The following is a 47,425-nucleotide window of genomic DNA, read 5'->3' on the forward strand; positions in this document are numbered from 1 at the left end:
CCCCCTGCCCCCTCCCCGCAAGGGGGAGGGGAGTTCCATCCCAGCCACTTCCGCACCAGGTCCGGATCATCGACCGTCGCCGACAGCCCCACCCGCCGCATCCGTGGCGCGAATTGTTGCAACCGAGCCAGGCCCAGCGCCAAGAGGTCGCCGCGCTTGGAGGGCCAGATGGCGTGGGCCTCGTCGATGATCACGCAGGAGAGGTCGCTGAAATACTCGCGCGCGCCCTCCCAGGCGCAGAACAGGGCCAGCTGTTCGGGCGTGGTCAGCAGGATGTCCGGCGGCCGGACGCGCTGGCGGGCCTTGCGGGCCTCGCCGGTGTCGCCGGTCCGGCTCTCGGCGACGATCGGCAGCCCCATCTCGCGGATGGGGGTGAGCAGGTTGCGCTCGACGTCGACCGCCAGCGCTTTCAGCGGCGAGATGTAGAGCGTGTGCACGCCGGCCGGCGCGTTGCGCGGCGGGCGCTCGGCCAGCTCGATCAGGCTGGGCAGGAAGCCCGCCAAGGTCTTGCCGCCGCCGGTGGGGGCGATCAGCAGGGCGCCGCGGCCTTCGCGGGCCTTCTCCAGCATGGCCAGCTGGTGCGCGCGCGGGCTCCAGCCGCGGTCGGCGAACCATTGCTGGAAGCGGGGAGGAAGGGCGTCAGCCGCGAGCATTCATCGCCATATAGCATGTTCCCTTTCTGTTTCACCCGGCTTTTGCTAACAGACTCGCGTGACCGCTTCCCCGCCGACTCTGGACTTGGCTCCAGCCCTGGTCGTCCTGCCCGGCCCGCGCGCCGGCATGGCCGACGGCGGGGGCGAGGGGCGGATGCTGCGCGCGCCCGACGCTCGCGACCTGTTCGAGCATGGCCCGGTCTTGGTCGCGCACGGCGCGATGACCGCGCGGCGGCTGAACCTGTCGCCGCCGCCGCGCTCGCCCCGGCTGTTCGATGTGCTGGAACTGCACGCCTTCGTCCGGCCCGGCGCCTTCTGCGCGCCGTCAGCGGTGGGCCTTGCCATGGCGCTGGGTCTCGCCGAACCGCACGGCGCCGCCCAGCAGGCCCAGAGCCTGCGCGAAAGCGCCGACGCCCTGCTGCGCGAGCTGGCCCTGACGCCTGTCCCCTCGCGCGAGGAAGCGCTGGCGGTCGCCGAAACCCTGGCCAAGGCCGGCTGGTCCTGGGGACCCGCCGTGATCGGGGCGCTGCGGTCCGTCCCGGTCGGCAACCAGTTCCGCGGCTCGGGCCTCGACGTCTGGGCGCGGCTGCCCGAGTGGGAGGATCAGGCGCCGCCCGGCGAGGCCGGGTCGCGACCCATCGACCCCGAGCGCGCGGGCCAGCGCCTGACCGAACTGCTGCAACGCTCGGGCCTGGAGGAAATCCGCGAAGCCCAGGCGACTTTCGCCAAGGAGGCGGCCTACGCCTTCCAGCCGCGCGAGCGCGAGGGCGAGCCGCGCATGATGCTGGCCGAGGCCGGCACGGGCGTCGGCAAGACGCTCGGTTACCTGGCGCCGGCCTCGCTGTGGGCCGAGGCCAATGGGCCGTCGGTCTGGGTCAGCACCTACACCCGCGCCCTGCAGCGCCAGATCGAGCGCGAGAGCCGCTCGATCTATCCCGACCCCAAGGAGCGCGCCAAGAAGGCGGTGGTCCGCAAGGGGCGCGAGAACTACCTGTGCCTGCTGAACTTCCAGGAGCAGATCAACGGCGCGCAGCTCGGCAATGGCGACCTGATCGGCCTGGCCCTGACCGCGCGCTGGGCGCGGGCGACGCGCGACGGCGACATGACCGGCGGCGACTTCCCCGCCTGGCTTCCGACACTGTCCGCCGTGCCGCCGTCGGCCCAGGCCAGTCCGGCCAACCTGGTCGACCGGCGCGGCGAGTGCATCCACGCCGGCTGCCAGCACTATCGCATCTGCTTCATCGAGAAGGCGGTGCGCGCCTCCAAGCGCGCCGACCTCGTCATCGCCAACCACGCCCTGGTCCTGACCCAGGCCGCCTTCGACGGCGCCCGGACGGCGCGCGGGCTGAAGGGCGACAATGAGACCACCAGCCTCAAGCGCATCGTCTTCGACGAGGGGCACCACCTGTTCGAGGCCGCCGACAGCGCCTTCTCCGCCGCCCTGTCCGGCGCCGAAGCGGCCGAGCTGCGCCGCTGGATCCGGGGCCCCGAAGGTCGGGGGCGGCGGGGCCGGGGGCTTGAAGCCCGTCTGCTCGACATCCTGGGCGACCGCGAGGGGGCTCGGCAGGCGATGGGCCAAGCCATCCACGCCGCCGCCGCCTTGCCGGGGGAGGGGTGGTCCGGCCGCGTCGCGCCGCCGGACGGCCAGATCAATCCGATCGGGCCGATCGAGAACTTCCTGGTCGCCGTCATCGAGCAACTGCGCGCCCGCACCAGCGAGCGGGGCGGCGCCGATCTGGGCCTGCAGTGCGACGCTCGCCCGCCGATCGATCTCGTCCGCGAGCGGGCGCCCGAGGCCGCCAAGGCGCTAGCCTCGATCGAGGCGCCGCTGCTGGCCCTGGCCCGCGCGCTGGAAGACGTTCTGGACGAGGAGGCCGAGCACCTGGCCCCCTCTGAACGCGCGCGCATCGAAGGCGCGCTGCGAGGTCTTGATCGCCGCGCCCGCATGACCTTGCCCGCCTGGCGCTCGATCCTGAAGGCGCTGGAGGAGGACGACGTCGATCCCAGCGAGACCGACCCCGACTTCGTCGACTGGTTCGAGGCCACCTTCCTGTACGGCCGCGTCGTCGACGCCGCCTGCCGCCGCCACTGGGTGGACCCGACCGAGCCGCTGCGGGCGGCCGTGCTGTCGCCGGCCCACGGGGTGCTGGTGACCAGCGCGACCCTGGTCGATCCGGCGCTGGAGGACCCCTTCGCCCTGGCCGAGATGCGCACCGGCGCCGCCCGGCTGCCGTCCGCGCCCAAGGTGCTGCGGCTGGTCTCGCCGTTCGACTACGCCAACAACGCCAAGGCCTTCGTGGTCACGGACGTCAACAAGGAAGACCCGCGCCAGGTCTCGGCCGCGATGCGCGAGCTCTTTCTGGCGGCCGGCGGCGGGGGGCTTGGCCTGTTCACCGCCATCCGCCGCCTGAAGGCCGTGCACGAGCGCATCGCCGCGCCGCTGGCAGACAACGGCCTGGCGCTCTACGCCCAGCACGTCGATCCGCTGGAGGTCGGGGCGCTGGTCGACATCTTCCGCGCGGAGGAGGACGCCTGCCTGCTGGGCACCGACGCCATCCGCGACGGGGTGGACGTGCCGGGACGGTCGTTGCGCCTGCTGGTCTTCGATCGCGTGCCCTGGCCTCGTCCCGACGTGCTGCACAAGGCCCGGCGCCTGCGGTTCGGCGGCAAGGGCTATGACGACGCCGTGGCGCGGGCTCGCATCAGCCAGGCGTTTGGCCGGCTGATCCGGCGGGCCGACGATCGCGGCGTCTTCGTGATGCTGGACGCCGCCGCGCCGACGCGGCTGTTCTCAAGCTTGCCGGAGGGCGTCCAGATCGAGCGGGTCGGGCTCGTCGAGGCGATCGAGGCGACCACCGCCTTCCTGGCCAAGAAGACCGAGGACCGTCCCGGCGGCGATCTGGCGGCTTCCTGACTTAAAGTCGTCGAATTTTCGCAATGAGGACGTCCTAAAAGTCCGCCATGGGAAGGGCCAGTTCAGGAGCGTACCCGATGACCCGACACGCCGACCCCGCGATCGACGAAGCCGCGACTCCCGCGCGCGCCCGCTCTGCCCGCGCCCTGGTCCAGGCGGTCCGCTGGCGCACCGGGCTCTCGCAGGCCGATTTCGCCTCGGTCTTCCACATCGATCTGACCCTGCTGCAGGACCTGGAGCACGGCGAGGCTCGCCTGGATCCGGCGCTGGCGGCCTATCTTCGGGTCATCGACCACGCGCCAGAGGTGGTCCGCGTCGCCTTGGGGCGCGCCTCCTAGACTGCGCCCGGCATCCATCCGCTCGCCCCGCGCCGACGTATCACGGCGGAATTGGAGCGCGTCATGCGGTTTGGGATTTCGGTAGTCCTGGCGATCTGGGCGGCTTGCGCCGCCAGCGCGCACGCGTTCGACCTCACGCCAAAGGCCCAGTCGGCGCTCAAACGCGGCGAGGCCTATGCCGAGGTCACGCCTGATCCCGATGGCGTCGCCGGCCACGTGCGAGCGGTGATCGACATCGATGCGCCGATCCAGAAGGTGTGGCGCACCATGACCGATTGCGCGGCGGCCAAGGTCATGATCAGCACCTTGACCGGCTGCCGGGTGGTCGAGGGCGATCAGGCGCGCGGCTGGGACATCCGCGAACACATCACGCGCCGGAACCTGATTTTTCCGGGCATGCGGATCGTGTTCCGCTCGGACTACGAGCCCTACAGCCTGATCCGGTTCCGGCTGGTGGAGGGCGACCTCCAGATCCAGCAGGGCGAATGGCGGCTCCAGGGTCTGGATGGCGGTCGTCGGACCCGCGTGTTCTACGAGAATCGGCTGGCGGTGGATTGGCCCGTCCCCAAGGCGCTCATGCGCGAAGCGCTGCGGCGCGATACGCCCAAGGTGCTGATGAACCTGCGGCGCGTCTGCGAATAGCCGCCGATCCCAAGCCGCGCGGCAGCCATCGGCTTTGACTGCGACAGCCGGACGCGTTGTCCGCCGACTGATCTTCGGCGAATAGCTGGAGATCAGGTTTGAGGCGAGACCGCGCCCGGAGCGGCGGCGTTCGACGCTGTCCTGTTGGGGAACAGGACGACGCCCCCGGGTTCGTTCGAATCCGGGGGCGTTTTCATGTCTGGCTTAGCTGCAGCAGACCGCCACGCAGCGCCGGGCGAGGGTCTCGGTGGCGTCGAGGAACGGGACCGAGAGGTCGTCGGCGCTCAGCACCAGCGGCACTTCGGTGCAGCCGGCGACCACGCTTTGAGCCCCCTTGCCGACCAGGCGATGGGCGAGGGCGGCCATGGTTTCGCGTGAAGCCGGTCCGACGTCGCCATGCTTGATGCGATAGAGCAGGGCCATGAACTCGACCTGTTCGTGGTCGTCGAGCGTCACGACCTCCAGGCCCATATGGAAGAAGCGGTCGCGGTAGAGGCCCAGCGCCAGGCCGGTGCCAAGCACGCCGACCGTGCTCGCGCCCTGCGCCCTGGCCGCGAGGCCCGCCGTTTCCAGCATGTCGACCAGAGGCAGGCCGCTGGCGCGCACGGCGTCGGCATAGGCGTGGGCGGTGTTGCAGGCGATCGCCAGCACCTGCGCGCCGGCGTCCCTCAGGCCCGCGGCCATGCCGGCCAGGACCGGGCCGGGATCGGAGTCGCTGTGGTTCCGGTCGGGGACCTTGGGATTGATGTCGACCAGGACGCGCAGGTGATCCTGCTCGCGCTGGACCGGCGTGGCCGCCTGCAGCTTGGCGAGGAAGTCGAGGGTGGCGGCAGGCCCCATGCCGCCCAGGACGCCGAGGACCTTGCTCATCGGTTCGCTCCCTAAAGCGCCGGCTCCAGCACGCTCTGATAGCCGAACAGTCCCTGAGCGCCGCCCGTATGCAGGAAGACGACGCGTTCGTTCTTGAAGACGCCTTTGCGCGCCTGGTCGATCAGGCCCTTCATCGCCTTGCCCGAATAGACCGGGTCCAGCAGCAGGCCTTCGGTGCGGGCGGCCAGGGTCAAGGCGTCGATCACGCCCTGGTCGACCAGGCCATAGCCTTCGCCGACATAGTCGCAGTCGGCCACGACCGCCTCGCGCCTGACCCGCCCGGCCGCGCCGATGGTCTCGGCGGTGGCGACGGCCAGGTTGAAGACGTTCTCCTCCTGCTTGGGCTTGGGGGCGCGGACGCCGAAGCCCAGGATCGGAACATCGACCGACAGCGCGGCGAAGCCGGCGACCAGGCCGGCGTGGGTGCCGGCGCTGCCGGTGGCGGTGACCAACCGGTCGATCTTCAGGTCCATCTGGTCGGCCTGGACGATCAGCTCGCGGGCGCAGTCGACATAGCCCAGCGCGCCGACCGTATTCGAGCCGCCGCCCGGAATGACATAGGGCTTGCCGCCGCGCTGGCGGACGCTGTCGGCGGTGGCCTCCACCTCGGCGACCATGTCGGTTCCGGCCGGCGCGTAGCGGATCGCCGCGCCCATCAGCTTGTCGAGCAACACGTTGCCGTTGCCCATGTAATCGCCGGCCTTCGAGCCCGTGCGCTCCTCCAGGATGACCTCGGTCTTCAGGCCGAAGCGCGCGCCGGCGGCGATCGTCTGGCGCACGTGGTTGGACTGCACCGCGCCCTGGGTGACCAGGGTGTCGGCGCCCCGCGCCAGGGCCTCGCCGAGCAGGAACTCCAGCTTGCGGGTCTTGTTGCCGCCGCCGGCCAGGCCGGTGCAGTCGTCCCGCTTGACCCAGAGATCGATCCCCAGCGCCGCGCCCAGGCGGGGCAGGGGCTCCAGCGGCGTCGGCAGGTGGGCGAAGCGGGCGCGGGGGAAGCGGGCGAGATGCATGAACTGTAGTCCCTCGGAATGTCGCTGCTCTGTTAGCACGACTGGCGCGCGCCGCGATGATTAGGTGGCGCCCCCGCGGGCCCCTTGGTGATATGATCAATCCTTGAGAACCGGCGCTCAAACGACCGGCTCCACGGAGGAAGACATGACCCGGATGATTCCGTACGTCGCGCTGGGCGCGGCGGCTTTCCTGTTCGCCGGCGCGGCCGGCGCTTCGACCCTCATCATCGGCGGCGGCTCGGCCAACGAATGCTCCGACGCCGCGCTCAAGGGGCGGTCCGACGACCGCGCCGTGCTCGCCTGCACCACCGCGCTGGAACTGGAGAACCTGAACTTCCGCGACCGCGCCCGCACCTATGTGAACCGCGGCGTGCTGCAGATGCGCCAGCATCAGTTCGCGGCGGCGCGTGCGGACTTCGACCAGGCGTCGAGCATCGATCCCAGCCTCGGCGAAGCCTATGTGAACCGCGGCGCCACCCTGGTCGGCGAAGCGCGCTATCAGGAGGGCGTGGCCCAGATCGACAAGGGTCTGTCGCTAGGCGTCAAGGACCCCGAGCGCGCCCTCTACAATCGCGCCCTGGCCAATGAAGGTCTCGGCAATCTCCGCGCGGCCTATCTCGACTACGCCAAGGCGGCGGAGCTTAATCCCGATTGGGCGGCGCCGAAGACCGAGCTGGCGCGTTTCACCGTCAAACGGCCCTGATCCGCGCCTGAGCGGCGCGGCGGGCCGTTCCAACTGAAGGAGCGACGCGTCGCGTGCGAAAGGTCCTTTGCCTATCGGTTTGCCTCGCGGCTCTGGGCGGGAGCGTCCAGGCCCAGAGCCTGCGCGAGATCGAGGCGCGCAACGCCGCCGCCCACGCGCTGGAAGACGTCCGGCGAGACCTGCTGGCCAGCCAGATCGAGGCCTCAAATGCTCAGGAGCGCGCCCGGACCGACAGCTTGCTGCGCGGTCTGGAGCAGCAGCGCGCCAGCTCGATCCTCACCGCGCCGTCGATGACCGTCCCGCCCGCGCGCGCCGTGGACGATCCTGCGCGCCGCGAGGCCGATCGCGCCAACGCCATGAGCCGTCTCGATCAACTGACCCAGGAAGCGCTGGCGCAGAGCAACGCCCGCATGCGCGCCATACGGCCCGCGAGCGAACCAAAACGCTGAAGACGAAGAGGTTTTGATGGAGTGGGAAGGCGGCCGTCGGTCCGGCAACATCGAGGATCGGCGCGGTCTGGGGCCGGTGGGCATCGCTGGCGGCGGCATCGGCGCGGTGGTGCTGGCCGCGATCGGCTATTTCGTGTTCGGCATCGATCCGCGCACGACGATGGATGTCGCCCAGGGGCTGCAGCAACCCGTGCAGCAAGAGGGCGTCCGAGGCGAGGTCTCTGATCGCGACGGCCAGTTCATCGACGTGATCGAGACCTCCAACCGCGAGGTCTGGTCGCCGATCTTCCAGCGTGAAGGCGTGGACTACAGGCCGCCCGAGGCGATCGTGCTCTACAAGGAGGCTACTGGAACCGGCTGCGGGACCGGGCAGTCCGCCATGGGACCTTTCTACTGTCCGGCCGACCAGAAGGTCTATCTGGACCTGTCGTTCTGGCGGGAGCTGGAGGGCCGCTTCGGCGCCAAGGGCGAGTTCGCCCGCGCCTATGTCGTCAGCCACGAGATCGGCCACCACGTCCAGCATCTGCTGGGGGCCGATCAACAGGCCCGCCGCCTGGGCGCGCGGGGCGAGGAGAGCGGCTCGGTGCGCCTGGAGCTGCAGGCCGACTGCTATGCTGGCGTCTGGGCGGCGCACGCCGGAGAAGCCTCGGGCGGGCGGATCGTGATCAACCGGTCCGACATCCAGGACGGCCTCGGCGCGGCCGCCGCCGTCGGCGACGACACCCTGCAAAAGCAGACGCAGGGCCAGGTCGTGCCCGACAGCTTCACCCACGGCACAAGCGCCCAGCGCATGCGGTGGTTCAGCCGCGGTTACGAGCAGGGTGATCCGTCGGCGTGCGACACCTTCTCGGCCGCGAGCCTTTGATCTCTGTCAACGCGCGGTCGTTCAGCAAGCGGGAGAGTTCGACCATGTCCATGACCTTCACGAGCGAAGACCGGGTTCTGCTGGACCGCTACATCGAGAGCGTCCTGCTGCGGTTCAACGACGGTCGATATGATCTCCAGGAGGCGACCCGCGCCCTGGCGGAGAGCTTCATCCAGGTCGGGCGCGGCCAGCCCGACGTGCTGATGCACATGCGCGGCGTGGTCGAGGCCGGCGACGACGCCTGACGAGCTTGACCGGTATCAACGCTTGACCTCCACGTCAGCGCGCCTAGTGTCCGTCCCTTGTTCACCGGGGGGCCGCGCGCGCGGCTGAGATTGGGCTTCCGCCCTGACCCGTAGAACCTGATCCGGGTCATGCCGGCGAAGGGAGGGAACGCGGGCGCGGTCTTGATAGGCGTCCGTCAGACCGACTCAAGCACGCACGTCCGGGTCTCCTTGGAAGCTTGAGGAGCGCCCGAAATGAACATCCAGACGACCATCAAGGCCGTGGCCGAGACGATCTCGACCGGTCCGATCCCCGGCTCGCGCAAGGTCTACCAGGCCGGCGAGCTGTTCCCCGACCTGCGCGTCCCGTTCCGCGAGGTGGCGGTCCACCCGTCGGCCAACGAGCCGCCGGTGACGGTCTATGATCCGTCTGGCCCCTACACCGATCCGACCATCGCCATCGACATCGAGAAAGGCCTGCCGCGCTCGCGCGAGGCCTTCGTCGTGGCGCGTGGCGACGTCGAGATCGTCACCGATCCTCGCCAGGTGAAGCCCGAGGACAACGGCTTCGCCCAGGGCAAGCACCTGGCCCCGGAATTTCCCGACCAAGGCCGCAAGATCTACCGCGCCAAGCCGGGCAAGCTGGTCACCCAGCTGGAATACGCCCGCGCCGGGATCATCACGGCCGAGATGGAATATGTCGCCATCCGCGAGAACCTGCGCCGCGAGCAGAACGCTCCGTGCGTGCGTGACGGCGACGATTTCGGCGCGTCGATCCCGGACTTCGTGACGCCTGAGTTCGTGCGCCAGGAAGTGGCTCGCGGCCGCGCCATCATCCCGGCCAACATCAACCACGGCGAGCTTGAGCCGATGGCGATCGGCCGCAACTTCCTGGTCAAGATCAACGCCAACATCGGCAACTCGGCGGTGCTCTCGACCGTCGCCGACGAGGTCGACAAGCTGGTGTGGGCCACGCGCTGGGGCGCCGACACGGTCATGGACCTGTCGACCGGCCGCAACATCCATAACATCCGCGACTGGATCATCCGCAATTCGAGCGTGCCGATCGGCACCGTGCCGATCTACCAGGCGCTGGAGAAGGTCAACGGCGTGGCCGAGGACCTGAACTGGGAGGTCTTCCGCGACACCCTGATCGAGCAGTGCGAGCAGGGCGTCGACTACTTCACGATCCACGCCGGCGTGCGCCTGCCATTCGTGCCGCTGACCGCCAAGCGCGTCACCGGCATCGTCAGCCGCGGCGGCTCGATCATGGCCAAGTGGTGCCTGGCGCACCACAAGGAGAACTTCCTCTACGAGCGCTTCGAGGACATCTGCGAGATCATGCGCGCGTATGACGTGTCGTTCTCGTTGGGCGACGGCCTGCGTCCGGGCTCGACCGCCGACGCCAACGACGAGGCCCAGTTCGCCGAGCTGCGCACCCTTGGCGAGCTGACCAAGGTCGCCTGGAACCACGGCGTCCAGGTGATGATCGAAGGGCCGGGCCACGTGGCCATGCACAAGATCAAGGCCAACATGGACGAGCAGCTGAAGCACTGCCACGAGGCCCCGTTCTACACCCTCGGCCCGTTGACCACGGACATCGCGCCTGGCTACGACCACATCACCTCGGCCATTGGCGCGGCGATGATCGGCTGGTTCGGCACGGCGATGCTCTGCTACGTCACGCCCAAGGAGCACCTGGGCCTGCCCGACCGCGACGACGTCAAGACCGGCGTCATCACCTACAAGCTGGCCGCCCACGCCGCCGACCTCGCGAAGGGGCATCCTGGCGCGGCGATGTGGGACGACGCCATCAGCCGCGCGCGGTTCGAGTTCCGCTGGGAAGACCAGTTCAACCTGGCGCTCGACCCCGAGACCGCGCGGAAGTTCCACGACGAGACCCTGCCCAAGGAAGCGCACAAGACGGCGCACTTCTGCTCGATGTGCGGTCCCAAGTTCTGCTCGATGAAGATCAGCCAGGAGGTTCGCGACTTCGCGGCCGCCAAGGCTCCGAACGAAGTGGAACTCGGCATGGCCGTCATGAGCGAGAAGTTCAAGGAGCAGGGCTCGGAAATCTATCTGAAATCCGAATAGGGCGTTTGACGCGCCGCAAGGCGCCGCGGCGGGCGGCGGCTAGGCTTGAGCTTTCGGAGCCGCCGCCATGCCGACCCGCCGCGCCCTGATCGCCGCCACGCCCCTGCTGGTCGCGGGATGCTCTGGCGGCGACAACCCCTACGATCGCGCCGTCCACGACCTCTGGCGACTGCCGGACCTGGGCGGCGGCGGCGTCCCGATGATGGCGCTGATCCACGCCGCGACCCTGGCGGCGAACGGGCATAACACCCAACCCTGGCGCTTTCGCGTCGAGCCGCGCGCGATCGAGATCCTGCCGGACTTTTCGCGCCGCACGCCGGTCGTCGATCCGGACGACCACCACCTGTTCGTCAGCCTGGGCTGCGCCACCGAGACCCTGCTTCAGGCGGGGCTCGGCTACGGCTGGGCGGGCGAGCCGGAGATGCTGCCGGGCGGCGGCGTCCGCATCGCCCTGTCCAGCGCGCCGGCCCGTCCAGACGCCCTGTTCCAGGCGATCCCGCGCCGCGCCTCCACCCGGACCGCCTATGACAACCGATCGGCGGACGCGGCCACGCTGCGGCGGCTGGAGGCGGCCGTCGGAAAAGATGTCGGACTGCGTCTGGTTCTGGATCCCGACCAGCGAAACCACCTGACCGACATGATCGTCGCCGGAAACAGCGCCCAGCTCGCCGACCCGGCCTTCATGCGCGAGCTCGTCGACTGGATCCGCTTCGACGCCGCCGAGGCCTTGGCGCGGCGCGATGGCCTGTTCGCGGCCGCCTCCGGCAATCTGACGACTCCGCGCTGGTTGGGCGAGCGGCTCCTGCCGCTGGTCATGACGAAAAAGGGCGAAGCCGAGCGTATCACCCGCTGGATGCGCGGCTCGGCGGGCGCGGCGATCTTCACCGGCCCAAGCGAGACGCCCGAGGGCTGGATCGCCGTCGGCCGCGCCTTCACCCGCTTCGCGCTGACGGCGACGGCGGCGGGCTTGAAGCTGGCTTTCCTCAATCAGCCGGTCGAGGATCCGTCGACGCGCCGCCGGATGGCCGCCTGGATGGGCGAGCCGGGCAAGCGACCCGACCTCGTCGTCCGCTTCGGCTATGGACCGGACTTGCCGCGCGCCTTGCGCCGGACCGCCCAGGCTGTCGTGCTGGCTTAGAACCCGCGCGTCGTCCGCGTTGATTTCACTGGCCTTGGCAGGTGGGCGGGCGCGCCAAGCCTATCGAGGAACTGATGGCTGAGCTTCGACGAAGCGCGCGTTGAGGGTGGGACCGGGTCCCTCAGTCCAAGCCTTGTTTCCGTCTTGAAACATCATTGCGATCATTGAGGTCTGGTCGCACGAAATGTGACCATATTTCAAAGCTTCACCACCAGCTAGGCGCGCGCAGGACACACTGGTGCGCGCTTTATCACACATAGTCCTTTGATAACGCCGGGGGCGTTGCTATGCGGGACGACCCGTCAGGAGCGGCGACCCCCAGCGTTTGCGTCGCATTCGGTGCGACCTGATTGCAACTCGTCTTCCGTGGGCCGAATGACCCTTTCCGTGCTTCTCTATGGGCTGGCCGCCGCCGCGCTCGATCCCGCCAACGCCGCCGTGGCCGCCCCGCAGCTCTCCGCGTCTCCGGCCGCCGAGGAGCAGAAGCAGGCGGCGCCGAAGGACGATGGTTCCAACGAGGTCGAGGGTGTGGTGATCCAGGCCGACCCCCGCGGCAAGGTCGAGGGCGACATCAAGCCGGATATCGAGCTGAACGAGGCCGAGATCCAGAGCTTCGGCGCGACCAGCATCGGCGAACTGCTGACCATGCTGACGCCCCAGACGACCAGCACCCGCGGCCGCGACAGCAGCAGCGGACCGGTGCTGCTGGTCAATGGCCGCCGCATCTCGGGCTTCCAGGAGATCCAGGGCATTCCGCCCGAGGCGATCGAACGCTTCCAGATTCTGCCTGAGGAAGTCGCGCTCAGCTACGGCTACAAGGCCGACCAGCGGGTCGTGAACATCATCCTGAAGAAGAACTACAACGCCCTGCAGACCCAGGCGGCGGCGACCGTGGCGACCGATGGCGGCCGCACCGCGCCCAGCGCCGGCGGCAACCGCGTCCATATCGACGGCGATAAGCGCTGGAACGTCGACGTCCAGCTGTCGCACGAGCCTTATCTGCTGGAGCGGGATCGCGACATCGTGCGGTCTCCGAACGGTCAGCCCTATGATCTGACGGGCAATATCGCGGGCGTCGGCGGCGCCAGCATCGCGGGGCTGTCCAGCCTGACCGGCGGAGCGGTGACCTTCGCCGGCGTTCCGAGTTCGGCCGCGACGGGGCGCGCCAGCCTCGCCGACTACGCGGCGTTGGCCAACAGCTACAACACAGGCGACCTGACCCGCGATCGGTCGCTGATCTCCAAGTCGGACAAGGCCACGCTGCGCGGCGCCTACAGCCGCGACCTCAACAAGCAGACCCAGCTGACGATCAGCGGCAACCTGGAAGACAGCAGCAGCCATGCGCTTCTGGGCCTGCCGGGCGTGAGCTTCACCCTGCCGGCGGGCAATCCGTTCTCGCCGTTCTCCCAGTCGGTGATCGGCTATCGCTACATCGACTCTCCGGACGCGCTGGCGCGCAATGTCGATACGCTGCGCACCCAGGTCAGCATGGCCGCCAACGGCCGGGTCAAGGACTGGCGCTGGAACCTGACGAGCGACTTGGACCGCACGGCGACCGACACCACGACGGGGCGCGGTCTGGACGCCACGGCGCTGCAGGCGGCGATCGCGGCCGGCGACCCGACCGTCAATCCCTTCGGCCCCCTGTCGTCCACCCTGTACAAGCGCGTCGCCGACGACACCGCGCACTCGGTCTCGACCTCGGCCAGCGCCGAGCTGGTGCTGAACGGCGCCCTGTTCCAGCTGCCCGCCGGCCCGCTGCAGACGACGCTCAAGGTCGGGGCCAACAGCAAGAGCCTGGACTCCAAGACCGTCCGGTCCGGCGTGACGACGACGCGGGACATCACCCGCACGACCGAAAGCGTCCAGGGCAGCTTCACCGTGCCGCTGACCAGCACGCGCCAGGACTTCCTGGCCAAGGCCGGCGACCTCTCGGTGAACTTCAATCTGGGCTATGACGACCTGTCGGACCTGGGCGGCCTGACCACCTTGGGCGGCGGGCTCAACTGGTCTCCGATCAAGAAGATCAGCTTCATCGCCAGCTACACCGACGAAGAGGGCGCGCCCTCGACCAACCAGATCAACGATCCGGTGCTGGTGACGCCGAACGTCTCGGTGTTCGACTTCACGACCGGCCAGACGGTGATCATCACCCGGACGGATGGTGGCAACCCCAACCTGCGGAACGACAATCGCCAGGTCCAGCGGCTGGGCGTGAACTTCAAGCCGTTCGAAAAGACCGAGCTGACCTTCAACGCGACCTATACCCGCGCCGAGACCAAGAACATGATCTCGTCGTTCCCGGCCATCACGCCGGACCTGGAGCGGGCGTTCCCCGAGCGCTTCACCCGCGACGCCACGGGGCGCCTGCTGGCGATCGACGCCCGGCCGGTGAACTTCGCCAGCGCCGAGAGCGAGAACATCCGCTGGGGCTTCAACCTGTTCAAGCCGATCGGCCAACCGGCGCCCGGCGCGACGGCGGGGCCGGGCGGCGGACGCATGGGCGGCGGTCCCGTCGGGGGCGGGATGCGAATGGGCGGCGGCCCCGGCGGTCCTGGCGGTGGTCCGGGCGGCGGCGGCTTCGGCGGCCCGCCTCCTGGCCTGATGCGGCCGGGTCAAGGCATGTTCCAGCTGTCTGTCTATCACACCTGGCGCCTGACCGATGAGGTGACCATCCGAAAGGGCCTGCCGGTCCTCGACCAGCTGGATGGCTCGGCGATCAACTCGCGCACCGGCCAGGCGCGGCACGAGGTCCAGATCCAAGGCGGCTACTTCAAGGACGGCCTGGGCATGCGCTTCAACGGGACCTGGAAGGACTCGACCTGGGTCAATGGCGGGGCCACCGGCGGCCAGACGCTCTACTTCTCGGACCTCGCCACGGTGGGCGTGAACTTCTTCGCCAATTTCAGCGTCCCGGCGCGGAAGAAGGCCGTGGACCGCTTCCCGATTCTGAAGGGCGCGCAGGTTTCGTTGAACTTCGACAACATCCTCGACGCCAAGCAGACGGTGCGAGACCAGAACGGCAAAACGCCGCAGGCTTACCAGCGCGATTACTTGGATCCGTTGGGCCGTACGGTGCGTATCGGCTTCCGAAAACTGCTCTAGGGTGCGCCTAGGATAGATGATCGGCGTCTCAACACGTCCTTAAGCTGTCTGTCGCACCCTGGGTTTCTGGGCGGCCGATTTGGCCGGGTCGGAGGTCGTCATGTCCATCATGACATCCAGTACGCGCCGTGCGGGCGACCACTTCGAACCTACGGATACGGACCCGCAGGTCCAGCGGCGCATGCGTGGCTATCTAGAACAGATCGACTACACCGCCTTCGCCTCGAACAAGGCGGTTCTGTCCGTCACTGTCCCGCGCGTGGAGGGCGAACAGTTCCAGCGCCTGGCCGTCGCGGCTTCGACCGCGCGGGCGCGCTGGGTGACCGAAGCCGTCGCGATGACCGACCACGGCGCGACGCTGACGGAGGCCCAGGTGGCCCGTCTGCACCATCTGCGCTCCACCTACGAGGAACTGACCTCGGTCTACGAGGCCATGCGTCGCATGGTCGAGCGTGGCTACGTCGCCTATCGCCCCATCCCGGCGTAATTTCGACCGGGTAATATTGACTCTTATTTTTGTCCGGGTAAAAGGCGCGTCCAGGAGGCGATCATGTCCGGACGCAAGGCGCTGTTGCGCGCATACAAGGAACGCAAGGTCGAGGCGGGCGTGTACGCCGTCCGTTGTCTGGCGAGCGGCGAGGTGTGGGTCGGCGCGACCCCCGACCTCTCGACGCGACAAAGCGGCGTATGGTTCAGCCTGCGTCAAGGATCGCACCGGGAGCCGACCTTGCAGGCGGCCTGGAACGCGCACGGCGCGGACGCCTTCGTCTTCGAACCGATCGAGACGGTCGACGCCGAAGGTCTGGACGCGTTCTGCCGGGCGAGCCGCCTGAAGGACCGTCGCGCTCATTGGATCGGGACGCTGAGCGCGCGGGGGCTGAACTGATGGACGAGCGTTTCGTCGTCTTCCGCGGGCCTGAGCGCGTGGCGTCTGGAACGCGCGTGGAGGCCGCCTTGGCCGCTCATGCGCTGGCGTCACAGCCTGGAGTTCTGGTGTTTGGTCCGGACGGTCGCGGAATAGACTTCGACCTGACGGGAGGGCAGGACGAGATCTCAAGGCGCTATGGGCCGGCCGAGGCTCCGCGCGGTCGCGGGCGCCCCAAGCTGGGCGTGGTCGCCCGCGAGGTCACCCTGCTGCCGCGCCACTGGGACTGGCTGGCCAGCCAGCCCGGCGGGGCTTCGGTGGCGCTGCGCAAGCTGGTCGAGGCGGCCAGCCGCGCCGCCGAGGGGCCGGACCGGGTCCGCGCCGCGCGCGAGGCGACCTATCGCTTCGCCTCGGCCATGGCGGGCGATCTTCCGGGCTTCGAAGAGGCGATGCGCGCCTTGTTCGCGGGCGACGACACGGCGTTCGAGACGCGGATCGAGGCTTGGCCGACCGATATCGCCGCGCAGCTTCGAACGTACGCCGCCGAGGCCTTCGGCCCCGATCAGCCCTCGGACTTGGCCAGCACCTCGGCCAGCAGAGCCGAATAGGCCGCGTCGAACGGCGCGCGGTCGCTGTCCGGCTTCATCGGCCACAGCGGGCGCAGCGCCGCCGTCCGCGCCGCCGCGTCGCGCAGCCACGCGGGATCGGCTTTCGCCAGGCGCGCGGCGCGCTGATCGATCTCCGTCGAGGGGCGACCGCTGTAGGCCAGCAGCGCGCGCAGCGCCCACAGCGCCTGCTCGTCCGGATTGGGCTTGGCGTCGCCCGGCAGCTGGCCTGCCGTCCAGCGCACCGCGTCGACGATCTGCCGGCGATAGCGCGCGTCGGCCCAGGTCGCCGGCGTATGGCCGAGGTTGGTGTAGAACAGTCGGCCCTTGCCGATCTGGCGCGCCCAGGTGATCGGCACGAACCACGGCCGCTTCAGCGCCATGTCGCTGAAGTCCAGCGCCTGCAGCACGCGCACCCGCGCCGGATCGTAGTCCGCGTACTGGTAGATCTCCTCCGCATAGGCGAAGCGGCGCGGCCAGGCCTGGTTCATCGGCCCTTTCGCGTCGCCCAGCGCCTGGACGGTGATCGGCGCGCCTTGCGTCCAGGGATGGCCGGCGAACTTGCCGTTGATGAAGGCGGTGTAGGGCTCGCCGGGGCCGTCATAGGGCCAGCCGGTGTCGGTGGCGCTGTGCAGCCCGACGAAGCCGCCCCGGCCGCTCTTGATCCAGTCCTGGATGGCGGCCCAGGTCGCCGGCGCGATGGGCAGGGCGCCGGTCGTGTAGAAGACCAGGACGTCGATGTCCTTCAGCGTCTCCGGGGTGATCGCGCTGGCGTCGCGGGTCGAATGGACGCTAAAGGCGCCCGACCGCGCGCCGATCTCGGCCATGGCGATCTCGGACAGGGTGGGGCCGTTGCTGGCTTTTGGCGGCATGACGGGCGCGTGCACGAAGCCGACCGACTGGTCGAGATACAGCACCCGGACCTTGCCGGCCCTGGGCGCGGCCGCGGCGGGCAGCGCGAAAGCGAGCAGCGTCGCGACGAGAACAAGCAGGCGCGTCATGTCGGTCTTTAGGCCCCCGGGTGCAGCAAATCCCAGCGGTTGCCGTACAGATCCTCGAACACCGCCACCGTACCGTAGGCTTCGTGACGCGGCTCTTCCAGGAACTTCACGCCGGCGGCGACCATGCGCGCGTGGTCGCCGGCGAAGTCGTCGGTATGCAGGAACAGCCAGACGCGGCCGCCGCCCTGGCGCCCGATCGCCTCGGCCTGATCGCCGATGGCGCGGGCCAGCAGGAAGTTCGTTCCATCGGTTCCAGGCGAGACCACCACCCAGCGCTTGCCGCCGCCCATGTCGGTGTCCTCGACCAGGTCGAAGCCCAGCTTGCCGACATAGAAGGCGATGGCCTCGTCATAGTCGGCGACCAGCAGGGACACGAGGGCGACGCGACGGGCCATGGGCGACTCCTTGAACAGGAGTCGCTTCTAGCACGCGGCGGACTAGCCGCCGCTATAGCCGCCGATGATCGGCAGGATCTCGCCGGTGATGTAGCTGGAGGTCTGGGGCGAGGCGAGGAAGACATAGGCCGGGGCGATCTCCTCCGGCTGGGCCGGGCGCTTCATCGGCGTCTGGCTGCCGAACTTGGCGACCTGCGAAGCGAGCTTGTCGGCGGGATTCAGCGGCGTCCAGACAGGGCCGGGGGCCACGGCGTTCACCCGGATGCCCTTGTCGACCAGATGGGTCGCCAGCGACCGGGTGAAGGCGTGGATGCCGCCCTTGGTCATCGAGTAGTCCAAGAGGTCCTTGTTTCCCAGCAGGCCGGTGACCGAGCCGGTGTTGATGATCGCGCCGCCCTTGGGCAGGTGCTTCACCGCCGCCTTGGCCATGTGGAAATAGCCGTAGAGGTTGGTCTTCAGCGTCCGGTCGAAGTGCTCGGCCGTCAGGTCCTCGAAATCCGTGACGTGCTCCTGAAAGGCGGCGTTGTTGACCAGCACGTCGAGCCGGCCGAACGCCTCGACGGTCTTTTCGACAGCGGCCTTGGCGTAGGCCGGGTCGGCCACGTCGCCGGGCAGCAGGATGGCGCGGCGGCCCTCCATTTCGACCGCAAGGCGGGTGGCCTCGGCGTCCTTGTCCTCGCTGAGATAGGCGATGGCCACGTCGGCGCCTTCGCGGGCGAAAAGCACCGCCACGGCGCGACCGATGCCGCTGTCGGCGCCGGTGATCAGGGCGACCTTGCCCTCGAGCTTGCCCGAGCCCTTGTAGAAGGGGGCGTCGTACATCGGCGCGGGATCCAGGCGGTATTCGTCGCCAGGCTTGCTCTGGTGCTGCTCGGGGAAGGGCGGAGCGGGGTAGGGGCGGGCGCCGGCCTGCATGGCCTCGGACTTTTCCTCGTCCTTCGGCTGGAAGGAGCGTTCTTCCTGGGCGTCCAGCGGCGCCTGGATGGCGCGTTCGGCGTCGGCGGCGCGATCGCCGGCCTGTTCGAATTGCGGCGTTTGGGTCTCGGCCATGGCTGCCTCCTGAAGGTGAGCCCGGAAAACCACTGGCGTCGCGCGATGTTCCAACCGTGACCGAAAGCGGTTGCCCGCGCGGAGGGCTTCAGCCACCTTGCGCGCCTTCTTTGACATTGGTGATCTCCATGCCGCGCGACGCGGCCTTAACGGCGCTTCCTCAGGAGCGGCCGCGCGGCCCCATCCTTACCGACCTGATCGAACTGCTCCGCCTGGCGGGGCCGGTCGTGCTGTCGCGCCTGGGCATCATGGTCATGGGCCTGACCGACGCGATCGTGGTCGGCCACTACTCGGCCCAGCAGCTGGGCTTCCACGCCATGGCCTGGGCCCCATCGTCGATCTTCGTGACCATGAACGTCGGCCTGCTGGTCGGGGTTCAGGTGATGACCGCCCGCGCGATCGGCGCCGGCAAGCGTCACGAGACGGGGGCGGTGCTGCGGCGTGGCCTGACCTACAGCCTGTGGCTCGGGCTCGGCGGGATGGCGCTTCAGGCGCTGCTGGGCCCGTTTTTCCTGCATAGCCTGGGCCTGAAGGACGGTCTTGCCGACGGCGCGACCTTGCCGCTGATCGTGTTCGCGCTGTCCCTGCCGCTCTATTCGGTCTCGGTGGTGCTGACCTTCTGGCTGGAGGGGCTGGCGCGGCCTACCCCGGGGGCGGTGATGATGTGGCTGGCGAACCTGGTGAACCTGGCGGCCAACCTGCTCCTGGTGCCCGGGACCTTCGGCCTGCCGGCGCTGGGGGCCACGGGCGGCGCCTGGTCGACCTTCGCCGCGCGGCTTGCGCTTCTGGCGGCCCTGGCGATCTATGTGCTGCGGATGAAGGAGGCCCGCGCGCTGGGCGTGTTCGACAAGCCGGCGCGCGATCGACCCGCCGAGATCGAGCAGCGCCGGATCGGCTATGGCGCCGGCGCGTCGAACTTCTTCGAGGTCTCGGCCTTCGCCGGCATGAACCTGGTGGCCGGCTGGATCGGCGCCCTGGCCGTCGCGGCGTGGGCGGTGGTGCTGAACGTGGCGGCGATCATCTTCATGATCCCGCTGGGCGTGGCTTCGGCGACGGCGGTGCAGGTTGGGCGAGCCTATGGCGCGCGGGACCCCGCCGGCATGACCCGCGCCGGCTGGATCGCCTTCAGCGTGATCGCGGTGATCGGCGTCGCGGCCGCGCTGCTGCTCTATCCGACCCGCCACTGGGTGGCCCTGGCCTATACGACCGATCCGGCGGCGCTGGAGCTGATCCTGCCAGCCCTCGTTTTGACCTGCTTCTTCCTGGCCCCCGACGCGGTGCAGGTGGTGGCGGCCCAGGCGTTGCGCGCACGCGGCGAGGTGTGGGTCCCGACCATCACCCACCTGATCAGCTACGCGCTGGTCATGGGCCCTCTGGCCTGGTGGTTGGCGATCCCGCGCGGCATGGGCCTGAACGGCGTGGTGCTGTCGGTGATCGTCACCAGCTTCCTGGCGGCCGGCTTCCTGTTGGCGCGGTTCAGGATCCTGGACCTGCGGGATCGGAAGCTGGCGGAGGAGGAGGGGGCCTAGGCCCCCAGGATCCAGCCTTCCTCGGTCTCCGCGACCGCCAGCGCCTCCTCGTCCAGACCCTTCGGCGCGGCGAAGGCGGCGGCCAGCTTGCCGGCCTCGTCCAGCTTGGCGAAGTGCTCGGCCAGCTCGCGCACCTGGGCCAGGTCCTTGACCTCGCCCGGGGCCGGGACGGCTTTCAGCAGCGACGGATAGACCTCGGCCACGACGACGTCGACGCCCTCGAGATCGGCCTCGGTCAGGGCCTTGAAGCCCGTCTCGAACGGCCAGACGCGCACCGCCTCGCCGCGCGCGTCCTTCAGGCGTCGCGCGGCCGGGATGCCGACGATCGCCTGACCGCCGACCGAGCCGTTGTAGTAGAGCTTCCAGATCGAGTGCGCGCCTTTCGCGGCCTTGTCGGCCTGGCGGAACTCGGGAAGGTCGTCGGGGCCGTGCTCGCGCACCCGCTTGGGTTGCAGTGTCGTCAACGCGTCCTTGGGCGGGCAGCCCCAGAACGGGAAGGGGCCGCCGGTCAGGCGCCGGTTGATCTCCGAACCGACGCCGAAGCGGTTGTTGGTGTTGTCGGCCTTGTCCTTGACCATCTTGGCCAGCTGGTCCCAGACCGCGCGCCAGGGCTTGTCGCCGGGCAGGGCCAGCGCCTTGGCCAGGCCGCGCGGGAAGCCCAGCGGGAAGTCGAAGCCGACCAGGGCCCGCTCGCCGCGCTTCTTCAGGTCGTCGAGGATGGCGGTCAGGCGCGTTTCGGCCTCGGCGCGGGTGGCCGGATTGTAGCTCTCGAAGCCGAGGCGGAAGCGCACGTCGCGCTTGAGCACGCCGATCCAGATGGAGTCCGCGCCCGTGCTCGGCTTGGCCGCGGCGCTCCAATCCACGATCACATAGGCGCTGAACAGACGCGACACGGCAGCCGGCTCCGAAAGAGAAACGAAGTGGCGCTTCTACTCTTCCGGGAGCCGCGCGGCCAGATCATCAAAGCGCTTGACGCGCGGATATCAGGCCGCGTCGCGGATCTTGGCGGTCGGGCCGATCGGACGGCCGTTGCGGGCGAACCAGCGGATCGGCGGCTCGCACGACGGGCCCAGGGCCGCGCGGACGATGGCCGGCGGACGGCGCTCCTCCGGGGTCATGAACAGGCCGTTGGTCTTCAGCTTCAGCCCAGCCGCCTTGTGGGCGCCCAGCATGGTCAGCGGCACGGCCAGGACGAGGCCCATCAGGATCGGCGCGGTCGAGGTGAAGAGGTCAGGCGTGAACCAGAAGACACTCGCCAGGACGACGCCCGTGACGCTGATCCAGCCCATGGCGGCCGAGGCCTCCTTGAAGCTGACCTTGTCCGCGTCGCGGCGCTGGGTGGCCCAGCCGCCGACCTTGCCGGCCAGGATTTCGACGATGGCGCGGGTCTGGGTGAACATCAGCATCGGCGCGACGAGCGCCGACAATAGCATCTCGATCGCCAGGCCGGCGGCGATGCGGCGCTTGCCGCCAAAGCCCTTGACCTCGGCCTTGCGGTTCAGGACGAGGATCGCGCCCAGGATCTTGGGGCCGAACAGCAGCACGAAGGTGATGATCATGGCCCAGGCGGTGGCCTGGATCTCGCGCCAGTCGATCAGGGCGTGCGCGGCGGCTTGCAGGTCGGCCATGGTGAAGGCCGCCTTCTTCAGCTCGGGCATCAGGGCGCGCGAGGTGATACCGGCCGTCAGGGCGATGAACCACAGCGGCGACAGGGCGTAGCTCAGCACGCCGATCACCAGGTGCAGGCGGCTCATCCAGTGCAGGCCCGGCAGGCCGACCAGCGGCATGTGCTGGATGTTGCCTCGGCACCAGCGACGATCGCGGGTGGCGAAGTCGAGCAGGTTCGAGGGGCTCTCCTCGTAGGAGCCCTCCAGGTACGGGGCCAGGTGCACGCTCCAGCCGCCGCGGCGCAGCAGGGCGCTTTCCAGGGCGTCGTGGCTCATCACCTCGCCGCCGAAAGGCTTGGGACCGGCCAGGTGCGGCAGGCCGCAGGTCTCGGCGAAGGCGCGGGTGCGGACGATGGCGTTGTGGCCCCAGAAGGAGCTCTCCGTGCCCGACCACCAGGCCAGGCCGGTCCAGGCGACGCGGCCGTACAGGCGCGTGGCGAACTGCAGGGTGCGGGCGAAGATCGTCTGGCCGTTGATGATCATCGGCATGGTCTGGATCAGGCCGGCGCCCGGGTGACGCTCCATGGCGTCGGCCAGGCGCACCATCGCCTCGCCGGTCATCAGGCTGTCGGCGTCCAGGACCAGCATGTGCTCGTAGGCGCCGCCCCAGCGGCTGACCCAGTCGGCGATATTGCCGGCCTTGCGGCCCGTGTTTTCCTTGCGGACGCGGTAGTAGACGTTGCTGTGCGCCTCGCGGCGGAAGCGGGCGAAGCAGGCCTGCTCGGCCAGCGCCACCTGGGCGTCGCGGGTGTCGCTGAGCACGAAGATGTCGAAGTGCCGGCTCATGCCGGTCTCGGCCAGCGAGGCGTCCATGGCGCGCAGGCGGGCGAAGACGGCGGCGGCGTCCTCGTTGTGCACTGGCATCAGGATGGCGGTGCGCGTGTGCAGCTTCGGCATCGGCTTTTCGGTGTCGATGCCCAGCGGATCCTTGGGCTTGCCCAGCAGGATGACAAAGCCGGCCACGGCCGTGCAGAACCACAGCGACAGGGCCAGGAACAGCGGCGCCAGCAGGGTCAGGACGATGGCCTCGAGACGGGTCACGCCGCCCAGGGCGATGGTGTCGAAGGTGGCCTTCCAGCCGGCGCAGCCCATGACGATGGTCGAGAGCGCGATGATCCAGCGGCGCATCGACATGCTGGCGACCAGCGCGGCGGCGCGGCGCGGACCGCCTTGCCAGAAGCCCAGCGGCTGGACCGGCATGGCCAGCGGCGCCTCGGTGGGGATCTCGACGGTGTCCCGCCGCTGCACGACCTGATCGAGGGACACGCTCGTGGAGGTGCGCACGTCGAAGAGGGCGGAACGATCGCTCATATCGTCAGATCTCGGACTTTTTCCGGCGAACCGGGCTCTCTCCGCGCGTTTCGCCGTCTGAGCTCTTTCAGCGACCTCGCGGGTCCGCTAGGGAACCGGGTGTGCGCTTGAGGGATTCATGACGACGAGGGTCGGCGTGGAGAAGCGCCAACGACGCACACAGTAAAACCTTGATCACAAATTCGCTACCAGAAATCACGCCGATTTCGCAGTTGCGAGAAAATACACTGACCGCGCGCCGCGCGAGCGATGCTCGCCTTCTAGGGGAAATTGGCTAAGATGATGAATTGCTGGCGTTTCTTGGTTTTGGCCGGCGTTCTGGCGCTTGCGGCCTGCGGCGATCGGTCCGAGACCTCGCCCGCGAAACCCGCGGCGGTTGAGGCCGTACCATCGACCGAGGCGCTGCCGGCCTATGACGCTCAAGGCGTTATCGCCAGCCTGGATGGTCAGATTCTCACGCTCGATCACGACGGCGCGAGCGCGGCGGGGCTGAATCCTGGTCGCGACCAATTCAAGGTCTATGCGGACGTGCTGGCCGAGGCGCCGATCACCCCCGGCGCGCGGGTGAAGTTCCAGTTCAAGAAGGCGCCAACGGGGCTCGAGGTGTCGAAGCTCGAGCCCCGCGACTAGGGCCTTAGCTCAGCTTCACCAGCATCTTGCCAAGGTTCTCGCCCGAGAACAGCTTCAGGAAGGCGTCGGGCGCGCGCTCCACGCCTTCCTCGACGGTCTCCTTCCAGGTGATTTTGCCGGCCTTGATCCACTCGGCCATGTCCTTGGCGAACTGCGGGAACATGTCGGCGTGGTTGGAGACGATGAAGCCCTCCAGGCGCAGGCTCTTGCCGACGGCCAGGATGATGTTCGACGGCCCCTCGGGCTTAGCGGTCTCGTTGTACTGCGAGATCATCCCGCACAGGGCGAAACGGGCGAACGGACGGGCCGAGTTGATCGCCGCCTCCAGGTGCACGCCGCCGACGTTCTCGAAATAGACGTCGATGCCCTTGGGCGCGACCTTGGCCAGCTCGGCCACTACGTCGGGCGTGGCCTTGTAGTCGATCACGTGATCGACGCCGATCGACTTCAGGAACGCGACCTTCTCCGGCCCGCCGGCCGAGCCGATCACGGTGTGGCCCTTCAGCTTGGCGATCTGACAGACGACCGAGCCGACCGCGCCGGCCGCGGCCGACACGAAGACGACGTCGCCTTCCTTCAGCGCCGCGATGCGCAGCAGGCCGACATAGGCCGTCAGGCCGGGCATGCCGACCACGCCCAGGAAGGCCTGGGGCGGAATGCCGTGGGTCTCAATCTTGGTGATGGCGCCCAGGCCGCCGGCCGCCAGCGCCTTGGGCGAGGCGTTATAGGCCTCGCGCCAGCCGAACATCGAATTGACGATGTCGCCCGGCTTGAAGTCGGGATCATTGGACGCGATGACCTCGCCGATCGCGCCGCCTTGCAGGGCGTGGCCCAGCTGGAACGGCGGCACATAGCTGGGACGGTCGTACATCCGGCCCCGCATATAGGGGTCGACCGACATCCACAGGTTCCGGACCTGGATTTCGTCAGGGCCCGGCGCGGGCAGCTCGACCGTGGCCAGTTCGAAGTCCGAGGCCTTGGGCAGGCCGACGGGACGGCTCTTCAGTCGGATTTCGCGCGACGTGGTCATGATCTTCCCTCCCTTGGCAGGGCCAAGTGTTGTGAATTTAAACGAATGTTTATCGCGTCCTTAGGGAAGGCTCCAGTGCTTCTATGCGGTCGCGAAGCAGAGTAGACAGCGCGCCATGACCCAGACTCTGAAAGCGGGCGTCGTCGGCGCCGGGGTGTTCGGCGGCTACCACGCCAAGAAGTACGCGGAGTTGCCGGATGTGACGCTGGCGGCCGTGTTCGACGTCGACCTCGCGCGGGCCGAAGCGCTGGCCGGGCCGCTGGGCGCCAAGGCCTTCGACGACATGGACGCCTTCCTGGCCGCCGTCGACGTGGTCACCGTGGCGACGCCGGCGGTGCACCACGCCGGGGCGGCGCTCGCGGCGCTGAAGGCGGGCAAGCCGGTCTATTCGGAGAAGCCGCTGGCCGTGACGCCCGAGGACGCCGACAAGATGGTCGTCGCCGCCGCCAAGGCCGGCGTGCCGCTGGCCTGCGGTCACCAGGAACGCGTGGTGTTCCAGGCGATGGGCCTGCTGGATATCCCCGAACAGCCGCTGCGCCTGGAGGCGGTGCGTCGCGGCACGCCCTCTGACCGCAACCTCGACGTCTCGGTCGTGCTGGACCTGATGATCCACGACATCGATCTGGCCCTGGCGCTCTGCGACGGCGAGCCGGTGGCGGTGGAAGGCGAGGGGGCGATCACCCGTTCGACCTCTCTGGACTGGGTCAAGGCCGAGGCGACCTTCGACAACGGCTTCACCGCCGTGTTCGACAGCTCCCGCGTGGCCGAGGCGCGCGAGCGGACCATGAAGGTCGTCTATCCGTCGGGCGAGGTCGAGATCGACTTCCTGACCCGCGCCTTCCGCAACACGACGCCCTATCCGCTGATCGAGAACTTCACCGAGACGCCGGCCGGCAAGGACCCCCTCGGCCTGTCGGTGGCCGGCTTTCTCGCCGCCGTGCGCGGCGAGGCGCCTAGACCCGTGGTGACGGGGCAAGAAGCGGCCAGGGCGCTCGACCTGGCGCTCGCGGTGGAGCAGGCGGTGGACGGCTAGTCGTCCAGGTCGAACGGCAGCTCGTTCTGGTCGCTGGGGGTCTCGCGACGCGCCTTGGAGACCGGCTTGTAGACGGGTTCTGGCGGCGGCGGAGATGGCTCCGGCAAATCTTCATCGTCGTCCCAGGGGGGATCGTCGAACATGTCCGGCTCGTCCGATCGGGCGCGCGCCGGCGCCGGGCGCGCCACCTGATCGAACGAGGAGTGCCGCGCCGATGGCGAGGGCGTCGGCGGGGCGGCAGCGGGCTCCGCTGCGGCGAACATCTCTTCGTCCGCCTCCTCCTCCTCGAAAGCGTCAAGGGCGGGCGGCGGCGCCGTCCGAGCTGGCTCGGGCTGTGGCGGCGGCGCCGTGACCGCGACGGGCGCGGCCTTGTCCGGACGCGGCGGCAGCGGCCGACGGACGATGGCCTCGCAACGGGCCAGCCAGCGGTTGGCTTCCTGCACCAGCTCGCCGGCCGAGCGGCTTTCGCGGCGCTGCTCGTCGCCCGGCGCCCAAAGCTCGAGCGTGAAGTCCGGATGGCGCGGGTCGTCGAAGACGAGGCGCAGGGTGACGGTGTCGGCCTGGGGCGACATGTGGTCGATGGCGCGGCGGCCTTCGCCCCGGAAGACCCGGCCCATCACATGGTTGTCGACCAGTAGTTCGGCGCCGGTCAGCTCGTCCAGGCGATAGACCAGGCACCAGCCGCCGCGGTCCCAGGTCACAGCCAGAAGATTGGTCGAGAAGGAGAAGCCCGCGCCACGGCCGCGTCCGCGCGCGACGATCACGCCCTCGGGCTCGCTCTTGAGCACATTGCGCAGGGCCCGGCGGATCCGCCGGTCCTCGTCGCCGTACCAGATGGCGAAGCTACCCATGAACGTCACCGCCGTGCCGGCGATGGCCACGAACAGCAAAAGACGCGCGAGTTCGCTCATGCGCGCCAGACTAGCGGCGCTTGCGATTCCCGCCCAGAGGGGCGGCCAAAGGGGCGGAAACTCGCATCAGATCCGGAAGTGGCCGACGACCGGCACGTGGTCTGACGGCTTTTCCTTGTCGCGCTCGTCGCGGTGGATGACCACGTTTTCGAGGCGGTCGGCCGCTTGCGGCGAAAGCAGCAGGTGATCGATGCGGATCCCCAGGTTCCGCTGCCAGGCGCCGGCCTGATAGTCCCAGAAGGTGTAGCCGCCCGGCGCGCCGTCGGCCTGCATGTAGGCGTCGGACAGGCCCAGGTTCTTCAAGGCGCGGAAGGCGGCGCGGCTTTCGGGGCGGAACAAGGCGTCGCCCAGCCAGGCGTCGGGATTGGCGACGTCCTGGGCCTCGGGGATGACATTGTAGTCGCCGGCGATGACCAGCGGCTCCTCGAAGGCCAGCAGGCCTTGGGCGTGGGCGTGCAAGCGGCGCATCCAGGCCAGCTTGTAGTCGAACTTCTCGGTTCCGATCGGATTGCCGTTGGGCAGGTAGATGCCGGCGACGCGGAAGGGCGTCGGCGCGCCGATCACCGCCTCGACATAGCGGGCCTGCTCATCCACCTCGTCCTCTGACAGGAACGGCAGGCCCTTGCGGACGTCCTCGACCGGGAACTTCGAGAGCAGGGCGACGCCGTTATAGGTCTTCTGGCCGTGGACGACGACGTTGTAGCCCAGGCGTTCGAAGGCCTCGGACGGGAACTTCTCGTCGACGCACTTGATCTCCTGCAGCACCGCGACGTCGGGCGCCTCGGCCTCGAACCAGCCCAGAACGCGCTCCAGGCGGGCGTTGACCGAATTGACGTTCCAGGTGGCGATGCGCATCGAGAGCTCCAGACTTGAGTCCGGAAGCTAGGGCCCCAGGCGGAGCGGCTCAAGCGCTGCTTGGCGTTTGATTCAGACCCGATCAACCGAGGTTGTTGCCCGTGTCATCCCGGCCGAAGCGAAGCACTCCCTGGGTCCCGGATAGCCTCTGCGAGGCTTCCGGGATGACAGGAGTTATGAGCTGTGAACCCTGGAGCTCGCCGAGCTTAGATCGAGAAGCTGACGCCGCAGCCGCAGCTGGACTTTGCGTTGGGGTTGCGCACCCGGAACTCCGCGCCGGCCAGTTCGTCGACGAAGTCGATCTCCGAGCCCTTCAGCAAGGCCAGGGACACCACGTCCACCAGGGCCGCGGCCCCGTCGCGCTCGACCTTCAGATCGTCTTCCTCGGCGGTGTCGACTAGGTCGAAGCGGTACTGGAAGCCCGAGCAGCCGCCACCGTCCACCGCGATGCGCAGCATCAGCGGGCGGCCTTCGCTCTCGCCAATGGCCTTGATCCGACGAGCGGCGTTTTCGGAAAGCGTTAAGTCTGTTTGGGTCATGGCTGTGGAAAAGTCACCTTCGCCCTATATGAGGGTGTCGCGGCCTCTTCGGAAGGGGCCAAATCGACCAACGCGATAAAGGCGGTTTATGTCTCAGGTCCCGTACTTCGTCCCGCGCGCGCCGTACGCCGAAGATCCGTTCAAGTCGAAGGGCCGTCGCTTCAAGGAAGACGAGAGCCGCACCCGGACCCCGTTCGCCCGCGATCGCGACCGCATCATCCATACCTCGGCCTTCCGCCGCCTGAAGGAGAAGACCCAGGTCTTCGTGGCGCACGAGGGCGACAACTTTCGCACCCGCCTGACCCACTCGCTGGAAGTGGCGCAGGTGGCGCGCTCGCTGGCGACGGCCCTGGGCCTCGACAGCGATCTGGCCGAGACCATCGCCCTGGGCCACGACCTGGGCCACCCGCCGTTCGGCCATGCCGGCGAGGACGAGCTTGAGATCCAGATGCGCGACTACGGCGGTTTCGACCACAACGTCCAGACGTTCCGGGTCGTGACCGAGCTGGAGCATCGCTATCCGGACTTTCTGGGTTTGAACCTGACCTGGGAGACCCTGGAAGGGATCATCAAGCACAACGGCCCGGTGACCAATAAGCTGGGCAAGCCGTCCTGGAAGGCGATCTCCAAGTACGACAACGAATACGAGCTGGGCCTGGACAGCTGGGCCTCGGCCGAGGCCCAGGTGGCGGCCCTGGCCGACGACATCGCCTACAACAACCACGACGTGGACGACGGCGTGACCGCCGGTCTCTTCACCCTGGACGAGCTGATGGACGTGCCGCTGATCGGCCCGATCCTGTTCGCGGTGAAAAGCGAGCGGCCCGACCTCGACCCGCGCCTCACCCACCTGGAAGCCGTGCGCCGCATGATCGGGGCGATGGTCGACGACGTGATGGGCGAGACCCTGCAGCGCGCCGCCGCCAGCGGCGTCCAATCGGCCGACGACGTGCGGGCCCTGGACCACGCCCTGGTCGCCTTCTCGCCGGACATGGCCGAGGACCTGGCCCGCCTGCGCTCGTTCCTCTACGAGCGCATGTACCGCCACTGGCGCGTCAATCGCACGCGCAGTCAGGCCCGCCGTATTCTCGGCGAAATGTTCGCGCTATTCCTCAAGGAGCCGGAGGTCCTCCCGACCTACTGGTTCGCCAAGTCGCAGAACCGCGACGAAGCGGGCAGGGCGCGCGTGGTGTGCGACTACATCGCGGGCATGACCGACCGTTTCGCGATAGAAGAGCACCGCAAGCTGTTTCATCTCGACGTCTGGAACTAGGCTTCCTGAGCTTCGGGGCGGAGCGGCTGGGCGAGTTCGCCTCATCCGCATTCACGCGGCGCGAATGCTTCTGGGACGGCGCGGGCTTGGGGTAACCTAAAGGCCGGCGCGTCCGATTCGAGGCCTTCGATCCGCGCCCCGAGTTTTTGGAGCTTAGCCTAAGATGTCCGATCCGCACCGCGGGGCCTATACGCCGCCCACCGACGCGCCTCTGTCGTTCGACGCGCGTCAGCCCGTGCGCGGCGCGCGCCCGCTGCCCATGACCCTGATCATCAGCGCGGTGGTGCTGGTCACCCTGGTGGTCGGCGTGGCCCTGGTCTATCGCGGCGGCATCCGCGACCCGAATGCCCCGCCGCCCGCGGTCGGGACGCAGGTCGCTGAGATGAAGGCTCCGCCGCCGGCCAACAGCCAGCCGCAGGACCCGGCCGCCGGCCTGCAGATCTATCACAGCGAGGATGCCCAGCCCTCGGCGACCTTCGCCGCGCCGCCCGAGACGCCGCAGCCGCGTCCGGCCGTTCCGCTGCCGACCGCGCCGGTGCAGACCGCCGCCCTGCCGCCGGCCAAGCCCGCCGCCGCCGCGCCGACCATCGAGTCGCTGGCGACCGACGCCGTGGCGCCCAAGCCCGCGCCGAAGCCTGTCCAGGTCGCGGCCGCCACCCCCGCGCCGAAGCCCGTCGCCGCCGCGCCCAAGCCCGCCGCGACCGCGACGGGTCCCGCCTCGGTGCAGATCGGCGCGCTGTCCTCGCCGGCCCTGGCCGACAAGGCCTGGACCGACGCCGTGCGTCTGGCCCCCGGCCTCGCCGCTGGCAAGGGCAAGAAGGTCGAGGCCATCGACAAGAACGGCGCCACCCTCTACCGCACCTCGGTCACCGGCTTCCCGAACCGCGAAGCCGCCAAGGCCTTCTGCGAGGCGATCTCCGCCTCGGGCAAGTCCTGCTTCGTCAAATGAGCCTGCTGATGGGCGCCTCTTCCGCCGCCATTCTCGGCTGCGCCGGGACCACGCTGACGGCTGAGGAGGCCGCTTTCTTCAGGGACGTGAAGCCCTGGGGCTTCATCCTGTTCAAGCGCAACATCGCCGACCCGAACCAGGTGCGCGCCTTGACGGCCGCCCTGCGCGAGACGGTGGGGCGGCCCGACGCGCCGATCCTGATCGACCAGGAGGGCGGCCGCGTCGCCCGCCTGCAGCCGCCGCACTGGCGGACCTATCCGCCCGGCCGCGCCTATGGCGAGCTGGTCGCCAACGATCCGCTGGTCGCGCGTGAAGTCACCCGTCTTGGCGCGCGACTGATCGCCCACGACCTGCATGCCCTCGGCATCAACGTCGACTGCGTGCCGGTCTTGGACGTGCCCGACCCGCAAGGCCATGAGATCATCGGCGACCGCGCCTATGGCGACACGCCCGAGCAGGTGGCGACCCTGGGCCGCGCGGCGGCCGAAGGGCTGCTGGCCGGCGGCGTCCTGCCGATCATCAAGCACATCCCCGGCCACGGCCGCGCAATGGCCGACAGCCACCTGGAGCTGCCGGTCGTCAAGGCCAAGCTGGACGAGCTGGACGCCCGCGACTTCGCGCCGTTCCGGGTGCTGTCCGACATGCCGATGGCGATGACGGCCCACGTCGTCTACACGGCCATCGACCGTAAGAACCCCGCGACCACCTCGAAGAAGGTGATCAAGAAGATCATCCGCGACTCCATGGGCTTCGACGGACTTCTGATGAGCGACGACCTGTCGATGAAGGCGCTGTCGGGAGACTTCAAGCAGCGCGCCAAGGACAGCCTGTCGGCTGGCTGCGACGTCGTCCTGCACTGCAATGGCGACATGGCCGAGATGAAGGCCGTGATGTCGGGAGTCGGCAAGATGTCCAAGGAGGCCCGCCGGCGGGCCCAGGCGGTCATGAACCGCCTGGTCAAGGTTCCCGAGCCCCTCGACGTCGCCGAGGCCCGGGCCCGCTTCGACGCGGCGTTTGACGGAAAGTACGCTTGAGCACGGGCTTTCAGCCCACATTCGACTTCGAGGCCGCCAACGAGGCGGCCGAAGACGGCGCCGCGCTGGTCATCGACATCGACGGCTACGAAGGCCCGCTGCACGTGCTGCTGGCGCTGGCCCGTAACCAGAAGGTCGATCTGCTGCAGCTGTCGATCACGCGCCTAGCCGAGCAGTATCTGGCCTTTGTTCAGCAAGCCCGCCGCGTGCGCTTCGCCCTGGCGGCCGACTATCTCGTGATGGCCGCCTGGCTGGCCTACCTCAAGTCCCGCCTGCTGCTGCCCAAGCCCGAGCAGCCGAAGGCCGAGGAGCCGCCGGCCGAGGAGATGGCGGCCCAACTGGCCTTCCGCCTGGCCAAGCTGGACGTCATGCGCAAGGCCGTCGAGGCCCTGAAGGAGCGGCCTATCCTGGGCCAGGACGTCTTCATGCGCGGCGACCCTGAGGCGGTGAAGATCGTCTCCTCGACGCGGCTGGAAGGCGACCTCTACGGGCTGATGAGCGCCTATATCGAGCAGCGCAAGCGCGAGCACAGCCGCCACTACGCCCCGCGCCCGCCGACCGCCTATCCGCTGGAAGACGCCCGCGATCGCCTGCGCGGCCTGTTGCCGAAGATGGAGGACTGGACGGTCCTGTCGTCGGTCGCCCCGATCGAGCAGGCGCTGGAGGACGACGATGGGCCCACGCCCGCCTCGTACCTGGCCTCGACGCTTTCGGCCTCGCTGGAGCTGGTCAAGGAAGGCGTGCTGGAGGCGCGCCAGCTTGAGCATTTCAAGGACATCTACTTGCGCGCGCGGGCCGAGCCGCTGGAGGCGGACGCGTGAACTCGCCCATGACTCCGACCTCCCCGGCGAATGCCGGGGCCCAGATCGAGCCCACGGCCGTCCCGCGAGAAGGCGAGGCGTTTTCCGCGTCATACCAGACCGCCCAGTGTGAATCTGGGCCCCGGCATTCGCCGGGGAAATCGGCTATGGGGGAGGCATGACCACCGAGCTGGATCCTCTCTTCGTCGAGCGCTGCATCGAGGCCCTGCTGTTCGCGGCGGCCGAGCCGCTGAGCGACGTCGACCTGGCCAAGCGCCTGCCGGAAGGCGCGGACATCGCCGCCGGGATCGCCAGCCTGCGCGCGCGCTACGCGGGCAGGGGGATCGAACTGGTCGAGGTGGCCGGGCGCTGGCGGTACCAGACGGCCCATGATCTGGCCTTCCTGATGACGGAGGAGCGCGAAGAGCCGCGCCGGCTTTCCAAGGCCGCCCAGGAAACCTTGGCCATCGTCGCCTATCACCAGCCGGTCACGCGGGCCGAGATCGAGGCTGTGCGGGGCGTCCAGGCCAGCCGGGGCACGCTGGACGTGCTCTTGGAGCTGGGCCTGATCCGGATGCGGGGACGTCGCCGCACGCCCGGCCGCCCGGTGACCTTCGGCACCACCGACGCGTTCCTGGAGCACTATGGTCTCGCCTCGCTGGCCGACCTGCCGGGAATCGCCGAGATGAAGGCCGCGGGCCTTCTGGAGATGAACCTGCCGCCGGGGTTCAACGTACCGGATCCGCTGGGCTTGCGCGCGGCCGGCGACGAGGAGGATCCGCTGGAACTGGACGACGGCGAGACGCCGGAGTTCGCCCAGGACTTCCTGGGCGAACCGGAAAAGGCGGACGGCTGAGGCGCCTGTCTAGGCCAGGATGTCGGCGACCAGGCCCGTCTGGCCCTTCTTGCCGATGTCGTTCTGGACCTGCTGCTTGATCATGTCCTGGATCTTGTCCTCGATCTTCTTGCGATCTTCCGTGGACATCGCCTTCACCTGTTCCTCGGTGACGCCGAGCTTGGCCAGGATCATCGCCCGCATCTTCTCGGCGGGCGACTTGGACTGGAACTTCAGGAATTCGTCCTTGGCCGACGGTTCGCCGATGGACGAAGACGCGGACGTGGATGCGGAGACGCCGGCATAGGCGTAGGGCGACGAGTAACCGACCGAGGAAATCGACATGTGATGTGCTCCCAAACGCAAGGGGTGCGACATCTTGGCAAGAAACGCGCCACGGCGAAGACGCCAGGCTTTTCAAAAGCTTGGGTAGCGCGGCATTGCCGCGGAGTCGGTTTGGGCGGTCAAGTTGGCCCAGCAGAACCTGCCCAGTCATGTCCGAAACGACGCTTCGGGGCGAGCGATGGTCGGCGGCCCCGCGAGCGCCTATATTCCAGGGCATGTTGTAACGACGCGTCGCAGCGGCTATCTGGCGCTGTCGCAAGGAGTCTAGGTTATGGGAAGCTTCGGTCCTATCCACTGGATCATCGTCGCCATCGTGGTGCTGCTGCTGTTCGGCGGCCGCGGCAAGCTGTCGGGCATCATGGGCGACGCGGCCAAGGGCATCCGGGCGTTCAAGGATGGCCTGAAGGACGACACCAGCAGCGAAGTCGCCGATAACAAGGCCAAGGGCGCGCTGCCGCGCACCGAGGCCGAGGCGGAAGAGCTTCGCAAGTCGTAAGGTTTGAGGCGCGCGGGGACGGTCTCCGCGCGTTTTGGTCCACTCTTCCCGGGGGGTCTTGAGGCCCCGCCGCTCTAAGGCGCGTCCATGCTTCCTGATATCGGCGGCACAGAACTTCTCGTCATCGCCGCCGTCGCCCTGATCGTGGTCGGTCCCAAGGACCTGCCCGCGCTGCTGCGCAAGCTTGGCCAGTTCGTCGGCAGGATGCGCGGCATGGCCTCGGAATTCCGGGCCAGTTTCGACGAGATGGCGCGTCAGTCCGAGCTGGACGAGCTGCGCCGCGAGGTCCAGGCGATGCGCTCGGGCCAGTACTCCAGTCCCGTGCAGGCGGCGGCCGACGCGGTCCGCGAAAGCGGCGCCGATCAGGTTTTCGCCGAGATCGACGCCTCGTTGAACAGCGGCGCGACCCAGATGCATCCCTATGCCGGCGGCGAGATCCACAATCCGACGCCGGCCGCCGAACCCTCCATCTTGCCGCCGCCGGCCGCCGAGACCGTCGAGAAGCCCAAGCGCGCCTCCCGCAAGAAGACGGCCGCGGAGCCCGCGATCGTTGAGCCGGCGAAGGCTCCGCGCAAACGCAAGGCCGCCAAGAAGGACATCACCGTCGAGGTTCCTAAGGCCGCCGAGACGCCGCGCAAGCGCTCGGCCAAGGCTCGTGGCTCCAAAGCTTCGGACATCGTCTCGTGAACGACAAAGCCATCGGATACGACCACGAAGACGAGATCGAGGCCTCGCGCGCGCCTCTGCTGGATCACCTGATCGAGCTGCGCACGCGGCTGATCATTTGCGTCGCGGCGATCGCCGTGGCGTTCGGCGTCTGCTTCGCGTTCGTGAAGCCGATCTTCCTGTTCCTGGTGCGCCCGTTCACCGTGGCCGAAGGCCTGAAGGCCATGGAGGACGCGGGCGGCCAACACGGCTCGTTCGACCTGCTGCTGGCGCTGGTCGGTCTCAAGACCGTGCCGGCCAGCGCCATGGCAGGGATCACCCTGCAGGCCACCGCGCCGCTGGAACAGTTTTTCACCAATATCAAGCTGTCGGCGTTCGGGGCCATCATCCTGGCGTTCCCGATCATCGCCTGGCAGCTCTATCGCTTTGTCGCGCCCGGCCTCTACAAGAAGGAGCGCAACGCGTTCCTGCCGTTCCTGATCGCTTCGCCGATCCTGTTCCTGATCGGCGCGTCGCTGGTCTACTACGTGATGCTGCCGTTCGTGCTGTGGTTCTCGCTGAGCCAGCAGATCGTCGGCGACGGCGTGAAGGTCGTGCTGCAGACGCGGGTGTCGGAATATCTGACGCTGGTCACGACCCTGCTGCTGGCCTTCGGCCTCAGCTTCCAACTTCCCGTCGTTCTGTCGCTGGGCGGGCTGGCCGGCCTGATCGACTCCAAGATGCTGCGGACGGGCCGCCGCTATGCGATCGTCGCCGTCTTCGTCCTGGCGGCCATCGTCACCCCGCCGGATCCGATCAGCCAGATCACCTTGGCGGTGCCGCTGTGCCTGCTCTACGAGGTCTCGATCTGGTGCGTGTGGCTGATCGAGCGACGTCGTAAGCGGGAAGACGAAGAGGCCGAAAAAGCCGAAGTCTGAAATCGCTTCCTTCCCCCATCAAGGGGAGGGGCGAACGGAAAAGGCCCCAGGGTTAAACCCCAGGGCCTCTTCAAACGCGCAACTAAAAGAAACCGAAAGTCTTAGGCCGAAGCGCCGACGCGGGCTTGCAGCTGGGCCTTGGCCGCGCGGACCGTGTCGGTCACGCAGGCTTGGTAGCTCACGACGCTGAAGTTCGGCTGGGCCTTGCACACCGTCTGAGCGGCGGTGCGGATTTCGGCGTGGACTTGGTCCTGGCTCTTGCCCTTCAGCGAGATGCGGACGACCGAGACGCTTTGAGCGACTTGGGTCTTGCCGGCTTCGCGAGCGCGCAGGATCGAGGCCAGTTGACGGTGAGCGCTCATCACGGCGCCATCGACGCAGTCATCGGCGTAGGCTTGCGAGGTCGTGGCGCAGACGGTGGCGGCGGCGGCCTTGATTTCGTTTTCGATCTGAACCGAGTTCTTGTTCGCGATCGAGACGCGGATTTCGTTGGTGGCGGCGCAGGCCGGAGCGGCGACGGCGGCGGCGATGGCGAGCGCGGCGAGAGCGGCGAAGGTCTTCATGGTTCAAAAATCCTCTGAATGATCGAGAAGGCCGGGGAGGGCCGTAAAGGTCAAAAACGCGTACTGAATTGGGCGCGGCTTTTCGGCGATCGCGATTAAGTCCGGGTGTTGAAGGAGGCCTAATTCCTATTAACAGGTAGGAATTAGGTGCGACGTGAGGTCGCACCTCTTGAAACCCTCCCGCTTTTGGAGAGCGCCTCGTCTTGAGCCCATAGGGGCGTCGCGGCGCTTGGCGCCCCCGCCGACGCGCCTTAGAGAGGGCGTTTCCCACCGCCTCTTCCGAGCTTGCGTTCGATGCACGACATCAAGGCCATCCGCGACAATCCCGAAGCCTTCGACCGCCACTGGTCGGCCAAGGGGCGTTCAGGCGCGGCCGCCGAGGCCGTGAAGCTCGACGCCCAGCTGCGCGCCGCCCAGACGACGCTGCAAGAGGCCCAGGCCAAGCGCAACGAGAGCTCCAAGCTGATCGGCATGGCCAAGGCCAAGAAGGATGAGGCAGAGGCCCAGCGCCTGATGGCCGAGGTCGAGACGCTGAAGGGTGTCATGGCGACCGCCGCCGAGGAGCAGGAACTGGTCGGCGGCAAGCTGAAGGACCTGCTGGCGTCCTTGCCGAACATCCCCGCGCCGGAGGTTCCGGTCGGCGAGGACGAGGCGGGCAATGTCGAGCAGCGCCGCTGGGGCGACGCGGCCAAGCTGCCGGCCGGCAAGCTGAACAAGCCCAAGGACCACGTCGACCTGGGCGCGGCCCTCGGCGGCATGGACTTCGAAGCCGCCGCCCGCATGAGCGGCGCGCGCTTCGTGGTGCTGAAGAAGGAGATCGCCCGCCTGGAGCGCGCGATCGGCCAGTTCATGCTGGACCTGCAGACGGTCGAGCACGGCTATACGGAGGTCAGCCCGCCACTGCTGGTTCGCGACGAGGCGCTGTATGGCACGGGGCAATTGCCGAAGTTCGCCGACGACCTTTTCCACACCACCGACGAACGCTGGCTGATCCCGACCGCCGAGGTCTCGCTGACCAACATCGTCCGCGAGCAACTCGTCGCCGAGGAAGAGTTGCCGATGCGCCTGACGGCCCTGACGCCGTCGTTCCGCGCCGAGGCGGGTTCGGCCGGTCGCGACACGCGCGGCATGATCCGCCAGCACCAGTTCTACAAGGTCGAGCTGGTCTCGATCACCACGCCCGACCAGTCGGAGGCCGAGCACCAGCGTATGGTCGAATGCGCCGAAACGGTGCTGAAGAAGCTGGAGCTGCCGTTCCGCACCATGCTGCTGTGCACCGGCGACATGGGCTTTGGCGCGCGCAAGACCTACGACCTCGAGGTCTGGCTGCCGTCGCAGGACATGTACCGCGAGATCAGCTCGTGCTCGAACTGCGGCGACTTCCAGGCCCGCCGCATGGAGGCCCGCTACCGCAAGACCGGCGAGAAGGGCGGCCACTTCGTCCATACCCTGAACGGCTCGGGCTTGGCCGTCGGCCGCACCCTGGTCGCTGTGCTCGAGAACTACCAGGACGAGGGCGGCTGCATCCACATCCCGGCGGCCCTGCAACCCTATATGGACGGCGTCACGCACATCGGGGGCGCGGCGTGATCGGCGCCGCAACCTTCATCCTTCCCCGTGAAACGGGGGAGGGGGACCGCGAAGCGGTGGAGGGGGCGCTGTCGGCCGCTTTGCGCCCCCTCCGTCACGCTGCTTCGCATCGCGACACCTCCCCCGCCTGCGGGGGAGGAGGAAAGCTCTGATGCGCATCCTCCTCACCAACGACGACGGCATCCACGCGCCGGGCCTGACGGCGCTTGAGACGATCGCGCGGGCGCTGAGCGACGACGTCTGGATCTGCGCGCCCGAGTACGAGCAGTCGGGCGCCAGCCGCGCCCTGACGCTGGCGGACCCGCTGCGCGTCCGCCGCCTCGATCCGCGCCGCTTCGCCGTCGAGGGCACGCCGACCGACTGCGTGATGATGGGCGTGCAGGAGCTGGTCGAGGGCGCCAAGCCCGACCTGGTGCTGTCGGGCGTCAATCGCGGCCAGAACATCGCAGAGGACGTCACCCTGTCGGGCACGGTCGCCGGCGCGATCGAGGGCATGGCCCTGGGGATCCCGTCGATCGCCCTGTCCCAATCGATGACCTATTTCCACGACGAGATCGTCGCCCACTGGGAGACGGCCGAGGCCTTCGGTCCGGGGATCATCCAGCGCTTGCTGGAGGTGGGCTGGCCGTCGGACGTGATCATGAACGTCAACTTCCCGGCCGTGCCGCCCGAGCAGGTCACGACGGTCGAGGTGACCCGCCAGGGCTTCCGCGACGGCCATCTGCGCCACATGGAAAAGCGCACCGACCCGCGCGGGCGCGACTACTACTGGATGGGGTTCACGGCCAAGGCTTCGAGCCCGGCCGAGGGCACCGACCTGCGCGCCGTCTATGACGGCCGCATCTCTGTCACCCCGCTGCACATCGACCTGACGCACCATGAGACCGTCTACAAGCTGAAGAGCGTGCTGGGCGGCGCGCCGCCGAAGCTCAAGGTGGCGGAATGAGCGGACGGACGACCAAGGCCGCCGAAAACGCCAAGGCCGACCTGCCGCGCCTGATGCAGGCCTTGCGCGACCAGGGGGTCACCGATCCCCAGGTGCTGAAGGCCATCGAGACCACGCCTCGCGACCTCTTCACGCCGGACCTGTTCAAGGACCGCTCATGGGAGGACTCGGCCCTGCCAATCGCCTGTGGTCAGACGATCAGCCAGCCGTTCATCGTCGGCCTGATGACCCAGGCGTTGACCGTGGAGCCGCGCTCTCGCGTCTTGGAGATCGGCACCGGCTCGGGCTACCAGACCACGATCCTCAGCAAGGTCTCTCGCCTCGTCTACACGATCGAGCGCTACCGGACCCTGATGAAAGAGGCCGAGGGCCGCTTCCAGAAGCTTGGCCTGACCAACGTGATCACCAAGTTCGGCGATGGCGGCGAAGGATGGGCCGAACAGGCGCCATTCGACCGCATTATGGTCACGGCTGCGGCCGAAGATGACCCTAAGCGGCTGCTTTCGCAGCTGAAGCCCAACGGCGTGCTGGTCGCGCCAGTGGGGAAGGGGCCAGTCCAGAGCCTTCGTCGCTACGCCGGCGACGGCAAGGGGGGCTTCCGGGTCGAAATCCTTTGCGACGTGCGGTTCGTGCCGCTGCTGGCTGGCGTCGCCAAGGACCAGTGAGTTTGGGGCGTCGGCGGTTGTCCGGCGGCCTTGGTGTTAAGACTTGATTCACCCTGGCGGCGCCTTGTGAAGGCCCGACGGGAAAGGAGACGTCATGAGGCAGTTGTGGACGCAAGCGGCGGTGATCGCCCTGACGGCTGGAACGCTCTCCGCCTGCGCGACCAACCCGCAGTACGCGACGCGCGAGGGCCAGGCCCCAGCCCCCGCGACGCGGATGCCGACGCCGAACTTCCCCATCACCCAGCCGCCGTCTTCGGCGCCGCAAGCCGCGCCCATGGCCGCCGCGCCCGAGTCCGGCGCCGAGAGCGACGCCGTGGCGACCGCGCCGATGGTGGCCGCGGCTCCGGCTCCGGCGCCGGTGAAGTCGCAGCCCCTGGCCCCGGTGACCCAGTCCGAACTGCCGCCGCCGGCATCGCCCGCTCCGACCGCCCGCGCCGCCCTGCGCGCCATTCCGCCCAAGACCGTCGTGACCACCTCGGTGACCGGTCCTGTCGTCGACGTCGACGGCAAGGCCCAGGTCCATGTGGTGAAGTCGGGCGACACCTTGACCTCGATCGCCAGGAAGTTCGGCGTCAACGTCAACGATCTGGCCAAGGACAACGACATCAAGAAGGGCCAGACCCTGCGCCTGGGCCAGAAGATCTCCGGCCCGTCCAGCGAGCAGAAGGCCTATGTCGTCCAGACCGGCGATACGATGTTCGCGATCGCCAAGCGCTTCAACGTCACCGCCGCGGCCCTGGCCGAGGAGAACGACCTGTCGACCGGCGCGTCGATCAGGAAGGGTCAGCGCCTGAAACTGCCTGACGGCTACAAGGACAAGGGTCCGCTCAAGACGACCTCGGTGGTTCCGGGAACCGCCGCGCCGGAAGCCGTCGCCGAGGAAGAGGCCGCTCCGGCTCCCGCGCCGACCCGCGCCAGCGCGCCCAAACCCTCGCGCCAGCCCGCCGCCGAGTCCACGACCGTCAGCACCACTTCGCTCAGCGTCACCGGGGCGGTGGTCGAGGTCGCCGGCAAGCGGCAGGTCCACACCGTCAAGTCCGGCGACACCCTGACGTCGATCGCCAAGAAGTTCGACGTCAGCGTCAACGACCTGGCCGAGGACAACAAGATCAAGAAGGGGCAGACCCTTCGTCTGGGCCAGAAGATCAAGGGCCCGGCCACCGAGCAGAAGGCCTATGTCGCCCAGTCCGGCGACACCCTGGCCGAGATCGGCAAGCGCTTTGGCGTGACCGCCAGGGCCCTGGCCGCCGAGAACGGCCTGCGCGCCACCGCGACGATCAAGAAGGGCCAGAAGATTCGGCTGCCGGACGGCTTCCGCGACAAGGGGCCGCTGAAGACCACGACCACGGTCTCCAGGCCCGCGGCCACCGAGCCCTCGAACAGCTACACCCGGGTCGAGACGCCGACGCCCGCGCCCTCGACGCCGTCGGCTCCGGTTCCCTACACCCCCAGCTACCCGCGCCCCAGCGCCCCGGTCGCCGCCCAGCCGGTGACACCGCCGCCGGCCTCCTCGCGTCCGATCATCGAGAGCAGCGCCGCCCCGACCGAGGCCGAGATCATCGCCTCGGGCAAGGGCAAGTTCGACTGGCCCCTGCGCGGCGAGGTCATCTCCGACTTCGGCGTCAAGGGCACGGGCCAGCGCAACGACGGCCTGAATATCCGCGCGCCGCAGGGCACGCCGGTGCTCGCGGCCGCCGATGGCGAGATCGCCTACGCCGGCAACCAGGTCCCGACCTTCGGCAACCTCGTGCTGGTCAAGCACGCGGGCGGCTGGGTCACGGCCTACGCCCACCTCTCCAGCACCACCGTGAAGATGCGCCAGCAGGTCAAGCAGGGCGACCAGATCGGCGCGGTCGGCGCCACGGGCGGGGTCAACGAGCCCCAGCTGCACTTCGAGATGCGCTACGCGCCGACGGTCAAGGACAAGGCCAAGCCGGTCGACCCGGCGATGCTGCTGCCGCGCTAGCCTTAAAATCCTCCCCCTAGCGGGGGAGGTGGTCGCGAAGCGACCGGAGGGGGAAGCGCCTGAGAGCCTGCTTCTTCCCTCTCCGTCGGCTTCACCGACACCTCTCCCCTGGGGAGAGGATTTTGCTATGTGGGCAGCTTGACGCCCAACTCGCCGGCCAGATCGCGCACGAACTGCCAGGCCACCCGGCCCGAGCGGCCGCCGCGCTGGGTCGACCATTGCAGGGCGCGACGGTCGAGGTCGGGCGCCGACAGGCCAAAGCGCTCGGCATAGGCGTGGATCGCGCCCAGATAGGTGTCCTGGTCCATCGGGGGGAAGCCGATCCATAGGCCGAAGCGGTCGGAGACGCTCATCTCCTCTTCGGCGTTCTCGGCGGCGGCGATCGCGCCCTGGCTTTCGACGTGGTCGCGGGGCATCAGGTGGCGGCGGTTCGAGGTGGCCACGAACAGCACGTTCTCGGGCGGGCCCGAGACGCCGCCCTCCAGCGCCGACTTCAGGGCCTTGGCCGCGGCCGCGCCGTCCTCGAACGAGAGGTCGTCACATAGCACGACGAAGCGCTCCGCACGGGCTCGCAACAGATCAAAGAGCGGCGGCAACGCCGCGACCTCGTCGCGGTCGACCTCGACCAGCTTCAGATCGGGATAGGCCTCGGCCAGGGCCATGAAGGCGGCCTTGGTGACCGAGCTCTTGCCCGTGCCCCGCACGCCCCACAGCAGCACGTGGTTGCTGGGCAGGCCGACGGCGAAGCGGCGCAGATTCTCAACGAACCGCGCCTTCTGACGATCGATCCCGACCAGCAGGTCCAGCGACAGCGGATAGTCCGGCGCGGGGGTGAAGGCGCCCGTCGCGGGCTCATGCCGGAACAGCCGCGCGCCGGCGAAATCCGGCGCGGCCGGCGGCGGCGGCGCCAGGCGCTCGAGGGCGTCGGCGATGCGGGCGAGCAGGGGCCCAAATGGCGTGGGGAGCGCGTCGGTCATGACCGTTTCCATACCCTCGCGGGCTCGCATTGCAAAAGGGAAGGCGAACGCATAGCTTCCGCCGACTTGGCGCGACCCTATGTAAGGCGGCGCGCCTCATCGGATTTTTTTTGGAGTCTCCATGAACAGCCTGAACGCCCAGATCCTGCAGCTCGCCCCCATCCTCCTGATGGTGGTGCTATTTTACTTCATGCTGATCCGTCCTCAGCAGAAGCGCGCCAAGGAGCATCAGAACATGCTCGCTAACCTGAAGCGCGGCGACACCGTCGTCCTGTCTTCGGGCGTGCTGGGCAAGATCGTGCGCGTCGAAGACAAGGAAGTGGGCGTCGAGATCGCCCAGGGCGTGACCGTGAAGGTCGTCAAGGGCATGATCACGGAAGTCCGCGCCAAGGGCGAGCCGGCCGCGGCCAACGACGCCAAGAACTAAGGCGAACCCCACCCTTCGCGAGGCGTTCGTAGCGGCGCCGCCTGAAAAGTCTCTGATCCATGCTGACTCTCTCCCGCTGGAAGATCATCGCCGTCACCCTGTCGGTGATCTTCGGGATTCTGTTCTCCCTGCCCAACGTGCTTCCCCAGAAGACGTTGGACGCGCTGCCCGGCTTCCTGCCGCACAAGAAGCTGAACCTCGGTCTCGACCTGCAGGGCGGCTCGTATCTGCTCTATGAGGTCGACACCGACGCTCTGCACCGCGAGCGGCTGTCGAACTTGACGGAAGACGTCCGCACCCAGCTGCGCAGCGAGCAGATCCCGTTCGGCGAGCTGAACCAGCAGGGCGAGATCATCAGCGTCCGCATCGGCGACGCGGCCCGCTACAACGACGCCCTGAATCTTCTGCGCAAGAACCTCGGCGCCCCGCTGGCCGGCGTGATCGGCGGCAAGGACGTCTCGGTTTCTGGCAAGGGCGACAACCGCATCGAGGTCCGCTTCGTGCCGGAAGCGATCAAGGCCGACGCCGTCAAGGCGGTCGACCAGTCGATCGAGACGATCCGCCGCCGGATCGACAGCCTGGGCACCAAGGAACCCTCGATCAACCGCCAGGGCGAAAACCGGATCATGATCCAGGCCCCGGGCGAGAGCGATCCTGGCAAGCTTCGCGACATCATCGGCAAGACCGCCAAGCTGACCTTCCAGATGGTCGACGAGACGGTGACGCCGGAAGACGTCCAGGCCGGCCGCATCCCGCCGGGCTCGGAAGTCCTGCCGGGCGATCAGTACTCGCCGTACTACGTGGTCAAGAAGCGCGCCCTGGTCTCGGGTGAGGAGCTGACCAACGCCCAGCAGCAGTTCGATCCGCAGAGCGGCAATCCGGTCGTGGCGCTGACCTTCAACGCCTCCGGCGGCCGCAAGTTCGGCGACCTGACCGCGCGCAATGTCGGCAAGCGGTTCGCGATCGTGCTGGATGACAAGGTCCTGTCGGCGCCCGTGATCAACGGCCCCATCACCGGCGGCAGCGGCATCATCACCGGCAACTTCACCGTCCAGAGCGCCAACGAGCTGTCGCTGCTGCTGCGCTCGGGCGCTCTGCCCGCGCCGCTGAACGTCGAGGACCAGCGCACCGTGACCGCCGAGCTCGGCGCCGACGCCGTCAAGGCCGGCTCGATCTCGCTGGCCATCGGCGCGGTGTCGATGTTCGTGTTCGTGATCCTGGCCTATGGCCTGTTCGGCGGCTTCGCGGCCATCGCCCTGGTGGTCAACGTGCTCCTGATCGTCGGCATCATGTCGATGACCCAGGCGACCCTGACCTTCCCCGGCATCGCCGGCCTGATCCTGACCCTGGCCGTCGCCGTCGACGCCAACGTTCTGATCTACGAGCGCATGCGCGACGAGGCCAACGCCGGGCGAACGCCCATGGCCGCGGCCGACCACGGCTACAAGCTGGCCCTGACCTCGATCCTGGACGCCAACATCACCAGCCTGATCTCGGGCCTGATCATGTTCAGCTTCGGCTCGGGCCCGGTGAAGGGCTTCGCCTGGACCTTGGTGATCGGCGTGTTCACGTCGCTGTTCACCGCCATCTTCATCACTCAAGTGCTCATCGGCTGGTGGTTCAAGGCCGCCAAGCCGAAGAAGCTGCCGATCGCATAGGAGATCCGACCAATGCGTTGGCCCCTCATTCGCTACATTCCCCGCGCCACCAAGTTCCGCTTCGTGCGCTGGGCCCCCGTCGCGGCCGTGTTCTCGGCCATCCTGCTGGTCGGGGCGATCGCCTCGCTGTTCCTGCAGGGCCTGAACCTCGGCATCGACTTCAAGGGCGGCAACGCCCTGGAGATCGCCATGTCGCGGCCCGTGCCCCTGGCTGACCTGCGCGCGGCCATGAACCAGATCGGCGCCCATGACGCCCAGGTCCAGGGCTTCGCCAGCCAGCCGAACTCGGCCATGGTCAAGTTCCTGCCGGCTAAGGGCGAGGCTCCCAGCGCCGCCTCGGCCCATGTCGAGCGCGAACTGGCGAAGCGCTTCCCCGACCTGAAGGTGACCAGCCGCTCGGAAGTGGGCGCCAAGGTCTCGGGCGAACTGCTGATGTCCGGCTTCAAGGCTCTGGGCGTCGCCCTGCTGCTGACCCTGGGCTACATCTGGTTCCGCTTCGGCCTGTCCTATGGCACGGGCGCGGTCGTGGCCGTGATCCACGACATCGTCCTGACCCTGGGTCTGCTGTCGGTGGTCAAGATCGAGTTCTCGATGACCGAGATCGCGGCTTTGCTGACGGTGATCGGCTATTCGATGAACGAGAAGGTCATCACCTTCGACCGTCTGAAAGAGAACCTGCGCAAGTACAAGACGACCCCTCTGCGCGACATCATTGACCTGTCCGAGAATGAGCGTCTGTCGCGGACGATCATCACCGGCACCACGGCCCTGCTGGCCCTGGGCGGCACGATGGTGTTCGGCGGACCGGTGCTGTTCCCGCTGGTCTTCACCATGGTGTTCGGCATCATCATCGGCACCTATTCGTCGATCTACATCGCCCTGCCGCTGATCCTGGTCTGGGGCGTGAAGCGCAACGACGAGGAAGCCACGCCGGTCAAGTTCGGCGCGGCCTCGCGGCCCTGATGCGTCAGCCGCCGTCGATCGACGCCTGGGGCGGCGGCGGCTTTCGGGTCGCCGGCGTCTGGCGGCCCGGCTCGCTGCTGATCCTCGATGATCAGCCGCAGGACTGGGCCGCGACCGCCTTGGCGGACCTGACCCCGGAGTCGTTCGCCGAGGTCTTCGCCGCCGGCGGGGCCGTGGAGTTCGTCCTGCTGGGCGTGGGCCTCGCCAACGCCTTGCCGCCGCGCCCCGTGCGCGACGCCCTGAAGGCCGCGGGAATCGGCCTCGAATTCATGAGCACCGAGGCCGCGGCTCGGACCTACAACGTGCTGGCCAGCGAAGGCCGGCGGATGGCCGCGGCGCTGATCGCCGTCTGAAGCCGTTCGAAGACCGGCGATACGCCGGCTTTGCCCGACTCCGAAAACACCCCTATGGTCCCGCCCAAGCAAAAGGGATCCTAGGGGGAAACCGATGTCTGGACTGCTTTCCAACTTCCGCAACACCATCATCGTCAGCTTCGTGCTGGCGCTGGTGATCGTCATTGGCTACGGCCACAGCCCGCAGGGGCATGGCTTGGTCTATTTCCAGGCCATCTACCGCTGGCTGCACGTGCTGTTCGGCATCCTGTGGATCGGGCTGCTCTACTACTTCAACTTCGTGCAGATCCGCGTGATGCCGCAAATCCCGGCCGAGCTGAAGCCGGCGGTCAGCAAATACATCGCGCCCGAGGCGCTGTTCTGGTTCCGCTGGGCCGCTCTGGCGACCTGGGTGATGGGCGTCATCCTGGCCTATAGCCGCGGCTATCTGCTGGAAGCCTTCAGCCTGGGCCTGGCCGGCGGCTACACCCCTGGCGCGGACATGGGCTTCACCTTCATCGGCACCGGCATGTGGCTGGCCACGGTGATGTTCTTCAATGTCTGGGTCTTCATCTGGCCGAACCAGAAGATCGCCCTTGGCATGGTCGAGGCCGACGCGGACGCCAAGGCCAAGGCCGCCAAGACCGCCATGCTGTTCTCGCGCACCAACACCCTGCTCAGCATCCCGATGCTGGCGACCATGGCGATGAACCAGACGCTGTTTGGCTGACGCCGGACGCGACACGCTGTAAGGGGAGGGCCCGCCGCGCATTCGCCGGTGGGCCTTCTTCGTTTTGAGCTTCATGGCCGACACCGAAACCCTCGACGACCTCGTCCGCCGCGTCGATCCCGATCGCTGGCTGACGACCCGGTTCATCGCCGATCCGGCCGCGCGGGCGGACGTGATCGCGCTGTATGGCCTGAACTACGAGCTGGCCCGGGTCGCCGGCGGCGTCTCCAACGCCCTGATGGGCGAGATCCGCATCACCTGGTGGCGCGAGGCGATGGAAGAGGTCGCGGCCGGCAAGATGCCGCGCAAGCATCCCAATGTCGAGGCCCTGGCCGCGTCGGGCTTCGATCCCAACGCCCTGGCCGCCCTGGCGGACGCCCGTTTCACCGACCTCGACGAGGGCCCGCTGAAGGACGAGGCGGCGGTGCTGGCCTATGTCGACGGCACGGCGGGCGCTTTGGCGGTTCTGGCCGCGCGGCGGCTGGATCCCGGCGCCGACCCGCACGCCGTCAAGGGCGCGGCGCGGGCCTGGGGCTTGGCGGGGCTCTGGCGCTTGAAGTCGGCGGGCCGCTCGCGCCTGCCGGAAAGCTGGACGCAGGCTGACGTCAAGCAGCGGGTCGAGGCGCAACTGAAGGCCGCGCGGGGAGAGGTGAGGGGACTGCCGGTGACGGCGTTCCCCGCCGTGGCGCCGGCGGCCCTGGCGCGGGCCTATGTTTCGGGTCGCGAGATGGGCGAGCTCGAGAAGAAGGCGCGGCTGACCTTCGCGGTGGCGACGGGGCGGCTTTAGAGCCAAACCTTCAGCTAAGTAGCGGGTGTCATCCCGGAAGCCTCGCAGAGGCTATCCGGGACCCAGGGGTTGCAAGAGCG

49 protein-coding genes, 1 pseudogene and 1 riboswitch are annotated in these 47,425 nt (G+C 68.4%); of the genes and pseudogenes, 35 read left to right on the forward strand and 15 right to left on the reverse strand.

The genetic code is table 11. The annotated features are described in order from the left end of the window. The coding region (locus AX690_RS17615) for a DEAD/DEAH box helicase (RefSeq protein ID WP_156449719.1) at positions 1-653 on the reverse strand (653 nt) is incomplete at its 3' end. Positions 654-711: 58 nt separating this feature from the next. Here AX690_RS17615 and AX690_RS17620 point away from each other — a divergent pair. The 3 genes from AX690_RS17620 (at position 712) to AX690_RS17630 (ending at position 4,547) form a co-directional block, all read left to right on the forward strand. After that, a complete protein-coding gene (locus AX690_RS17620) occupies positions 712-3,567 on the forward strand; it encodes an ATP-dependent DNA helicase (protein WP_066683081.1) in 2,856 nt (951 codons plus the stop codon). Between the two features lie 77 nt (positions 3,568-3,644). After that, positions 3,645-3,905 (forward strand): DNA-binding transcriptional regulator, encoded by a 261-nt coding sequence (locus AX690_RS17625; RefSeq protein WP_066683082.1) that lies wholly within the window; start codon positions 3,645-3,647, stop codon positions 3,903-3,905. Positions 3,906-3,968: 63 nt separating this feature from the next. Then, the gene (locus AX690_RS17630) at positions 3,969-4,547 is read left to right on the forward strand and encodes an SRPBCC family protein (RefSeq protein WP_066683083.1); all 579 of its coding nucleotides are present in this window, start codon (positions 3,969-3,971) and stop codon (positions 4,545-4,547) included. Between the two features lie 204 nt (positions 4,548-4,751). On the opposite strand, the gene AX690_RS17635 is transcribed toward AX690_RS17630, so the two are convergent. Continuing rightward, a complete protein-coding gene (locus AX690_RS17635) occupies positions 4,752-5,417 on the reverse strand; it encodes an aspartate/glutamate racemase family protein (protein WP_066683084.1) in 666 nt (221 codons plus the stop codon). An 11-nt stretch (positions 5,418-5,428) separates the two neighbouring features. Further along, positions 5,429-6,427, reverse strand: coding sequence for a D-cysteine desulfhydrase (locus tag AX690_RS17640; RefSeq protein WP_066683085.1), 999 nt, complete (start codon positions 6,425-6,427; stop codon positions 5,429-5,431). A 145-nt stretch (positions 6,428-6,572) separates the two neighbouring features. Here AX690_RS17640 and AX690_RS17645 point away from each other — a divergent pair, with 145 nt between their 5' ends. From AX690_RS17645 to AX690_RS17690, 10 genes are all read left to right on the forward strand, one after another. Beyond that, entirely contained in the window at positions 6,573-7,130 is a 558-nt protein-coding gene (locus AX690_RS17645) for a hypothetical protein (protein WP_066683086.1), read from the forward strand. Between the two features lie 53 nt (positions 7,131-7,183). Next, complete coding sequence (locus tag AX690_RS17650) at positions 7,184-7,579, forward strand: hypothetical protein (RefSeq protein WP_066683087.1); 396 nt, start codon at positions 7,184-7,186, stop codon at positions 7,577-7,579. A 16-nt stretch (positions 7,580-7,595) separates the two neighbouring features. Then, positions 7,596-8,444: a neutral zinc metallopeptidase gene (locus AX690_RS17655; RefSeq protein WP_066683088.1), complete on the forward strand. Its 849-nt coding sequence runs from the start codon at positions 7,596-7,598 to the stop codon at positions 8,442-8,444. Positions 8,445-8,488: 44 nt separating this feature from the next. Then, the gene (locus AX690_RS17660; protein WP_066683089.1) at positions 8,489-8,689 is read left to right on the forward strand and encodes a hypothetical protein; all 201 of its coding nucleotides are present in this window, start codon (positions 8,489-8,491) and stop codon (positions 8,687-8,689) included. Positions 8,690-8,744: 55 nt separating this feature from the next. After that, a riboswitch (TPP riboswitch) is annotated at positions 8,745-8,850 on the forward strand. Positions 8,851-8,923: 73 nt separating this feature from the next. After that, positions 8,924-10,762, forward strand: coding sequence for a phosphomethylpyrimidine synthase ThiC (gene thiC / locus AX690_RS17665; RefSeq protein WP_066683090.1), 1,839 nt, complete (start codon positions 8,924-8,926; stop codon positions 10,760-10,762). 67 nt (positions 10,763-10,829) lie between these two features. Continuing rightward, on the forward strand, positions 10,830-11,900 hold the full coding sequence (locus AX690_RS17670; protein WP_066730505.1) for a hypothetical protein: 1,071 nt from the start codon (positions 10,830-10,832) through the stop codon (positions 11,898-11,900). A gap of 375 nt (positions 11,901-12,275) precedes the next feature. Then, positions 12,276-15,005, forward strand: coding sequence for a TonB-dependent receptor (locus tag AX690_RS17675; RefSeq protein ID WP_066730506.1), 2,730 nt, complete (start codon positions 12,276-12,278; stop codon positions 15,003-15,005). A gap of 100 nt (positions 15,006-15,105) precedes the next feature. Continuing rightward, entirely contained in the window at positions 15,106-15,492 is a 387-nt protein-coding gene (locus AX690_RS17680; protein WP_066683093.1) for a hypothetical protein, read from the forward strand. Between the two features lie 63 nt (positions 15,493-15,555). Further along, on the forward strand, positions 15,556-15,891 hold the full coding sequence (locus tag AX690_RS17685; RefSeq protein WP_066683094.1) for a GIY-YIG nuclease family protein: 336 nt from the start codon (positions 15,556-15,558) through the stop codon (positions 15,889-15,891). Beyond that, on the forward strand, positions 15,891-16,478 hold the full coding sequence (locus tag AX690_RS17690) for a DUF2239 family protein (protein ID WP_066683095.1): 588 nt from the start codon (positions 15,891-15,893) through the stop codon (positions 16,476-16,478). The genes AX690_RS17685 and AX690_RS17690 overlap by 1 nt, the downstream gene beginning before the upstream one ends. On the opposite strand, the gene AX690_RS17695 is transcribed toward AX690_RS17690, so the two are convergent. Genes AX690_RS17695 through AX690_RS17705 form a run of 3 tightly spaced genes read right to left on the reverse strand, consistent with a single transcriptional unit; the run spans position 16,433 to position 18,921 of the window. Continuing rightward, positions 16,433-17,476 (reverse strand): ThuA domain-containing protein, encoded by a 1,044-nt coding sequence (locus AX690_RS17695; protein WP_066683096.1) that lies wholly within the window; start codon positions 17,474-17,476, stop codon positions 16,433-16,435. The genes AX690_RS17690 and AX690_RS17695 overlap by 46 nt on opposite strands. Before the next feature lie 8 nt (positions 17,477-17,484). Continuing rightward, positions 17,485-17,871 (reverse strand): VOC family protein, encoded by a 387-nt coding sequence (locus tag AX690_RS17700; protein ID WP_066683097.1) that lies wholly within the window; start codon positions 17,869-17,871, stop codon positions 17,485-17,487. 42 nt (positions 17,872-17,913) lie between these two features. Then, the gene (locus AX690_RS17705; RefSeq protein WP_066730507.1) at positions 17,914-18,921 is read right to left on the reverse strand and encodes an SDR family oxidoreductase; all 1,008 of its coding nucleotides are present in this window, start codon (positions 18,919-18,921) and stop codon (positions 17,914-17,916) included. A 110-nt stretch (positions 18,922-19,031) separates the two neighbouring features. Here AX690_RS17705 and AX690_RS17710 point away from each other — a divergent pair, with 110 nt between their 5' ends. After that, positions 19,032-20,450: an MATE family efflux transporter gene (locus AX690_RS17710; RefSeq protein WP_066683099.1), complete on the forward strand. Its 1,419-nt coding sequence runs from the start codon at positions 19,032-19,034 to the stop codon at positions 20,448-20,450. On the opposite strand, the gene AX690_RS17715 is transcribed toward AX690_RS17710, so the two are convergent. Together AX690_RS17715 and mdoH are read right to left on the reverse strand one after the other, a co-directional pair. After that, entirely contained in the window at positions 20,447-21,343 is an 897-nt protein-coding gene (locus tag AX690_RS17715) for a cobalamin biosynthesis protein CbiG (RefSeq protein WP_066683100.1), read from the reverse strand. The genes AX690_RS17710 and AX690_RS17715 overlap by 4 nt on opposite strands. Positions 21,344-21,433: 90 nt before the next feature. After that, the gene (mdoH, locus tag AX690_RS17720) at positions 21,434-23,428 is read right to left on the reverse strand and encodes a glucans biosynthesis glucosyltransferase MdoH (RefSeq protein ID WP_066683101.1); all 1,995 of its coding nucleotides are present in this window, start codon (positions 23,426-23,428) and stop codon (positions 21,434-21,436) included. Positions 23,429-23,728: 300 nt separating this feature from the next. Here mdoH and AX690_RS17725 point away from each other — a divergent pair, with 300 nt between their 5' ends. Further along, positions 23,729-24,058: a copper-binding protein gene (locus tag AX690_RS17725; RefSeq protein ID WP_231732233.1), complete on the forward strand. Its 330-nt coding sequence runs from the start codon at positions 23,729-23,731 to the stop codon at positions 24,056-24,058. 4 nt (positions 24,059-24,062) lie between these two features. Here AX690_RS17725 and AX690_RS17730 read toward each other — a convergent pair whose 3' ends face one another. Next, positions 24,063-25,088 carry an NADP-dependent oxidoreductase gene (locus tag AX690_RS17730; RefSeq protein WP_066683103.1) on the reverse strand — a complete coding sequence of 342 codons (1,026 nt, stop codon included), beginning with the start codon at positions 25,086-25,088 and terminating at the stop codon, positions 24,063-24,065. A 115-nt stretch (positions 25,089-25,203) separates the two neighbouring features. Here AX690_RS17730 and AX690_RS17735 point away from each other — a divergent pair, with 115 nt between their 5' ends. Next, positions 25,204-26,121, forward strand: coding sequence for a Gfo/Idh/MocA family protein (locus AX690_RS17735; protein WP_066683104.1), 918 nt, complete (start codon positions 25,204-25,206; stop codon positions 26,119-26,121). Here AX690_RS17735 and AX690_RS17740 read toward each other — a convergent pair. The 3 genes from AX690_RS17740 to erpA all read right to left on the reverse strand — a co-directional run bounded on the left by AX690_RS17740 (position 26,118) and on the right by erpA (position 28,426). Continuing rightward, positions 26,118-27,032, reverse strand: a complete 915-nt coding sequence (locus AX690_RS17740) for a hypothetical protein (RefSeq protein ID WP_066683105.1) — start codon at positions 27,030-27,032, stop codon at positions 26,118-26,120. The genes AX690_RS17735 and AX690_RS17740 overlap by 4 nt on opposite strands. Before the next feature lie 66 nt (positions 27,033-27,098). Further along, entirely contained in the window at positions 27,099-27,887 is a 789-nt protein-coding gene (xth, locus tag AX690_RS17745; RefSeq protein WP_066683106.1) for an exodeoxyribonuclease III, read from the reverse strand. Positions 27,888-28,093: 206 nt separating this feature from the next. Next, positions 28,094-28,426, reverse strand: coding sequence for an iron-sulfur cluster insertion protein ErpA (gene erpA, locus AX690_RS17750; RefSeq protein WP_066683107.1), 333 nt, complete (start codon positions 28,424-28,426; stop codon positions 28,094-28,096). Positions 28,427-28,514: 88 nt separating this feature from the next. Here erpA and AX690_RS17755 point away from each other — a divergent pair, with 88 nt between their 5' ends. From AX690_RS17755 to scpB, 5 genes are all read left to right on the forward strand, one after another. Further along, the gene (locus tag AX690_RS17755) at positions 28,515-29,699 is read left to right on the forward strand and encodes a deoxyguanosinetriphosphate triphosphohydrolase (protein ID WP_066683108.1); all 1,185 of its coding nucleotides are present in this window, start codon (positions 28,515-28,517) and stop codon (positions 29,697-29,699) included. Positions 29,700-29,862: 163 nt separating this feature from the next. Continuing rightward, positions 29,863-30,648, forward strand: coding sequence for an SPOR domain-containing protein (locus AX690_RS17760; RefSeq protein ID WP_066683109.1), 786 nt, complete (start codon positions 29,863-29,865; stop codon positions 30,646-30,648). Continuing rightward, the gene (nagZ, locus tag AX690_RS17765) at positions 30,645-31,682 is read left to right on the forward strand and encodes a beta-N-acetylhexosaminidase (RefSeq protein ID WP_197426900.1); all 1,038 of its coding nucleotides are present in this window, start codon (positions 30,645-30,647) and stop codon (positions 31,680-31,682) included. Before AX690_RS17760 ends, nagZ begins: the two co-directional genes overlap by 4 nt. Continuing rightward, the gene (locus tag AX690_RS17770) at positions 31,679-32,503 is read left to right on the forward strand and encodes a ScpA family protein (protein WP_066683110.1); all 825 of its coding nucleotides are present in this window, start codon (positions 31,679-31,681) and stop codon (positions 32,501-32,503) included. The genes nagZ and AX690_RS17770 overlap by 4 nt, the downstream gene beginning before the upstream one ends. Positions 32,504-32,660: 157 nt before the next feature. Next, on the forward strand, positions 32,661-33,338 hold the full coding sequence (gene scpB / locus AX690_RS17775; RefSeq protein WP_066683111.1) for an SMC-Scp complex subunit ScpB: 678 nt from the start codon (positions 32,661-32,663) through the stop codon (positions 33,336-33,338). Between the two features lie 9 nt (positions 33,339-33,347). Here the strand turns inward: scpB and AX690_RS17780 are convergent, their stop codons facing one another. Then, positions 33,348-33,662 carry a hypothetical protein gene (locus AX690_RS17780; protein WP_066683112.1) on the reverse strand — a complete coding sequence of 105 codons (315 nt, stop codon included), beginning with the start codon at positions 33,660-33,662 and terminating at the stop codon, positions 33,348-33,350. Between the two features lie 271 nt (positions 33,663-33,933). Between AX690_RS17780 and tatA the strand changes: the two genes are divergently transcribed. The 3 genes from tatA (at position 33,934) to tatC (ending at position 35,741) form a co-directional block, all read left to right on the forward strand. Then, positions 33,934-34,158 (forward strand): twin-arginine translocase TatA/TatE family subunit, encoded by a 225-nt coding sequence (gene tatA, locus AX690_RS17785; protein WP_066683113.1) that lies wholly within the window; start codon positions 33,934-33,936, stop codon positions 34,156-34,158. 87 nt (positions 34,159-34,245) lie between these two features. Further along, on the forward strand, positions 34,246-34,845 hold the full coding sequence (gene tatB, locus AX690_RS17790) for a Sec-independent protein translocase protein TatB (protein WP_066683114.1): 600 nt from the start codon (positions 34,246-34,248) through the stop codon (positions 34,843-34,845). Continuing rightward, a complete protein-coding gene (gene tatC / locus AX690_RS17795; RefSeq protein ID WP_066683115.1) occupies positions 34,842-35,741 on the forward strand; it encodes a twin-arginine translocase subunit TatC in 900 nt (299 codons plus the stop codon). Before tatB ends, tatC begins: the two co-directional genes overlap by 4 nt. Before the next feature lie 101 nt (positions 35,742-35,842). On the opposite strand, the gene AX690_RS23030 is transcribed toward tatC, so the two are convergent. Beyond that, positions 35,843-36,304 (reverse strand): hypothetical protein, encoded by a 462-nt coding sequence (locus AX690_RS23030; protein ID WP_066683116.1) that lies wholly within the window; start codon positions 36,302-36,304, stop codon positions 35,843-35,845. 294 nt (positions 36,305-36,598) lie between these two features. Between AX690_RS23030 and serS the strand changes: the two genes are divergently transcribed. The 5 genes and pseudogenes from serS to AX690_RS17820 all read left to right on the forward strand — a co-directional run bounded on the left by serS (position 36,599) and on the right by AX690_RS17820 (position 41,471). Beyond that, entirely contained in the window at positions 36,599-37,894 is a 1,296-nt protein-coding gene (gene serS / locus AX690_RS17805) for a serine--tRNA ligase (protein WP_066683117.1), read from the forward strand. 17 nt (positions 37,895-37,911) lie between these two features. Continuing rightward, positions 37,912-38,030: pseudogene (locus tag AX690_RS23430) on the forward strand (hypothetical protein); the annotation flags it as partial. 15 nt (positions 38,031-38,045) lie between these two features. Then, positions 38,046-38,840, forward strand: a complete 795-nt coding sequence (gene surE / locus AX690_RS17810; protein WP_066683118.1) for a 5'/3'-nucleotidase SurE — start codon at positions 38,046-38,048, stop codon at positions 38,838-38,840. Further along, positions 38,837-39,505: a protein-L-isoaspartate(D-aspartate) O-methyltransferase gene (locus tag AX690_RS17815; protein ID WP_066683119.1), complete on the forward strand. Its 669-nt coding sequence runs from the start codon at positions 38,837-38,839 to the stop codon at positions 39,503-39,505. The genes surE and AX690_RS17815 overlap by 4 nt, the downstream gene beginning before the upstream one ends. Before the next feature lie 94 nt (positions 39,506-39,599). Continuing rightward, a complete protein-coding gene (locus tag AX690_RS17820; protein ID WP_066683120.1) occupies positions 39,600-41,471 on the forward strand; it encodes a LysM peptidoglycan-binding domain-containing protein in 1,872 nt (623 codons plus the stop codon). A gap of 125 nt (positions 41,472-41,596) precedes the next feature. Here the strand turns inward: AX690_RS17820 and AX690_RS17825 are convergent, their stop codons facing one another. Further along, entirely contained in the window at positions 41,597-42,448 is an 852-nt protein-coding gene (locus tag AX690_RS17825; RefSeq protein WP_066683133.1) for an ATP-binding protein, read from the reverse strand. 121 nt (positions 42,449-42,569) lie between these two features. On the opposite strand from AX690_RS17825, the gene yajC reads away from it, so the two are divergent. The 6 genes from yajC to AX690_RS17855 all read left to right on the forward strand — a co-directional run bounded on the left by yajC (position 42,570) and on the right by AX690_RS17855 (position 47,345). Next, positions 42,570-42,875: a preprotein translocase subunit YajC gene (yajC, locus tag AX690_RS17830; protein ID WP_066683121.1), complete on the forward strand. Its 306-nt coding sequence runs from the start codon at positions 42,570-42,572 to the stop codon at positions 42,873-42,875. 59 nt (positions 42,876-42,934) lie between these two features. Continuing rightward, complete coding sequence (secD, locus tag AX690_RS17835; RefSeq protein WP_066683122.1) at positions 42,935-44,533, forward strand: protein translocase subunit SecD; 1,599 nt, start codon at positions 42,935-42,937, stop codon at positions 44,531-44,533. 12 nt (positions 44,534-44,545) lie between these two features. Further along, positions 44,546-45,496: a protein translocase subunit SecF gene (gene secF, locus AX690_RS17840; RefSeq protein ID WP_066683123.1), complete on the forward strand. Its 951-nt coding sequence runs from the start codon at positions 44,546-44,548 to the stop codon at positions 45,494-45,496. After that, on the forward strand, positions 45,496-45,849 hold the full coding sequence (locus AX690_RS17845) for an Mth938-like domain-containing protein (RefSeq protein WP_066683124.1): 354 nt from the start codon (positions 45,496-45,498) through the stop codon (positions 45,847-45,849). The genes secF and AX690_RS17845 overlap by 1 nt, the downstream gene beginning before the upstream one ends. Before the next feature lie 94 nt (positions 45,850-45,943). Then, positions 45,944-46,558, forward strand: a complete 615-nt coding sequence (locus tag AX690_RS17850; RefSeq protein WP_066683125.1) for a urate hydroxylase PuuD — start codon at positions 45,944-45,946, stop codon at positions 46,556-46,558. Between the two features lie 73 nt (positions 46,559-46,631). Then, on the forward strand, positions 46,632-47,345 hold the full coding sequence (locus AX690_RS17855) for a squalene/phytoene synthase family protein (protein WP_066683134.1): 714 nt from the start codon (positions 46,632-46,634) through the stop codon (positions 47,343-47,345). The last annotated feature ends 80 nt before the right edge of the window (positions 47,346-47,425 follow it).

The organism is Caulobacter sp. CCH9-E1 (assembly GCF_001556515.1).
Classification (GTDB): Bacteria; Pseudomonadota; Alphaproteobacteria; order Caulobacterales; family Caulobacteraceae; genus Caulobacter.

Coding starts and splice junctions, on each gene's coding strand:
- AX690_RS17625 (WP_066683082.1), top strand. CDS start 3,645: ATGACCCGACACGCCGACCCCGCGATCGACGAAGCCGCGACTCCCGCG.
- AX690_RS17630 (WP_066683083.1), top strand. CDS start 3,969: ATGCGGTTTGGGATTTCGGTAGTCCTGGCGATCTGGGCGGCTTGCGCC.
- AX690_RS17635 (WP_066683084.1), bottom strand. CDS start 5,417: ATGAGCAAGGTCCTCGGCGTCCTGGGCGGCATGGGGCCTGCCGCCACC.
- AX690_RS17640 (WP_066683085.1), bottom strand. CDS start 6,427: ATGCATCTCGCCCGCTTCCCCCGCGCCCGCTTCGCCCACCTGCCGACG.
- AX690_RS17645 (WP_066683086.1), top strand. CDS start 6,573: ATGACCCGGATGATTCCGTACGTCGCGCTGGGCGCGGCGGCTTTCCTG.
- AX690_RS17655 (WP_066683088.1), top strand. CDS start 7,596: ATGGAGTGGGAAGGCGGCCGTCGGTCCGGCAACATCGAGGATCGGCGC.
- AX690_RS17660 (WP_066683089.1), top strand. CDS start 8,489: ATGTCCATGACCTTCACGAGCGAAGACCGGGTTCTGCTGGACCGCTAC.
- thiC (WP_066683090.1), top strand. CDS start 8,924: ATGAACATCCAGACGACCATCAAGGCCGTGGCCGAGACGATCTCGACC.
- AX690_RS17670 (WP_066730505.1), top strand. CDS start 10,830: ATGCCGACCCGCCGCGCCCTGATCGCCGCCACGCCCCTGCTGGTCGCG.
- AX690_RS17675 (WP_066730506.1), top strand. CDS start 12,276: ATGACCCTTTCCGTGCTTCTCTATGGGCTGGCCGCCGCCGCGCTCGAT.
- AX690_RS17680 (WP_066683093.1), top strand. CDS start 15,106: ATGTCCATCATGACATCCAGTACGCGCCGTGCGGGCGACCACTTCGAA.
- AX690_RS17685 (WP_066683094.1), top strand. CDS start 15,556: ATGTCCGGACGCAAGGCGCTGTTGCGCGCATACAAGGAACGCAAGGTC.
- AX690_RS17690 (WP_066683095.1), top strand. CDS start 15,891: ATGGACGAGCGTTTCGTCGTCTTCCGCGGGCCTGAGCGCGTGGCGTCT.
- AX690_RS17695 (WP_066683096.1), bottom strand. CDS start 17,476: ATGACGCGCCTGCTTGTTCTCGTCGCGACGCTGCTCGCTTTCGCGCTG.
- AX690_RS17700 (WP_066683097.1), bottom strand. CDS start 17,871: ATGGCCCGTCGCGTCGCCCTCGTGTCCCTGCTGGTCGCCGACTATGAC.
- AX690_RS17705 (WP_066730507.1), bottom strand. CDS start 18,921: ATGGCCGAGACCCAAACGCCGCAATTCGAACAGGCCGGCGATCGCGCC.
- mdoH (WP_066683101.1), bottom strand. CDS start 23,428: ATGAGCGATCGTTCCGCCCTCTTCGACGTGCGCACCTCCACGAGCGTG.
- AX690_RS17730 (WP_066683103.1), bottom strand. CDS start 25,088: ATGACCACGTCGCGCGAAATCCGACTGAAGAGCCGTCCCGTCGGCCTG.
- AX690_RS17735 (WP_066683104.1), top strand. CDS start 25,204: ATGACCCAGACTCTGAAAGCGGGCGTCGTCGGCGCCGGGGTGTTCGGC.
- AX690_RS17740 (WP_066683105.1), bottom strand. CDS start 27,032: ATGAGCGAACTCGCGCGTCTTTTGCTGTTCGTGGCCATCGCCGGCACG.
- xth (WP_066683106.1), bottom strand. CDS start 27,887: ATGCGCATCGCCACCTGGAACGTCAATTCGGTCAACGCCCGCCTGGAG.
- erpA (WP_066683107.1), bottom strand. CDS start 28,426: ATGACCCAAACAGACTTAACGCTTTCCGAAAACGCCGCTCGTCGGATC.
- AX690_RS17755 (WP_066683108.1), top strand. CDS start 28,515: ATGTCTCAGGTCCCGTACTTCGTCCCGCGCGCGCCGTACGCCGAAGAT.
- AX690_RS17760 (WP_066683109.1), top strand. CDS start 29,863: ATGTCCGATCCGCACCGCGGGGCCTATACGCCGCCCACCGACGCGCCT.
- nagZ (WP_197426900.1), top strand. CDS start 30,645: ATGAGCCTGCTGATGGGCGCCTCTTCCGCCGCCATTCTCGGCTGCGCC.
- scpB (WP_066683111.1), top strand. CDS start 32,661: ATGACCACCGAGCTGGATCCTCTCTTCGTCGAGCGCTGCATCGAGGCC.
- AX690_RS17780 (WP_066683112.1), bottom strand. CDS start 33,662: ATGTCGATTTCCTCGGTCGGTTACTCGTCGCCCTACGCCTATGCCGGC.
- tatA (WP_066683113.1), top strand. CDS start 33,934: ATGGGAAGCTTCGGTCCTATCCACTGGATCATCGTCGCCATCGTGGTG.
- tatB (WP_066683114.1), top strand. CDS start 34,246: ATGCTTCCTGATATCGGCGGCACAGAACTTCTCGTCATCGCCGCCGTC.
- AX690_RS23030 (WP_066683116.1), bottom strand. CDS start 36,304: ATGAAGACCTTCGCCGCTCTCGCCGCGCTCGCCATCGCCGCCGCCGTC.
- serS (WP_066683117.1), top strand. CDS start 36,599: ATGCACGACATCAAGGCCATCCGCGACAATCCCGAAGCCTTCGACCGC.
- surE (WP_066683118.1), top strand. CDS start 38,046: ATGCGCATCCTCCTCACCAACGACGACGGCATCCACGCGCCGGGCCTG.
- AX690_RS17815 (WP_066683119.1), top strand. CDS start 38,837: ATGAGCGGACGGACGACCAAGGCCGCCGAAAACGCCAAGGCCGACCTG.
- AX690_RS17820 (WP_066683120.1), top strand. CDS start 39,600: ATGAGGCAGTTGTGGACGCAAGCGGCGGTGATCGCCCTGACGGCTGGA.
- AX690_RS17825 (WP_066683133.1), bottom strand. CDS start 42,448: ATGACCGACGCGCTCCCCACGCCATTTGGGCCCCTGCTCGCCCGCATC.
- yajC (WP_066683121.1), top strand. CDS start 42,570: ATGAACAGCCTGAACGCCCAGATCCTGCAGCTCGCCCCCATCCTCCTG.
- secD (WP_066683122.1), top strand. CDS start 42,935: ATGCTGACTCTCTCCCGCTGGAAGATCATCGCCGTCACCCTGTCGGTG.
- secF (WP_066683123.1), top strand. CDS start 44,546: ATGCGTTGGCCCCTCATTCGCTACATTCCCCGCGCCACCAAGTTCCGC.
- AX690_RS17845 (WP_066683124.1), top strand. CDS start 45,496: ATGCGTCAGCCGCCGTCGATCGACGCCTGGGGCGGCGGCGGCTTTCGG.
- AX690_RS17850 (WP_066683125.1), top strand. CDS start 45,944: ATGTCTGGACTGCTTTCCAACTTCCGCAACACCATCATCGTCAGCTTC.
- AX690_RS17855 (WP_066683134.1), top strand. CDS start 46,632: ATGGCCGACACCGAAACCCTCGACGACCTCGTCCGCCGCGTCGATCCC.